Annotated in this window: 32 protein-coding genes and 1 pseudogene; 17 read left to right on the plus strand and 16 right to left on the minus strand. The window is 63.5% G+C overall.

What is annotated here, in order from left to right; all coding sequences use genetic code 11:
• Positions 1-80: 80 nt before the first annotated feature.
• Together rlmJ and putP are read right to left on the minus strand one after the other, a co-directional pair.
• Entirely contained in the window at positions 81-917 is an 837-nt protein-coding gene (gene rlmJ / locus HU720_RS13375; protein ID WP_186520403.1) for a 23S rRNA (adenine(2030)-N(6))-methyltransferase RlmJ, read from the minus strand.
• Between the two features lie 149 nt (positions 918-1,066).
• On the minus strand, positions 1,067-2,542 hold the full coding sequence (gene putP, locus HU720_RS13380) for a sodium/proline symporter PutP (RefSeq protein WP_186520404.1): 1,476 nt from the start codon (positions 2,540-2,542) through the stop codon (positions 1,067-1,069).
• 77 nt (positions 2,543-2,619) lie between these two features.
• On the opposite strand from putP, the gene HU720_RS13385 reads away from it, so the two are divergent.
• The 10 genes from HU720_RS13385 (at position 2,620) to yccS (ending at position 18,993) form a co-directional block, all read left to right on the plus strand.
• The gene (locus tag HU720_RS13385) at positions 2,620-2,871 is read left to right on the plus strand and encodes a hypothetical protein (RefSeq protein ID WP_186520405.1); all 252 of its coding nucleotides are present in this window, start codon (positions 2,620-2,622) and stop codon (positions 2,869-2,871) included.
• A 32-nt stretch (positions 2,872-2,903) separates the two neighbouring features.
• Positions 2,904-6,857: a trifunctional transcriptional regulator/proline dehydrogenase/L-glutamate gamma-semialdehyde dehydrogenase gene (putA, locus tag HU720_RS13390; protein ID WP_186520406.1), complete on the plus strand. Its 3,954-nt coding sequence runs from the start codon at positions 2,904-2,906 to the stop codon at positions 6,855-6,857.
• A 388-nt stretch (positions 6,858-7,245) separates the two neighbouring features.
• Positions 7,246-7,419, plus strand: coding sequence for a hypothetical protein (locus HU720_RS13395; RefSeq protein ID WP_186520407.1), 174 nt, complete (start codon positions 7,246-7,248; stop codon positions 7,417-7,419).
• Between the two features lie 220 nt (positions 7,420-7,639).
• Positions 7,640-9,436: an acyl-CoA dehydrogenase gene (locus tag HU720_RS13400; protein ID WP_186520408.1), complete on the plus strand. Its 1,797-nt coding sequence runs from the start codon at positions 7,640-7,642 to the stop codon at positions 9,434-9,436.
• Between the two features lie 30 nt (positions 9,437-9,466).
• Complete coding sequence (locus HU720_RS13405) at positions 9,467-10,909, plus strand: TldD/PmbA family protein (protein ID WP_186520409.1); 1,443 nt, start codon at positions 9,467-9,469, stop codon at positions 10,907-10,909.
• Positions 10,909-12,237, plus strand: coding sequence for a TldD/PmbA family protein (locus HU720_RS13410; protein ID WP_186520410.1), 1,329 nt, complete (start codon positions 10,909-10,911; stop codon positions 12,235-12,237). Before HU720_RS13405 ends, HU720_RS13410 begins: the two co-directional genes overlap by 1 nt.
• A 207-nt stretch (positions 12,238-12,444) precedes the next feature.
• Positions 12,445-13,872 carry a multidrug transporter subunit MdtD gene (gene mdtD / locus HU720_RS13415; protein WP_186520411.1) on the plus strand — a complete coding sequence of 476 codons (1,428 nt, stop codon included), beginning with the start codon at positions 12,445-12,447 and terminating at the stop codon, positions 13,870-13,872.
• 110 nt (positions 13,873-13,982) lie between these two features.
• On the plus strand, positions 13,983-15,320 hold the full coding sequence (dbpA, locus tag HU720_RS13420; protein ID WP_238337693.1) for an ATP-dependent RNA helicase DbpA: 1,338 nt from the start codon (positions 13,983-13,985) through the stop codon (positions 15,318-15,320).
• A gap of 134 nt (positions 15,321-15,454) precedes the next feature.
• Complete coding sequence (locus tag HU720_RS13425) at positions 15,455-16,636, plus strand: NAD(P)/FAD-dependent oxidoreductase (RefSeq protein WP_186520413.1); 1,182 nt, start codon at positions 15,455-15,457, stop codon at positions 16,634-16,636.
• A 173-nt stretch (positions 16,637-16,809) separates the two neighbouring features.
• Positions 16,810-18,993 (plus strand): YccS family putative transporter, encoded by a 2,184-nt coding sequence (gene yccS, locus HU720_RS13430; protein ID WP_186520414.1) that lies wholly within the window; start codon positions 16,810-16,812, stop codon positions 18,991-18,993.
• 168 nt (positions 18,994-19,161) lie between these two features.
• Here the strand turns inward: yccS and HU720_RS13435 are convergent, their stop codons facing one another.
• The 5 genes from HU720_RS13435 to HU720_RS13455 all read right to left on the minus strand — a co-directional run bounded on the left by HU720_RS13435 (position 19,162) and on the right by HU720_RS13455 (position 24,645).
• The gene (locus HU720_RS13435) at positions 19,162-19,899 is read right to left on the minus strand and encodes a transporter substrate-binding domain-containing protein (RefSeq protein WP_186520415.1); all 738 of its coding nucleotides are present in this window, start codon (positions 19,897-19,899) and stop codon (positions 19,162-19,164) included.
• 161 nt (positions 19,900-20,060) lie between these two features.
• The gene (locus HU720_RS13440; protein WP_186520416.1) at positions 20,061-20,363 is read right to left on the minus strand and encodes a winged helix-turn-helix domain-containing protein; all 303 of its coding nucleotides are present in this window, start codon (positions 20,361-20,363) and stop codon (positions 20,061-20,063) included.
• A gap of 13 nt (positions 20,364-20,376) precedes the next feature.
• Complete coding sequence (locus tag HU720_RS13445) at positions 20,377-20,877, minus strand: M48 family metallopeptidase (protein ID WP_186520417.1); 501 nt, start codon at positions 20,875-20,877, stop codon at positions 20,377-20,379.
• A gap of 39 nt (positions 20,878-20,916) precedes the next feature.
• Positions 20,917-23,034: an EAL domain-containing protein gene (locus tag HU720_RS13450; protein WP_186520418.1), complete on the minus strand. Its 2,118-nt coding sequence runs from the start codon at positions 23,032-23,034 to the stop codon at positions 20,917-20,919.
• A gap of 279 nt (positions 23,035-23,313) precedes the next feature.
• Complete coding sequence (locus tag HU720_RS13455) at positions 23,314-24,645, minus strand: hypothetical protein (protein ID WP_186520419.1); 1,332 nt, start codon at positions 24,643-24,645, stop codon at positions 23,314-23,316.
• A 233-nt stretch (positions 24,646-24,878) separates the two neighbouring features.
• Between HU720_RS13455 and HU720_RS13460 the strand changes: the two are divergent.
• Positions 24,879-25,598, plus strand: a pseudogene (locus HU720_RS13460) (ISL3 family transposase); the annotation flags it as partial.
• Between the two features lie 53 nt (positions 25,599-25,651).
• Here HU720_RS13460 and fba read toward each other — a convergent pair.
• The 6 genes from fba to tkt form a co-directional block, all read right to left on the minus strand.
• Positions 25,652-26,716 carry a class II fructose-bisphosphate aldolase gene (gene fba, locus HU720_RS13465; protein WP_186520420.1) on the minus strand — a complete coding sequence of 355 codons (1,065 nt, stop codon included), beginning with the start codon at positions 26,714-26,716 and terminating at the stop codon, positions 25,652-25,654.
• A 100-nt stretch (positions 26,717-26,816) separates the two neighbouring features.
• Positions 26,817-27,143 (minus strand): MliC family protein, encoded by a 327-nt coding sequence (locus HU720_RS13470; RefSeq protein WP_186520421.1) that lies wholly within the window; start codon positions 27,141-27,143, stop codon positions 26,817-26,819.
• Positions 27,144-27,222: 79 nt separating this feature from the next.
• Positions 27,223-27,441 carry a hypothetical protein gene (locus HU720_RS13475; RefSeq protein ID WP_186520422.1) on the minus strand — a complete coding sequence of 73 codons (219 nt, stop codon included), beginning with the start codon at positions 27,439-27,441 and terminating at the stop codon, positions 27,223-27,225.
• A 32-nt stretch (positions 27,442-27,473) separates the two neighbouring features.
• Entirely contained in the window at positions 27,474-28,637 is a 1,164-nt protein-coding gene (locus tag HU720_RS13480) for a phosphoglycerate kinase (RefSeq protein WP_186520423.1), read from the minus strand.
• A 12-nt stretch (positions 28,638-28,649) separates the two neighbouring features.
• A complete protein-coding gene (gene epd / locus HU720_RS13485; protein WP_186520424.1) occupies positions 28,650-29,711 on the minus strand; it encodes an erythrose-4-phosphate dehydrogenase in 1,062 nt (353 codons plus the stop codon).
• 129 nt (positions 29,712-29,840) lie between these two features.
• Positions 29,841-31,838, minus strand: a complete 1,998-nt coding sequence (gene tkt / locus HU720_RS13490) for a transketolase (protein WP_186520425.1) — start codon at positions 31,836-31,838, stop codon at positions 29,841-29,843.
• 228 nt (positions 31,839-32,066) lie between these two features.
• On the opposite strand from tkt, the gene HU720_RS13495 reads away from it, so the two are divergent.
• From HU720_RS13495 to HU720_RS13510, 4 genes are all read left to right on the plus strand, one after another.
• On the plus strand, positions 32,067-33,059 hold the full coding sequence (locus HU720_RS13495; protein WP_186520426.1) for a metalloregulator ArsR/SmtB family transcription factor: 993 nt from the start codon (positions 32,067-32,069) through the stop codon (positions 33,057-33,059).
• 18 nt (positions 33,060-33,077) lie between these two features.
• Complete coding sequence (gene metK, locus HU720_RS13500) at positions 33,078-34,268, plus strand: methionine adenosyltransferase (RefSeq protein WP_186520427.1); 1,191 nt, start codon at positions 33,078-33,080, stop codon at positions 34,266-34,268.
• Between the two features lie 137 nt (positions 34,269-34,405).
• On the plus strand, positions 34,406-36,079 hold the full coding sequence (ligB, locus tag HU720_RS13505; RefSeq protein ID WP_186520428.1) for an NAD-dependent DNA ligase LigB: 1,674 nt from the start codon (positions 34,406-34,408) through the stop codon (positions 36,077-36,079).
• 59 nt (positions 36,080-36,138) lie between these two features.
• Positions 36,139-36,534, plus strand: coding sequence for a DUF1090 domain-containing protein (locus HU720_RS13510; protein WP_186520429.1), 396 nt, complete (start codon positions 36,139-36,141; stop codon positions 36,532-36,534).
• A gap of 29 nt (positions 36,535-36,563) precedes the next feature.
• On the opposite strand, the gene HU720_RS13515 is transcribed toward HU720_RS13510, so the two are convergent.
• Positions 36,564-37,010: a cytochrome c gene (locus HU720_RS13515; RefSeq protein ID WP_186520430.1), complete on the minus strand. Its 447-nt coding sequence runs from the start codon at positions 37,008-37,010 to the stop codon at positions 36,564-36,566.
• Between the two features lie 120 nt (positions 37,011-37,130).
• Between HU720_RS13515 and HU720_RS13520 the strand changes: the two genes are divergently transcribed.
• Positions 37,131-38,282: an MltA domain-containing protein gene (locus HU720_RS13520; RefSeq protein ID WP_186520431.1), complete on the plus strand. Its 1,152-nt coding sequence runs from the start codon at positions 37,131-37,133 to the stop codon at positions 38,280-38,282.
• 148 nt (positions 38,283-38,430) lie between these two features.
• On the opposite strand, the gene HU720_RS13525 is transcribed toward HU720_RS13520, so the two are convergent.
• Together HU720_RS13525 and HU720_RS13530 are read right to left on the minus strand one after the other, a co-directional pair.
• On the minus strand, positions 38,431-38,817 hold the full coding sequence (locus HU720_RS13525) for an MAPEG family protein (protein WP_186520432.1): 387 nt from the start codon (positions 38,815-38,817) through the stop codon (positions 38,431-38,433).
• A 31-nt stretch (positions 38,818-38,848) separates the two neighbouring features.
• Positions 38,849-39,682 (minus strand): EamA family transporter, encoded by an 834-nt coding sequence (locus HU720_RS13530; protein WP_186520433.1) that lies wholly within the window; start codon positions 39,680-39,682, stop codon positions 38,849-38,851.
• A 214-nt stretch (positions 39,683-39,896) separates the two neighbouring features.
• Here HU720_RS13530 and HU720_RS13535 point away from each other — a divergent pair, with 214 nt between their 5' ends.
• On the plus strand, positions 39,897-41,132 hold the full coding sequence (locus HU720_RS13535) for a sodium:proton antiporter (protein ID WP_186520434.1): 1,236 nt from the start codon (positions 39,897-39,899) through the stop codon (positions 41,130-41,132).
• The last annotated feature ends 233 nt before the right edge of the window (positions 41,133-41,365 follow it).

The raw sequence follows: 41,365 nt of genomic DNA on the forward strand, positions 1-41,365 counted from the left end.
TTCGCAGCCCTTTCGCGACACAAGGCCGCTCCTACACAATCAAAAGCGACTTGCCCGAAACCATAGAATCTCCCACGGGATTATTCGGCGATCAGCCAATCCATGCGGAAACTGCCCGCCGTTTGCGCAAGCTCCTTGGCCAGCCACGGCAGCAGTTCCTTGAGCTCTTCCTCAAGGCCCCAAGGCGGGTTGGCAATGGCCAGGCCCGAACCGTTCAGCCCCTGCGGGCTGTCCTGATGGTGCACGTACAACTCCACGCGCAGCAGTTTGGGCGCCCCAGTGCTGGTCAGGTCCTGGTAGAACCGGGTCAGCGAGCGCTGGTCCTTGATCGGGTACCAAATGGCTGCGACGGTCTGGCGCATGCGGCCGATGGCCTCTTTCATGGCCACGGTGCAACGCTTGAGTTCATCGGCCTGCTCGAACGGCGGGTCGATCAGCATGATGGCGCGCTTTTCCTGCACCGGCAGCAGCGCCCGCGGGATATGCCAGCCCTCCCCCAGGTGCACGGTGACCCGAGGGTCTTTCTTCATGTTCTCTTTGAGCAGCGCCCCGTCTTCGGGGTGCTTCTCGTTGAGCTGCGCGCGGTCCTGCTGGCGCATCAGGCGCCGGGCAAGCTCGGGCGAACCTGGGTAGTAGCGCAGTTCGCCGTCCTGGTTAAGGCGCTTGATGACGCGCATATAGTCGGCAGTTGCCGCCGGCAGGTCATCGCGGCCCCACAGGCGGGCAACGCCTTCGAGGTATTCACCGGTGCGGGTCGCCTGGTCGCCCTGCAGGTCGTACAGGCCGAGGCCGGCATGGGTGTCGATATAGGCGAACGGCTGCTCCTTGCGCGACATCAAGGCGATGAGGCGGGTCAGCACGATGTGTTTGAGGACGTCGGCGTGGTTGCCGGCGTGGAAGGCGTGACGATAATTCATGGCGGCTCCTGCGAAGGCGGCAAGTTTACCTTGTTGGGCCGGTGACGCACAAAAGCATCGCGGGGCGAGCCCACCCCCACGAAACCGCTAGGGCTGTCGTGGGAGCGGGCTTGCCCCGCGATTTACAGGCGGCGCCGATTCAGCAGGCGTTACTTGTCAGCGTGATAGACCTTGTTGGCGGTCTCGAAACGCGAAACCATGCTGCCCGACGGGCTGCCCAGCTTGCTCACCAGCACGATGGCGATGGTCGCGAACAGGAAGCCTGGGATGATTTCGTACAAGCCAGTGTCCAGTTGCTTCCAGAAGATCACCGTCAGCGCGCCCACCACGATGCCAGCAAGCGCCCCGTTACGGGTCATGCCTTTCCACAGCACCGACAGCAGCACCACCGGACCAAAGGCAGCACCGAAGCCAGCCCAGGCGTAGGCCACCAGGCCCAGCACACGGTTGTTCGGGTTCGCCGCCAGGGCGATCGACACCAACGCTACCGCCAGCACCATCAGGCGGCCAACCCACACCAGCTCGACCTGCGACGCATTCTTGCGCAGAAACGCCTTGTAGAAGTCTTCGGTCAGGGCGCTGGAGCACACCAGCAACTGGCAGCTCAGGGTACTCATCACTGCAGCCAGAATGGCCGACAGCAGCACACCGGCGATCCACGGATTGAACAGGATCTTGGCCAGCTCGATGAACACGCGCTCATGGTTTTCAGTAACCGGGCCCGCCAGCTCCGGGTGCGCCGAGAAGTAGGCGATACCGAAGAAGCCGACCGCACAGGTGCCTGCCAGGCACAGGATCATCCAGGTCATCGAGATGCGGCGAGCCTTGGCAATCGACTTGACCGAATCGGCGGCCATGAAGCGCGCCAGGATGTGCGGCTGGCCGAAGTAGCCCAGGCCCCAGCCCATCAGCGAGATGATGCCAATGAAGGTCGCGCCCTTGAACATGTCGAAGTGCGCCGGGTTGACCGCTTCGATAGCCAGGAACGTTGTATCGAAGCCACCGGTGGAAATCAGCACGATGATCGGGGTCAGGATCAGCGCGAAGATCATCAGCGAGGCCTGCACGGTGTCGGTCCAGCTCACCGCCAGGAAACCACCAACGAAGGTGTAGGCGATGGTGGCCGCAGCACCGGCCCACAGGGCGGTCTCGTAGGGCATGTCGAAGGTGCTCTCGAACAAGCGAGCGCCGGCCACGATGCCAGAAGCACAGTAGATGGTGAAGAACACCAGAATGACGATGGCCGAGATGATCCGCAGCAGCCCGCTGTTGTCTTCGAAGCGGCTGGCGAAGTAGTCCGGCAGGGTCAGGGCATCACCGTTGTATTCGGTCTGCACACGCAGGCGGCCGGCGACGAACAGCCAGTTCAGGTAGGCGCCGACGGTCAGGCCGATGGCGATCCAGGCTTCAGACAGGCCGGCGAAGTAGATGGCGCCCGGCAGGCCCATCAGCAGCCAGCCGCTCATGTCGGAAGCACCGGCAGAAAGCGCGGTAACCACGCTGCCGAGGCTGCGTCCACCGAGGATGTAATCGGAAAGGTTCTTGGTGGAGCGATAGGCGGCGAAGCCGATCAGCACCATTGCCGCGATGTAGACCACGAAGGTGATCGTTAGAGGATTGCCCATTGGTTGTGCCCTGGCGTTTGTTTTTATCTCATGCAACCGTCGCGTCGCAAAGCGGTTGCACCCAGGCGGCGCATCCTATGCAACAACGCGAACCAGGTGCAACCATTTTTCATTTGCAAGTTGCACCGCTTCGTGACTTTTCAGAAAAAACGCTTTTTATGCGCCATTTCGGAGCAAACAGCCGTTTTTACATAACAAAACGCACCAAGGCCGCCCTTTCCAGCCGGTGCGCGGGCACCATCGGACGAGTTGCGCCCAGCCTTTCGAAAAATCGGGTTGCACCCGGTTGCACCCGAATTGTCCTACAGGCTAATCTTGCTTCCAGCTAAGGCCACACCCGTGGCAATAATGAGGATAAGAAATGGCGACGACCACCCTTGGGGTCAAACTTGACGACCCTACCCGTGAGCGACTCAAAGCAGCTGCGCAGTCCATCGACCGCACGCCGCACTGGTTGATCAAGCAAGCGATCTTCAACTATCTCGAGAAGCTCGAGGGTGGCGCCACCCTGCAAGACCTCAACGGCCAAGCGGCAAACCTGGGCGATGACGCCGGCGAAGTTACCGCCGACCATGCCCACCAGTGCTTCCTGGAGTTTGCCGAAAGCATCCTGCCGCAATCGGTACTGCGCTCGGCGATCACCGCCGCCTACCGCCGCCCGGAGCAAGAAGTCGTGCCGATGCTGCTGGAGCAGGCACGCCTGCCAGCCGCCCAGGCCGAGGCCACCAACAAGCTCGCCGCGACCCTGGCCGACAAACTGCGCAACCAGAAGAGCGCAGGCGGCCGCGCCGGTATCGTGCAGGGCCTGTTGCAGGAGTTTTCGCTGTCGTCGCAGGAAGGCGTGGCCTTGATGTGCCTGGCCGAAGCGCTGCTGCGCATCCCTGACAAAGGCACCCGCGATGCGTTGATCCGCGACAAGATCAGCACCGGCAACTGGCAGCCACACCTGGGCAACAGCCCGTCGCTGTTCGTCAACGCCGCGACCTGGGGCCTGTTGCTGACCGGCAAGCTGGTCAGCACGCACAATGAATCCGGCCTGACCTCCTCGCTCACCCGCATCATCGGCAAGAGCGGCGAGCCGATGATCCGCAAGGGCGTCGACATGGCCATGCGCCTGATGGGCGAGCAGTTCGTCACCGGCGAGACCATCGCCGAGGCCCTGGCCAACGCCAGCAAGTTCGAGTCCAAGGGCTTCCGCTACAGCTACGACATGCTGGGCGAAGCGGCGCTGACCGAGCACGACGCACAGAAGTACCTGGCGTCCTACGAGCAGGCCATCCACTCCATCGGCAAGGCCTCGCACGGGCGCGGCATCTATGAAGGCCCGGGCATCTCGATCAAGCTCTCGGCCCTGCACCCGCGCTACAGCCGCGCCCAGTACGAGCGGGTGATGAGCGAGCTTTACCCGCGCCTGCTGTCGCTGACCCTGCTGGCCAAGCAATATGACATCGGCCTGAACATCGACGCCGAAGAAGCCGACCGCCTGGAGCTGTCGCTGGACCTGCTCGAGCGCCTGTGCTTCGAGCCGTCGCTGGCCGGCTGGAACGGCATCGGCTTTGTCATCCAGGCTTACCAGAAGCGCTGCCCGTACGTGATCGACTACGTCATCGACCTGGCCAAGCGCAGCCGCCACCGCCTGATGATCCGCCTGGTTAAAGGCGCCTACTGGGACAGCGAAATCAAGCGCGCCCAGGTCGAAGGCCTGGAAGGCTACCCGGTCTACACCCGCAAGGTGTACACCGACATTTCCTACATTGCCTGTGCGCGCAAGCTGCTGGCCGTGCCGGAAGCCATCTACCCGCAGTTCGCCACCCACAACGCCCACACCCTGGCGGCCATCTACCAGCTCGCCGGGCAGAACTACTACCCCGGCCAGTACGAATTCCAGTGCCTGCACGGCATGGGCGAGCCGCTGTATGAACAGGTTGTAGGCAAAGTCGCTGAAGGCAAGCTGAACCGTCCATGCCGCGTGTACGCACCGGTCGGCACCCACGAGACGCTGCTGGCCTACCTGGTTCGCCGCCTGCTCGAAAACGGCGCCAACACCTCGTTCGTCAACCGCGTCGCCGACCACTCGCTGTCGATTCAGGAACTGGTGGCAGACCCGGTGCTGAGCATCGAGCGCATGGCCACCCAGGAAGGCGGTATCGGCCTGCCGCACCCGCGCATCCCGATGCCGCGTGAGCTGTATGGCAACGAGCGGGCCAACTCCGCTGGCATCGACCTGGCCAACGAACACCGCCTGGCGTCACTGTCCTGCGCCCTGCTGGCGACCGCCCACAATGACTGGAAAGCCTCACCACTGCTGGGCTGCGCTGCCAGCGAGGAGCCTGCGGCGCCGGTACTGAACCCATCCGACCAGCGTGATGTGGTTGGCCACGTACAGGAAGCCACGGTCGGCGACGTCAACAATGCCGTGCAGTGCGCCGTCAACGCAGCGCCCATCTGGCAAGCCACTCCGCCCGCCGAACGCGCCGCAATTCTGGAGCGTGCCGCCGACCTGATGGAGGCCGACATCCAGCCACTGATGGGCCTGCTGGTGCGCGAAGCCGGCAAGACCTACGCCAATGCCATTGCCGAAGTGCGCGAAGCCGTGGACTTCCTGCGCTACTACGCGGTGCAGGCGCGCAACGACCTGCGCAACGACAACTGCCGCCCACTGGGCCCGGTGGTGTGCATCAGCCCGTGGAACTTCCCGCTGGCGATTTTCTCCGGGCAAGTGGCCGCAGCCCTGGCTGCCGGCAACCCGGTGCTGGCCAAGCCCGCCGAACAAACCCCGCTGGTCGCGGCCCAAGCCGTGCGCCTGCTGCTCGACGCCGGCATCCCCGAAGGCGTGCTGCAACTGCTGCCGGGCCGCGGTGAAACCGTCGGCGCCGGGCTGGTGGGCGATGAGCGCGTCAAAGGTGTGATGTTCACCGGCTCCACCGAAGTTGCCCGCCTGCTGCAACGCAACATCGCCGGGCGCCTGGACAACCAGGGCCGCCCCATCCCGCTGATCGCCGAAACCGGTGGGCAGAACGCGATGATCGTCGATTCCTCGGCGCTCACCGAACAAGTGGTCATCGACGTGGTGTCCTCGGCCTTCGACAGCGCCGGCCAGCGCTGCTCGGCACTGCGCGTACTGTGCCTGCAGGAAGATTCCGCTGACCGTGTCATCGAAATGCTCAAGGGCGCCATGGCCGAAAGCCGGCTGGGTAACCCGGAGCGCCTGTCGGTGGACATTGGCCCGGTGATCGACGCCGAAGCCAAGGCTGGCATCGAGAAACACATCCAGGGCATGCGCGAGAAAGGCCGCGCCGTGTACCAGGTGGCCATCGCCGAGGGCGAGGAGATCAAGCGCGGCACCTTCGTCATGCCGACGCTGATCGAGCTGGAAAGCTTCGACGAGCTCAAGCGCGAGATCTTCGGCCCGGTGCTGCACGTGGTGCGCTACAACCGCAAGGACCTCGACCAGTTGATCGAACAGATCAACGCTTCGGGCTACGGCCTGACCTTGGGCGTGCATACCCGCATCGACGAGACCATCGCCAAGGTGGTGGGCAACGTCAACGCTGGCAACATGTACGTCAACCGCAACATCGTGGGTGCGGTGGTCGGCGTGCAGCCGTTCGGTGGTGAAGGCCTGTCCGGCACCGGCCCGAAAGCCGGCGGCCCGCTGTACCTGTACCGCCTGCTGTCGACCCGCCCGACTGACGCCATTGCCCGCCACTTCGCGCGCACTGACGGCGAAGCCAAAATCGACACCGCCCTGCGCGACCAGCAGCTCAAGCCGCTGGAGCAGCTCAAGAGCTGGGCACAGGGCAGCCAGCTAAGCGACCTGGCCGCGCTGTGCGAGCAGTTCGCCGAGCAGACCCAAAGCGGCATCACCCGTGTGCTGCCGGGGCCTACCGGCGAGCGCAACACCTACACCGTGCTGCCACGTGAGCACGTGCTGTGCCTGGCCGACAACGAAGCCGACCTGCTGGCGCAGTTGGCAGCGGTGCTGGCGGTCGGCAGCGCTGCGGTGTTCCAGGACGCCGAGCCGGCCAAGGGCCTGCGTGGTCGCCTGCCGAAGGACGTGCAAGCGAAGATCAAGCTGGTAGCGGACTGGAGCAAGGACGAAGTGGCGTTCGACGCGGTCATTCACCACGGCGACTCGGACCAGCTGCGCGGCATCTGCGAACAGGTGGCCAAGCGTGCCGGGGCGATCGTTGGCGTACACGGGCTGTCGAGTGGCGATCACCAGATAGCCCTGGAGCGCCTGGTGATCGAGCGGGCGGTGAGTGTGAATACCGCGGCGGCCGGCGGCAATGCCAGCTTGATGACGATCGGCTGACGCTGACAGGCAACATTGAAAGGGAGGCCAACTTGGCCTCCCTTTTTTGTGGCGCTGTGGTTGCGAGTGTTTGCCGAAGCTACGTCAGCGCCTGCCAGATCTGAGCCCGTGTAGGAGCGGCCTTGTGTCGCGACGGGCTGCAAAGCAGCCCCAGCCATTTTGCATGAAGCTAAGATCCTGGGGCTGCTACGCAACCCTTTCGCGACACAAGGCCGCTCCTACACTGACCGCGTAAAACGGCATCGATGTAGTGGCAAGCCACAACGTGGGAGCGGGCTTGACCCGCGAAGAGGCCATAACGGCCAGTACCACGCTCAACGCTCCATCCCCAACTCCGCATAGACTCCTCCCCACTGCTTGCAGCAAAACGCATTAGATGGAGGGCGACATGACTGCGAAAGAATCCAACAAATCCAAGGCCGGCAATCCTCACATTGAGGCAGCCCAACGCATCCGCCAGCTCGCCCAGATATTGTCTGAAGACCCTGCCGAAGCTAGAGCATTTCGCGAAAAGACGGGGGTTTTCACCGCGAGTGGAGAGCTCAAGGAGCCTTACCGCTAGATGTATCAGCAACTTCTTTCGACAGGAAGCGCACGTCCAACTGTGCGTACGTGATTTCAACTGCATAAAAGGCTTCTTTCGGCCGCTGGAATCTAACGGTGCGTTGTTTTTGGCCTGACAGCTATCGCGCTCTCCCCTCCACCATCACCTGAATCAATCATGGTATCCACCCCCAATCTGCGCTCCTAGACTCGCAGCATCCCGCCCCAGGACCGCGACCATGCCCGACACCCTGCTCTGCCCGCGCAACCTCGCCTTCGAACTCTACGAAGTGCTCGACGCCGAGGCCCTGACCCAACGCCCGCGCTTCGCCGAACACACCCGCGAAACCTTCGACGCAGCCCTGGGCACCGCGCGCAGCATCGCCGAGAAGTACTTCGCCCCGCACAACCGCAAGGCCGACGAGCACGAACCGCGCTATGTAGACGGCCGCGCCGAGTTGATCGAGGAAGTGAAACCGGCTGTAGATGCGTTTCTGCAAGCAGGCTTTCTAAACGCCAACCGCGATTTCGATGCCGGCGGCATGCAACTGCCCAGCCTGGTATCGCAAGCCTGCTTCGCGCACTTTCAGGCCGCCAACGCAGGCACCACGGCGTATCCGTTCCTGACCATGGGTGCCGCGAACCTGATCGAGACCTTCGGCAGCGATGAGCAAAAGCGCCTGTTCCTGCAACCCATGATCGAGGGCCGCTACTTCGGCACCATGGCCCTGACCGAACCCCACGCCGGCTCCTCGCTGGCCGATATCCGCACCCGCGCAGAACCCGCTGGCGACGGCACCTATCGGCTCAAGGGCAACAAGATTTTCATCTCCGGTGGCGACCACGAATTGTCCGAGAACATCGTGCACATGGTGCTGGCCAAGCTGCCCGACGCACCGCCTGGCGTCAAAGGCATCTCGCTGTTCATCGTGCCCAAGTACCGGGTCAACCAAGATGCCAGCCTGGGGCCGCGCAACGACGTGGTACTGGCTGGGCTGTTCCACAAGATGGGCTGGCGCGGCACCACGTCGGCGGCGCTGAACTTCGGCGACCAAGGCCAGTGCGTGGGGTACCTGGTTGGCCAGCCGCACCAGGGCCTGGCGTGCATGTTCCAGATGATGAACGAGGCGCGCATCGGCGTCGGCATGGGTGCGGTCATGCTCGGTTACGCCGGCTACCTGTACTCGCTGGAGTACGCGCGCCAGCGCCCGCAAGGCCGTACGCCGGACAACAAGGACCCGCACAGCCCAGCCGTGCCGATCATCGCCCACAGTGACGTGAAGCGCATGCTGCTGGCGCAGAAGGCGTATGTAGAGGGCGCGTTCGACTTGGGCCTTTACGCCGCACGGCTGTTCGATGACACCCACACCGCGCCCGACGCCACCGCGCGCACCCAGGCCCAGCAACTGCTCGACCTGCTGACCCCGGTGGTCAAGTCCTGGCCCTCGGCCTACTGCCTCAAGGCCAATGAACTGGCGATCCAGATCCTCGGCGGCCATGGCTACACCCGCGAATACCCGGTGGAGCAGTACTACCGCGACAACCGCCTGAACCCGATCCATGAAGGCACCGAGGGCATTCAGTCGCTCGACCTGCTGGGCCGCAAGCTGGCGCAAGGCGGCGGGGCCGGCCTCAAGCTCCTGGTGCGTTCAATGGCCGGCACCTGCGAGCGGGCCAGCCATCACCCCAACCTCGACGCCCTGCGCCAGCCACTGGAACAACTGGTCAACCGCCTGCAAGGCGTGACCCTGGCGCTGCTCGGCGACCTGGCACAAGGCAAGGTCGCCGGTGCCCTGGCCAACTCGGCGCTGTACCTCAAGGCCTTCGGCCACTGTGTGATCGGCTGGCGCTGGCTGGAGCAGGCGATACACGCAGAAGTCGGCCTGCTCAACGGCAACGAGCGCGACTTCTACCTCGGCAAACTGCAAGCGGCGCGTTATTTCCTCACCTGGGAACTACCGCCCTGCCATAATGACCTCGCATTGCTCCAGGCCCGCGACGACACGTGCCTGAGCATGCAAGAGGGGTGGTTCTAGGGGGAGCCACCGCGCACCGGAGGTTGTCCCATGTTCGATTCCAGCGCCCTGCTGCGCCAGCGTTTCGCTGCGCTGCGCAGCACGGCCGAAGTGTTCTCGCTTCGCCATGTGAAGCAATCGCACCAGTCGCTTTCGGTTCGCCGCAACGTTGCCGAACCGCCGTACTTCAGCCAGGACGAAGGCGCGATGCTCAGCGTGCGGGTCAACGGCGTCGAGGCCTACGCGGCCACCGCCGACCTGTCGCAAAGCGGCCTGCAACGTGCCCTGGAACAGGCCGAGGCGCTGGCCCGGCAAATCCGCCCGCACAGCCTGCTCGACCTTAGCGGCCAGCCCGCCCCGAGCCAGCGCCACGACCACCTCTCGCCCAACCTCGACCAGCCCTTGCCGCCGCTTGCCGAGTGCCTGCAACTGCTCGCCGCAGAGTCGGCCAGCGTGCCCAAGGACAGCCGCCTGGTGGACTGGCAGGCAAGCCTGGGCATCACCCATGTCGAGCAAACCTACCTCAACAGCGCCGGCGCCGAACTGCGCCACGCCCAGCGCTTCGTGTTCCCAGGCCTTGGGGTAACTGCAAGCGACGGCGCAGACAGCCAAAGCCGTACCTTGGGCCGGGAAAACTTCGGCCAGCAAGGCGGCTTCGATGTGGTCGAGCGCTGCGGCCTGATTGGCGCCGCTGGTCACGTTGCCGACCAGGCCCTGCAACTGCTGCTGGCGCCCAACACGTCAAGCGGGGTGCGTGACCTGCTGCTGATGCCCGACCAGATGATGCTGCAGATTCACGAGTCCATCGGCCATCCGCTGGAAATGGACCGCATTCTGGGGGATGAACGCAATTACGCCGGCACCAGCTTCGTCAAGGCCGAGGACTTCGGCCGCCTGCAATACGGCTCCACGCTGCTCAACGTGACCTTCGACCCCGGTATTGGCGAAGAACTCGCAAGCTACGCCTTCGACGACGATGGCACTCCGGCCAGCAAGCAGTTCCTGATTCGCGACGGCCTGCTGGTGCGCCCGCTCGGTGGGGAGCTGTCGCAACTGCGCTCCGGCCTCGATGGCGTTGCCAACAGCCGGGCATGCAGTTGGAACCGCGCGCCCATCGACCGCATGGCCAACCTCAATATCGAGCCTGGCGACCAGTCGCTTGAACAACTGATCGGCGGCATCGAGCATGGCATCCTGATGCGCACCAATCGCTCATGGTCCATCGATGACGCGCGTAACAAGTTCCAGTTCGGCTGCGAGTGGGGCCAACTGATCGAAAACGGCGAACTCAAGGGCGTGGTGAAAAACCCCAACTACCGCGGCATTTCTGCAGGCTTCTGGCGCAACCTGTCGGCGGTGGGCGACCGCAGCACCTTCCAGGTACTGGGCACGCCCAACTGCGGCAAGGGCGAACCCAACCAGGTGGTGCGCGTGGGCCACGCTTCGCCGGCCTGCGTGTTCCGCCAGATCGACGTATTCGGAGGGGACGCCTGATGAGCACTTATCAACAACGCTTCGAGGGCCTGCTCGGGGCCTTGCGCGCAGCGCTGCAACCGGGCGAGCAGTTCACCCTCGGCTACAGCGCCGAACAGTCGCAGTTTGTCCGCTTCAACCACGCCCAGGTACGCCAGGCCGGGGTGGTGAGCCAGGCCAGCGTGCAACTGCGCCTGGTCAGCGATGGCCGGCAAGCCGAGCAGCAGATCACCTTGGGCGACGACGCCGAACTTGACCGCCAGCGCCTGTACGAAGCCCTGGCGCAACTGCGCCAGACCTTGCCCCTGCTGGCGCTTGACCCGTACCTGAGCCTTGATCAGAACGCCTGGCGCAGTGACAGCCTGCAGCAACAGCCGCTGCCGGAGCTGGGCGAGGTGCTGGCCGGCGTCGCACACGAAGCCGGCCAGCTCGACCTGGTCGGTATCTATGCCGCAGGCCCCATCTGCCGGGGCTTTGCCAGCTCGTTCGGGGCCTTTGGCTGGCACCAGGCCAATAGTTTCAACTTCGACTTCAGCCTGTTCCACAGCAATGGCCAGGCGGTGAAGGCCAACTACGCCGGCCAGCAGTGGAGCAGCGACGCCTTCGCCGCACGCCTGCGCCAGGCCCGCGAGCAGTTGCAGCACCTGGGCCGCGCGCCGATCACCCTCAAGCCCGGCAGCTACCGCGCCTACCTGGCCCCGGCGGCCATGGACGAAATCGCCGGCATGCTGTGCTGGGGCGGGTTTTCCGCACAGGCGCTGGCTACCGGCAACAGCGCGCTGCAACGGCTGTACAGCGGTGATGCGCAGTTGAGTCCACTGGTGAGCTTCAGCGAGCAGGTAAGCGGCTCGCTCAGCCCGGCGTTCTCTGACGAAGGCTCGCCACGCCGCGACCTGCGCCTGATCGTCGAGGGCCAGGCGCAGGAGCGGCTGGTCAGTGCGCGCAGCGCGGCCGAGTTCGAGTTGGCGGCCAATGGCGCCGACAGCCATGAGTCGCCCTGCGCGCTCAGCCTGGCGCCGGGCGATTTGCCCAGCGCGCAGGTGCTTGAGCGCCTGGGTACCGGGCTGTATATCAGCAACCTGTGGTACCTGAACTACTCGGACCTGCCCGCCGCACGCATGACCGGGCTGACCCGCTTCGCCACCTTCTGGGCAGAAAACGGGCAGATCCAGGGGCCGGTGAGCACCATGCGCTTCGATGACAGCCTGTACAGTTTGCTGGGCAGCCAACTGGAGGCGCTGACCTGCGAGCGCGAGATGATCCTCTCGACCAGCACCTATAGCCAGCGCAGCACCGGATCGAGTCATCTGCCCGGCGCGCTGGTCAGAGGGTTGACCCTGACATTGTGATCGACAGGCCTGGCCCTATCGCAGGCTGTCGCCAGCTCCCACAGAGACCGAGTTGCCCTGGGTTTCTGCAGTTTGCCTGGATCCCTATGGGAGCTTCCACTGAGACCGAGTTGTCCTGGGTTTCTGCAGCTTGCCTGGATCCCTGTGGGAGCTGGCGACAGCCTGCGATGAGGCCAGAACAGCCAATACAGCACAGAGAGGTTAGCCATGCCCGACCGCGCCCCACTTGACCCCGTCACCGCCCGCTGGCTGCCTTGGGTGGTGGCCATCGCCTTCTTCATGCAGTCACTCGACGGCACCATCCTCAACACCGCGCTGCCGGCCATGGCCCGCTCGCTGGCCGAGGACCCGCTGCGCATGCAGGGGGTGATCATCGCCTACATGCTCACCGTGGCCCTGCTGATCCCAGCCTCGGGCTGGATCGCCGACCGCTTCGGCACCAAGCGCATCTTCTTCGGCGCCATCCTGCTGTTCAGCTTCGGCTCGCTGCTGTGCGCCATGGCCAACAGCCTCGGCTTCCTGATCTTTGCCCGCATCGTCCAGGGCCTGGGCGGCGCGCTGATGCTGCCGGTCGGGCGGCTGGTGGTGCTGCGGGCCTACCCGCGCACCGAGCTGGTGCGCATCATGAGCTTCATCACCATCCCCGGCCTGCTCGGCCCGCTGCTGGGCCCGACCGTCGGCGGCTGGCTGGTGGAGATCCTCAGCTGGCACTGGATCTTCCTGCTCAACCTGCCGGTGGGCATGCTCGGCTGCTATGCGGTGTGGAAATTCATCCCCGACCTGCGCGGGGCCGAGCGCACCCGCTTCGACGGCCAGGGTTTCCTGCTGTTTGGCGCAGCGATGGTGCTGATCACCATCGCCATGGAAGGCCTGGGCGAGCTGCACCTGCCGCACCTGCGGGTGATGCTGTTGCTGTTCGCAGGCCTGGCCTGCCTTGCCGCCTACTGGCTGCGCGCCGGGCGCGACCCCGAGCCGTTGTTCTCGCCATCGCTGTTTCGCGTGCGCACCTTTGCCATCGGCATCCTCGGCAACCTGTTCGCCCGCCTGGGCAGCGGCGCCCTGCCGTTTCTGGTGCCGCTGCTGTTGCAGGTTGCGCTGGGCTACTCGCCCGCCCAGGCCGGCATGAGCATGATCCCGCTGGCCGCCGCCGCCATGGTGGCCAAGTCGGTGGCGCGGCCGCTGATCGAACACCTGGGCTATCGCATCGTGCTCACTGGTAACACGCTGTTGCTGGGTATCCTGCTGGCAAGCCTGGGGCTGGTCGATGAACAGACCCCATACGCCCTGCTGCTGACCCAACTGGCACTGCTGGGGGCGGTAAACTCGATGCAGTTCACGGCGATGAACACCGTCACCCTGATCGACCTGGACGATGCCAGCGCCAGCAGTGGCAACAGCCTGCTGTCGGTGGTGGCGCAGCTTTCGCTGAGCCTGGGCGTGGCCTGCGCCGGCGCGCTGCTCGGCGGTTTCACGGCCGCAGGCAACGCCGACGGGGTAGAAACCACACTGGGCGCGTTCCAGCTGACCTTCGTCACCATCGGCGTCATGGCCATGTTGGCCGCGGCGATCTTCATGCAACTGTCGCCGACGGATGGAAGGCGTGCCCGTCGTCCGGAACAACACGTAGAGCCGTAGGGTGAATGGCCACGAGGCTGGTAGACTGTGCGACATTTTTCGCATCGCCGCAGGCCCGCCTCGTGACCGTTGAACAAACCGCCTTTGCCACCCTCCCGCTGTCCACCGCCATGCTGGCCAACCTGGAGGCGCTGGGTTACGCCTCGATGACGCCGATTCAGGCGCAGAGCCTGCCCGTCATCCTCAGGGGCCTGGACCTGATCGCCCAGGCCAAGACCGGCAGCGGCAAGACCGCCGCCTTCGGCATCGGCCTGCTCAACCCGATCAACCCGCGCTACTTCGGTTGCCAGGCGCTGGTGCTGTGCCCGACCCGCGAGTTGGCCGACCAGGTCGCCAAGGAACTGCGTCGTCTGGCCCGCGCCGAGGACAACATCAAGATCCTAACCCTGTGCGGCGGCGTCTCGCTGGGCCCGCAGATCGCTTCGCTGGAGCACGGCGCGCACATCGTCGTCGGCACTCCGGGGCGCATCCAGCAGCACCTGGACAAAGGCACCCTGGTGCTCGACGGCCTCAACACCCTGGTGCTCGATGAAGCCGACCGTATGCTCGACATGGGCTTTTTCGACGCCATCGCCAGCATCATCGGCAAGACCCCGGCGCGCCGCCAGACCTTGCTGTTCTCGGCCACCTACCCGGCCGGCATCGAGCAACTGGCCAAGAATTTCATGCGCCAGCCGCAGCAGGTGAAGGTCGAGGCGCTGCACAGCGACAACCAGATCGAACAGCGCTTCATCGAAATCGATGCCGACCAGCGCCTGGAAGCCGTCACCCGCGTGCTCGGCCACTACCGCCCGACCTCGTGCGTGGCGTTCTGCTTCACCAAGCAGCAGTGCGAAGACGTGGTCGCCCACCTGACCGCCAAAGGCATCGTCGCCCAGGCGCTGCACGGTGACCTGGAGCAGCGCGACCGCGACCAGGTACTGACGATGTTCGCCAACCGCAGCAGCTCGGTACTGGTTGCCACCGACGTGGCCGCCCGTGGCCTGGACATCGACGGCCTGGACATGGTGCTCAACGTCGAACTGGCGCGTGACGCCGAGATTCACGTGCACCGCGTCGGCCGTACGGGCCGTGCCGGTGAAAAGGGCCTGGCGATCAGCCTGGTGGCCCCGGCCGAAGGCCACCGCGCCCAGGCCATCGAGCAACTGCAGAAGCAGCCGCTGCGCTGGGAACAGCTCGACAGCCTGAAAAACAAAGGCGGCGAGCCGCTGCTGCCGGTGATGACCACCTTGTGCATCGGTGCCGGGCGCAAAGACAAACTGCGCCCTGGCGATATCCTCGGTGCGCTGACCGGTGATGCCGGGCTGCCGGGCAAGCAGGTCGGCAAGATCGCCATCTTTGATTTCGTCGCCTTTGTGGCCGTGGAACGTGCGTTGGCCAAGCAGGCCATGCAGCGGCTGAACAGCGGCAAGATCAAAGGGCGTTCGCTCAAGGTCCGCATTATCTGATGGTTTTTTGGGGCCGCTACGCGCCCCATCGCAGGCTATCGCCAGCTCCCACAGTGGGTTGCAGTTTCCCTGTGGGAGCTGGCGATAGCCTGCGATGGGGCGCGCAGCGGCCCTGCTTTTAAAGAGGCAATTTCGTGCATTCCACCGACGTGATCATTCTCGGCGCCGGCGCCGCCGGCCTGATGTGTGCCCAGCTCGCTGCCCGCCGTGGGCGCCGGGTGCTGCTGCTCGACCACGCCAACAAACCGGGCAAGAAAATCCTCATGTCAGGCGGTGGGCGCTGCAACTTCACCAACATGTACACAGAGCCCGCCAACTTTCTCTCGCACAACCCGCACTTCTGCAAGTCGGCGCTGGCCCGCTACACCCAATGGGACTTCATCGAGCTGGTGGGCAAGCACGGCGTGCCTTACCACGAGAAAAAGCTCGGCCAGCTGTTTTGCGACAACAAGGCCAGCGACATCCTCGATATGCTGCTGGCCGAGTGCGACGCCAACGGCGCCGAACTGCGCATGAACACCAGCATCGAGCAGATCAGCAAGACCGACAGCGGCTACACCTTGCAGACCAGCGCCGGCCCGTTCGCCTGCCAGTCGCTGGTGATCGCCACCGGCGGCCTGTCGATCCCGACCCTCGGCGCCACCGGTTTCGGCTACCAGGTGGCGCGCCAGTTCGGCCATGAACTGCTGCCAACTCGCGCCGGGCTGGTGCCATTCACCATCACCGAACCGCAGCTCAAGGCGCTGTGCACCGAGCTTTCCGGCACCTCGCTGGACTGCATCGCCAGTTGCAACGAGCACAGCTTCCGGGAAAACCTGCTGTTCACTCACCGCGGCCTCAGCGGCCCGGCCATCTTGCAGATTTCATCGTTCTGGGAAGCCGGCGACACGGTCGAGATCAACCTGCTGCCCGACCGCGATGCCCTGGAGTGGCTGCAAGGCCAGCAAGTGGAACGGCCCAACAGCGAACTGAAAACCGTGCTCGGCGAGGTGTTCACCCGCAAGCTGGCCAACCTGCTAGCCGAGCAGTGGTTCGTGTCCAAGCCGTTGAAGCAGTACACCCCGGCAGAGCTTGCCCAGGTTGCCGAGCGGCTGTCGGCCTGGCAGGTGGTACCGGCCGGTACCGAGGGCTACCGCACCGCCGAGGTGACCTTGGGCGGGGTGGATACGCGTGAAGTGTCGTCCAAGACCATGGAATCGCTCAAAAGCCCTGGGCTGTACTTCATTGGTGAGGTGCTGGATGTCAGCGGCCATTTGGGCGGGTTCAATTTCCAATGGGCCTGGGCTTCGGCTAACGCCGCGGCGCAGTTCGTGTAGAGTAGAAACCTTTCAGCAGCACGGAACGCTTCTGGCTGGTCCGTCGCGGTGAAGGCGCACAAACATCGCGGGGCAAGCCCGCTCCCACAAGAGCCTGCTTTTGCTTGTGGGAGCGGGCTTGCCCCGCGATGGCGCCGCAAAGGTTCCTATTGATATCAGCCCAGCAGGCCATCATGTCATCGAGCTCGTTCCGCCATTCATTGCGTCGCCTGTGGGGTCAAGACAAGTTCAGCTACGCCATCCGGGTCACCATCGCGCTGACCGGCAGCATGGCCTGGTGCTGGTACCAAAACGAGATGAGCCTGCTCATCCCGCTGTTCCTGGGCATCATCGCCAGCGCCCTGGCAGAGACCGACGACGGCTGGCAAGGCCGCCTCAGCGCGCTGGCGGTAACCTTGGTGTGCTTTGCCATCGCCGCCCTCTCGGTCGAGCTGCTATTCCCCTACCCCTGGATATTCGCCGCCTCCATGGCCCTGGCCGCGTTCGGCCTGACCATGCTCGGGGCGCTGGGCGAACGCTATGGCGCGATTGCCTCGGCCACGCTGATTCTGTCGGTGTACACCATGATCGGCGTGGACCAGCGCGGCGGCGAAGTCAGCGACTTCTGGCACGAGCCGCTGCTGCTGGTCGCAGGCGCCGCGTGGTACGGGCTGTTGTCGGTGCTGTGGCAGGCGTTGTTTTCCAACCAGCCGGTGCAGCAGAGCCTGGCCAAGCTGTTCTTCGAGCTGGGCAGTTACCTCAAGCTCAAGGCCAGCCTGTTCGAGCCGGTGCGCACCCTCGACGTCGAGGCCCGCCGCCTGGAACTGGCGCAGCAGAACGGCCGGGTCGTGGCAGCGCTGAATACGGCCAAGGAAATCATCCTGCACCGAGTCGGCAACAGCCAGCCCAACTCCAAGGTCAGCCGTTACCTGAAGCTGTACTTCCTGGCCCAGGATATTCACGAGCGGGTCAGCGCCTCGCACTACCCCTACAACGCGCTGACCGATGCGTTTTTCCATAGCGACGTGATGTTCCGCTGCCAGCGCCTGCTGCGTAAACAGGGCTCGTCGTGCCAGGAGCTGGCGCGCTCGATTCGCCTGCGCCAGCCGTTCGTCCTGGCCAGCGGCTACCCCGAGGCGCTGGAAGACCTGCACGCCTCCCTGGAGCACCTGCGCACCCAGAACAACCCGGCCTGGCGCGGCCTGCTGCGCTCGCTACGGGCGCTGGCAGCCAACCTTGCGACCCTTGACCGCCTGCTCAGCGCAGCCAGCAACCCCGACAGCCTGGCAGATGCCAGCGACAGCAGCCTGCTGGACCGCTCGCCACGCACCTTCAAGGATGTCTGGACACGCCTGCGCACCCAGCTCACCCCCACTTCGCTGCTGTTCCGCCACGCCCTGCGCCTGTCACTGGCGCTGTCGGTGGGCTACGGCATGGTGCACCTGATTCACCCGACCCAGGGTTACTGGATCATCCTCACCACGCTGTTCGTCTGCCAACCCAACTACGGCGCCACTCGGCGCAAGCTGGTGCAGCGCATCTTCGGCACGGCCGTGGGCCTGACCGTGGGCTGGGCGCTGTTCGACCTGTTCCCCAACCCGCTGGTGCAGTCGGCCTTCGCGGTGGTGGCCGGGGTGGTGTTCTTCGTCAACCGCACCACCCGCTACACCCTGGCAACGGCGGCGATCACGCTGATGGTGCTGTTCTGCTTCAACCAGATCGGCGACGGCTACGGGCTGTTCCTGCCGCGGCTGTTCGACACCTTGGTCGGCAGCCTGATCGCCATCCTTGCGGTGTTCCTGTTCCTGCCCGACTGGCAGGGCCGTCGCCTGAACAAGGTGCTGGGCAACACGCTGTCGTGCGCCAGCCAGTACCTGCGCCAGATCATGCAGCAGTACGCCCACGGCAAGCGCGACGACCTGGCCTACCGCCTGGCCCGGCGCAATGCGCACAACGCCGATGCGGCGCTGTCCACGACCCTTGCCAACATGCTCATGGAGCCTGGGCATTTCCGTAAGGAAGCCGACGTGGGGTTCCGCTTCCTGGTGCTGTCGCACACCCTGCTCAGCTACCTGTCAGGCCTTGGCGCGCACCGCGACACGGCGCTGCCGGCCGAAGTGCACGAGCAGTTGATCGACGGTGCCGGGCAAACCCTGGCGGCGAGCCTGGACGAAATCGCCAATGGGTTGGCTGCACGGCTGCCGGTGGCGATTCACAGCGATGCCGAAGAAGCGCTGGCCAATGCGCTGGAGCAGATGCCGGAAGAACTGGACGAACATCAGCGTTTGGTGCAAACGCAGTTGGCGCTGATCTGCCGGCAACTGGGGCCGCTGCGCACCTTGGCTGGGCACCTGATCAAGGAAGGGCAGGCGGGCTGAACGCTGCCCACACCGCGGCCAACGCAGTCTCCTGTAGGAGCGGCCTTGTGTCGCGAAAGGGTTGCGAAGCAACCCCAACGATTTGGCGGGATGCGTAGATCCTGGGGCTGCTTTGCAGCCCTTTCGCGACACAAGGCCGCTCCTACATTGACCGCGTAACGTCAGCTTTCAGAACCCATGCTGGCGCAACAGGCGGGCATAGCTGCCGTCTGCTTTCATCGCGGCTATCGCCTTTTCGAAGCGCGCCACGATCTGCTGATGCTCGGGGTGCTTGAGGCTGACCAGAATATGCAGGCTGTTCTCGGCAAGCGGCGGGTCCACCAGGCTGATCGCATCACGCACCTGCGGCGGCTCGCGCTGAAGGTTGTAACGGGCCACATACTCATCTTCGACTGCCAGGTCGACCCGCCCGGCCGCCAGCATGCGCACCGCCGATGAGAAATTGCGCACTACAACCTTGTTCAGACGCTCATCGTCGTCGAACGCCGACGAATAGGCATAATCGCGCACCACGGCAATACTGTAGGGGTACAGGTCGGCCTGATGCTGGTAGCTGAACGCCTGCCCCTGGCGCTTGAGCAGGCGAATGCGGTTGGTCAGGTAAGGCCCGGAAAACTCGCCCAGCAGCTCACGCTCGTCGCTGTACCACGCGTTGATCAACACGTCGTAGCGGCCTTCGCCAATGCCCATCAGCGCACGCGCCCAAGGCGCCTCTTCAAACACCGTGTCGAACCCTGCGCGGTTCAGCGCGGTGGTTACAAGACTGGTGGCAAGGCCCCCGCCCGGCATGCTGGTGTCGGTAAAGGGTGGCCAACTGTCGGCAACCAGGCGCAACTTGGCCTGACCCGCCGCCGGCAGCGCACAAAGCATGCCGAGTAAACCAAGAACGCAAAGCAGTGGCCGCATCTCAAATCCCTGTGCAATTGGGGGCCCCACGCTGAAACTGGCGATCTGTACCACGCATAGCTTTTGCAGATTACACAAGCCTGCGGCTGAGGGCAGCGGGCAATAATGTCATTTAGCCTCTATTTTGGCCGTGCGCTGGCAGCCAATGTGATTACCGGGCTTCACGGATAGCCCAGGACGTCGCGAAGCTGGCCCAGGTGCTGGCTGATCCACTGCTTGTCGATGGCGCCCCAGTTGCGAATGCGATAGTCCCCGGCGTGATTGCGCGCGCCGCTCTGCTGTTCGAACTCACAGACAATATCCAGGTCGGCCAACGCGGCAATGGTGTCCTGCGCAGTGCGCCGGGGCATGCCGGTCGCCTCCATCAACGCAGGCACCGTGGTGGCGTTGCCGCTGTCGATCAGCCAGGCCACGTACAGGCGCCGATAGAAGCTGCTGCGGGTCTTGCTGGTTTGCGTGGTCATGGGGCACTTGTCTCTAGGTGTGGCCTGGCAGCTCCCGATAGGTCAGGTAGACGCGCAGGTCGAATTCCAGTTGGTGGTAGTCCGGTTCCATGTGCTGGCACAACTGATAGAACGCCTTGCTGTGGTCGCGTTCCTTCAGGTGCGCCAGTTCATGCACCACGATCATGCGCAAGAACTGCGGCGCTGCCTCTTTGAACAGCGCGGCAATACGGATTTCTTTCTTGGCCTTGAGCTTGCCGCCCTGCACACGCGATACCGCGGTATTCAGGCCAAGCGCACGGTGGGTGAGGTCCAGGCGGTTATCGAACAGCACTTTGTCCAGCGGCGGGGCACTGCGCAGGAACGTCTGCTTCAAATCCTGGGCATAACTGTACAGCGCCTTGTCGTTCTGCACCGCATGCCGTTCGGGGTAGCGCTGCTGCAGGTAGTCGCCCAGACGGCCGCTGGCGATCATCTGGCGCACCTGGTCTTGCAGTTGCGGCGGGTAGGCTTGCAGGTAGCGTAATGCGGTCATGGCGGGCTGTTCGGCTGGGGTGAGCGCGAGTTTAGCCAATCAGGCCGGCCAAGGGAAAACCGCCGGAAAATCACCCGCATCGTCTGGCACCAGCGGCCGCGCCACCAGAAACCCTTGCACATAGGCACACCCAGCGCCCTTGAGCCAGTCAGCCTGGGCCTGGGTTTCGACGCCTTCGGCAATGACCGTGATGTCGTAGGCAGCGCACAGGTCGATGACGCTGCGCACCAGGGCGATATCGATCGCAGACTCCGGCAGCCGTGCCACCAGATGGCGGTCCAGCTTGAGGGTATCGATGGGCAGGTCGCGCAGCATGCGCAGCGAGCAGTCACCGGCGCCAAAATCGTCCAGCGCCACGCGGATGCCCAGCTCGCGCAGGCGGTGCAGTTGCTTGACCGCCGCATCGATGTTGTACATCAACGAGGTCTCGGCCACCTCGACTTCCAACTGGTGAGCCTGCAGGCCGTACTCATCGATCACCCGCGCCAGCTCGTCGGGCAGGCCCGGCATGGCGAACTGCGCGCGGCTGAGGCTGATGCCCAGCACCAATTCGTTGCCAAAGCGCCCGCTCCACTTGCGCCGCTGGTCGGCGCCCTTACGGTAGATCCAGCTGGCCAGCCGGTTGATCAACCGGGCCTCCTCCAGCAGCGGAATGAACAGCCCCGGCTGCACGTCGCCGACACTGGGGTGTTTCCAGCGCAGCAGCGCCTCGAAACCGCGCAGCCGTCCATCGGCAAACGCCACCTGGGGCTGGTAGACCAGGGTGAAGTCGTTCTGCTCGATGGCCTCGCGCACGCTGTCTTCGAGCATCAGCCGCGAGCGGGCGCGGCCGTTGAGTTCCTGGTCATAGAAGCGGTACTGCTGGCGGCCGGCCTGCTTGGCGGCGTACATGGCAGCGTCCGCGGCGCGCAGCAGGCCTTCGACATTGGCGCCGCACTCGGGGTAGGTGGCAATGCCGATACTCACCCCAAGGCTGACCTCCATGCCGTCGACTTCCTTGAAGCCTGACATCCGTTCCAGCAGTTTTTCGGCAAAGCGCCCGGCCTGCTCCGGGTAGGGCAACCCGTCGAACAACGCGGTGAATTCATCGCCACCCATGCGCGCCAGCAACGCCTCGTTGCCCAGGCAGTCCTTGAGCTGCTCGGCCACCCAGCGCAACACCTGATCGCCGGCATCATGCCCGAGCAGGTCGTTGATCCGCTTGAAGCCGTCCAGGTCCATGTACATCAGTGCCTTGGCCTTGTCAGAACGCTCGGTGCGCAGCAGCGCGCTTTCGGCGGCCTGATAGAAGCCGCGGCGGTTGAGCAAGCCGGTCAGCGGGTCGGTGACCGCCTGGTACTCAAGCTGCTGGTGCAGGTTGCGCACCACCGACATGTCCAGCACCGTCACCACCATGGCCCGCTGCTCGGCGGGCAGCGGCGCGCAGGACAGCGCCACAGGCACCAACTGGCCGCTCAAGGTGCGCAACTGGGCGTCGTGGACGCGGAAGATCTTGCGCCCCAGGTACGCCTGGTAGAAGGCCGACTCGCGCCACAGGCTCGCGCAGGGCAGTTGGATGAGGTCCAGCACATGGGCACCCTGCAGCTTATCCACCGGGCTCTCCAGCAACCTCGAGATGGCCGGGTTGGCAAAGCCGATGATGCCTGCCTCATCGACCACCAGAATGCCCTCGGCGGCGTTTTCCAGGATGGAGGCATTGAACGCCCGTGCCGATTCAAGCTCACGGGTCAGGCGTTGCAGCATGCGCCGGTTGTGCTGCTGCTCGAGCAGCGCCTGCACCTTGGGCTTGAGTATTTGCGGGTCGAAGGGTTTGAACAGGTAATCCACCGCGCCACTGGCGTACCCCTTGAGCACAGCGGCCTGGGATTGTTCGTTGGCGGTGAGGAAGATGATCGGGGTCAGCCGGGTGCGCTGGCTGCCGCGCATCAGGCGGGCAACCTCGAAGCCGTCCATCTCAGGCATCTGCACATCGAGCAGCACCAGGTCGACTTCATGTTCAAGCAAAGTACTCAGGGCTTCCACCCCTGAACTTGCGGTCAATACTTGCCAATCCTGCCGTGATAACAGGGCGCGCATGCTGGTCAGGTTTTCTGGGTAATCGTCTACAACCAGCAAAACCGACCGGTTATCCGTTAATTGCGTGTGAGCCACATCCATGCTGCTTCTCTTGTGAGTACGACAATCAACCTGTCATTGGATCCGATCTTTACTCTAGCTATGGCCCCGGAAGACGCAAAGGGGTGTTTATGGCTATACGCCATGAATTTCAGGGTAGCCGACTAATGGTCAACGCGCCCTGCGCAAACGCCGCGCACAAAAAAGCCGCCATTGCCGCTTATGCTGTGCACTCAAGGCTGCCATGTAGCCCAACGAACTTTAATGCACAGCATGATGCGGTGATGCCGGCTTTTTCAGGCGTTGCCGCGCCCCTGCAAGCTATTGCAGATCGTTGAAATGGTCGAGAAATTGCGGCAGTGAGCCATGCTTGACCTTGAATACGAGCCTGTCACCTCTTTTTATTTGCCGAACGTGCCCGCCATAACGTAGCTCACAGGGCCATTCGGCATCGCTGGTGATCACTTGCACGGACGTGTAGCCGGATGTGTTGGCACCAAAGGTGAGAGGCGATGCCCAGTTAGCGTTGGCAACATTGTAGATCCCATACGACATCGTCTGGATCTCCGGGCCTGCCTGGTTAGGTGATGACAAGATGACATGCGCATTGCGTCTTCGTGCCCTGATATCGTTCCCATAGATAACGTTATCCGCCATGCGGCAACGCAGCGACCAGTCGGTGTTGATGATGAAGTGATCTGATATTGGCCCCCCGGCATAGGTGGCGGCAAACCATCCCATCACATCCCCGGAAAGGTCCTTGGGAACAAAGAAAGGCATGGAATAGTATGCGGCCTGTACAGAGCGCAATTCACCAAAAGGTTTGGGCTCCCCCCCCACCCGCGCTATGAATGCAGCCATTTCATCTCGACTGGGTGTATTACTGCCAATCCAGCGCTGAGTGCCCCCCCCCCAGAACGCGGTGTCCCTGTGCGAATCGTTATAGGCCACCACAGTATTTTTTTTCAGCTGCCAGAGCTGCACGATGGCCGCGTCCTTACACGTCGGAGGGATGATGGAACTACCCAATACCCTTTTTAACAATGCACAGAACTCTAGATGTGCCGCAGCGTTGAAACCTTTGAACTCATGGAAGTCGAGAATCACGATTTCCTTGTCAGCAGCAGCGTCACGACGATACCTCAACAAGGCTTGCAACACGTCGACTTCAACGGTTCGACCATTTGTAGAGCCGTGAAAGATCATGAAGCGGTTCGGGCCTGAGCCAGCGCCGAAAAACTGAACACGCAGGTCAAATACCCGAATACCCCAGATCAACTGGTCATAGATAGGCACATCCTGGCACGTCGCACTCGACGACGCGCGCGGCGCATACTTGTCGCACCCGGCGTTATGCGTACCTAACAATATGCATTCGCCAATCGGCAATACCCGCGCACCGCCGTAAATGCCCATCCAGTTGCTTCGGTTGTTATTGGCAGGCTTGCAGATTCCCCCCGACCAACTTCCGTTCGGGCACCAACCGGCCATGAGCTCTGCAGCATCCATTACATGCTCACAAACATCGTTGCAACCATACTCACAGGACATGAGAGTGGGCAGATATGCATCCCGCATGTCTAAAAAATCCTGGGGCGGAGGTTGATCGTTTTCGAGCGCCATCGTTTCACCCGTGGTCCAATCAATTCTCATGGTCGTGACTCCCTGCGAGTTCAAAGAGTCCTCACATTAGAACGAAAAGTTGCGGGGAGTAACTGACAAAACTGTCAGTAGAACGCGGGCCCTGCACCCGTTGAAATACGCCACGTTCCCGCAAAAAAAAGGTTCTTCACGGAATCCTGGGAAAGACAGAAACAAGAACGCCGGTTTGATGGATGATGTTCGTGCGAGCAAACACATCTACAAACCGGCGTTCTTGTGCACGATATTGCTACGCCAGCGTGGTGCTGGATGCTGATACCCGTCGAGTGCTCTGGATTGGCGAAGGTCGCAGCCGAGCCGCGGTCAGACCGTTCTTTGAAGAATTGGGGCCGGAGGGCTGTGAGAGGATCGAAGCCGTGGCAATGGACATGAACACCGCATTCGACCTGGAAGTGCGCCAGCACTGCCCTCAGGCGAGAGTGGTGTACGACCTGTTTCATGTGGTCGCCAAGTATGGGCGAGAGGTGATTGATCGGGTGCGGGTCGACGAGGCCAACCGCCTGCGTGATGACAAACCTGCTCGCAAGGTGATCAAGCAGGCGCGGTGGCTGCTGCTGCGTAACCCGGAGAATCTCAAACGTGAAGATCAGCAGGTGCGCCTGAAGGATCTGCTGGCGGCTAATCAATCGTTGATGACGGTTTATCTGATGAAAGCAGAACTCAAAGCGTTGTGGTCACCCGCCACCGCCTGGGGCTGGCGATCAGCCTGGAAGCAATGGCTGCGACTGGCTGATGAATGCGCGATACCAGCCCTGAAGCAGTTCGCTAAACGCCTGAAGAACTACTGGCGCGGCATCCTAAGTAGGGTGCGCTGGCCCATGCACACGGGGCAGCTGGAGGGCATTAACAACCGGATCAAGGTGATCAAGCGGATGGCTTACGGCTACCGGGACAGCGAATTCTTTTTCATGAAGATCAAGAATGACTTTCCCGGCAATCCGTGAAGAACCAAAAAAAAACCCGCATCTCTGCGGGTTTCCTGGGCATCGGAAGCAGATCAGTTGATCTTGGCGGCCAGTTCACCTTTGGCGTAACGCTGGAACATGCCTTCCAGGGAGATCGGCTTGATCTTCGAGGCGTTGCCGGCAGTGCCGAAGGCTTCGTAGCGGGCGATGCACACGTCGCGCATGGCCTTGACGGTTTCACCGAAGAACTTGCGCGGGTCGAACTCGCTCGGGTTCTGCGCCATCAGGCGACGCATGGCGCCGGTGGAGGCCAGGCGCAGGTCGGTGTCGATGTTGACCTTGCGCACGCCGTGCTTGATGCCTTCGACGATTTCTTCAACCGGTACGCCGTAGGTTTCTTTGATGTCGCCACCGTACTGGTTGATGATTGCCAGCCACTCTTGCGGTACCGAGGACGAACCGTGCATCACCAGGTGGGTGTTGGGGATGCGCTTGTGGATTTCCTTGATGCGGTCGATAGCCAGCACGTCGCCGGTAGGCGGCTTGGTGAACTTGTAGGCGCCGTGGCTGGTGCCGATGGCGATGGCCAAGGCATCGACCTGGGTGCGCTTGACGAAGTCAGCGGCTTCTTCGGGGTCGGTCAGCATCTGGCTGTGGTCCAGAACGCCTTCGGCACCAATGCCGTCTTCTTCGCCGGCCATGCCGGTTTCCAGCGAACCCAGGCAGCCCAGCTCGCCTTCTACCGAAACGCCGCAGGCGTGGGCCATGGCCACGGTCTGCTGGGTCACACGGACGTTGTAGTCGTACTCGGTGGGGGTCTTGCCGTCTTCGCCCAGCGAGCCGTCCATCATCACCGAGCTGAAGCCCAGCTGGATGGAGCGTTGGCAGACGTCAGGGCTGGTGCCGTGGTCCTGGTGCATGCACACCGGGATGTGCGGGAATTCTTCGATGGCGGCGAGGATCAGATGGCGCAGGAACGGCGCACCTGCGTATTTGCGGGCACCCGCGGAGGCCTGGACGATGACCGGAGAGTCGGTCTTGTCGGCGGCCTCCATGATTGCGCGCATCTGTTCAAGGTTGTTGACGTTGAAAGCCGGAACGCCGTAACCGAACTCGGCGGCGTGGTCCAGCATCTGGCGCATGCTAATGAGTGCCATTGTGTATCTCTCTCCCGACAAGCGTCGTTTGTTTCGTGCAAGCCTGCCGCAGGGGCGGTTGCTGTTCAAGTAGTGTGGGCCACCGTGGCAGCCCGGCCAGTCACGGTGCCTTGCAGCCCCGCCCAATCAGATCATCGGTCGCCACCCAGTACACCAGGCCTTCATCGCCTTTGGTGTGGAAGGCCAGCACGCCGTCGCTGTAGAGCGCGCCGGAGGCGCCCGGCTCGGACTTGAGCCGGTAGACCTGGTCAGCGCCGCCAAGGCGTACATCGACCTGGTCCTGTTGCGGGTCGGCAAAACGCCACAGCACTTCGGCCTGGCTGTCGCAGACCCAGCGGGTCCAGTTTTCCGCCGGGGCGGGCGCAGGCTGCAGCAGTGAGCATCCTGCCAGTGTTGCCAGGGCCATCAAGGCCAGTAGCGCTTTCATCCCAAAACCTCGTTGGGGGCTGCCTTGCAGCCCCAATGTCCAAGACCACAAAACCTGCGTTAGGTTGCCCGGGAGCCGATCAAGGGCAACCCGGCGCCTTGCGCTGGTGTTCGTCGTCGTACTTTTCCAGGCCATCCGGGCCAATGCGTTTGTTGATCACCGGCACCGTTTCGGCCTGCCACTGCGACTGATAGCAGCCCCCCTTGGGCGGCTGCGACGGTTCGCTGTCAGCACCCTGTTTGCTGGAGCATGCGCCCAGCAACAGGGCCACGATCATCACCGGCAATTGCTTGACCATCAGGTCGCTCCCTTTGCCAAACGCCCAGCTGCTCAGGCTTTGGCCCGCTCTTCCAGAATTGCCACGGCTGGCAGCACTTTGCCTTCGACGAATTCGAGGAACGCACCACCACCGGTAGAAATGTAGGAGATATCCTTGCTCACGCCATACTTGTCGATGGCCGCCAGGGTGTCGCCACCACCGGCAATCGAAAATGCGGCGCTGTCGGCGATGGCCTTGGCCAGCACCTGGGTACCGTTGCCGAACTGATCGAACTCGAACACACCCACCGGGCCGTTCCACAGAATGGTCTTGGACGACTTCAGCAGCTCGGCGAAGTTGGCCGCAGTTTGCGGGCCAATGTCGAGGATCATGTCATCGGCAGCAACGTCGGCAATGGCCTTGACGGTGGCTTCGGCGCTCTCGGCGAACTCCTTGGCAACCACCACGTCCACCGGCAGCGGCACATTGACCTTGGCCGCGATGGCCTTGGCAGTGTCGACCAGGTCTGCCTCGTACAGCGATTTGCCAACCGGGTGGCCGGCAGCTGCCAGGAAGGTGTTGGCAATACCGCCACCGACGATCAGCAGGTCGCAAACATTGCTCAGGCTGTTCAGCACGTCGAGCTTGGTCGATACCTTGGAGCCTGCAACGATGGCCGCCATCGGCTTGGCCGGGGCCTTCAGGGCCTTGCCCAGGGCGTCCAGCTCTGCGGCCAGCAGCGGGCCTGCGGCGGCGACTTTGGCAAACTTGGCCACGCCATGGGTCGAACCCTCGGCGCGGTGCGCGGTGCCGAATGCGTCCATCACGAACACATCGCACAGCGCTGCATACTGCTGCGCCAGTTCGTCGGCGTTTTTCTTCTCGCCTTTGTTGAAGCGCACGTTTTCGAACAGCACCAGGTCGCCGGCCTTGACCTCGACGCCGCCCAGGTAGTCAGCCACCAGCGGCACATCACGGCCCAGTGCCTTGCTCAGGTAGTCGGCCACAGGCTTGAGGCTGTTCTCGGCCGAGAATTCGCCTTCGGTCGGGCGCCCCAGGTGCGAGCAGACCATTACCGCTGCACCCTTTTCGAGGGCCAGCTTGATGGTCGGCAGCGCTGCCAGGATACGCGCATCGCTGGCGACCACGCCGTCCTTTACAGGCACGTTGAGGTCTTCGCGGATCAGTACGCGCTTACCTTGCAGGTCGAGGTCGGTCATCTTCAACACGGTCATGAATGCAGTCCTTCAGGGCTGTTTGCTGCGGGTTGGGTTGACGACGTGCAGATAGTGCTGTGCAACGTCGAGCATACGGTTGGCGAACCCCCATTCGTTGTCGAACCAGGCCAGCAGGTTCACCAGGCGCGGGCCGCTGACGCGGGTCTGGCTGGCATCGACGATGGCTGAATGCGGGTCATGATTGAAATCACAGCTGGCATGGGGCAGCTCGGTGTAGGCCAGCAGGCCCTTGAGCGGGCCGTCCACGGCCGCCTGGCGCAACACCTGGTTGACCTCGGCGGCAGTAGTGTCGCGGGCGGTCTGCAAGGTGATGTCCAGGCACGACACGTTGACGGTCGGCACACGTACCGCTTTGGCCTGGATTCGCCCGGCAAGTTCCGGCAGCAGGCGCTCGATGCCCCGGGCAAGGCCGGTGGACACCGGAATCACCGACTGAAACGCCGAGCGCGTGCGACGCAGGTCTTCATGGTGATAGGCGTCGATCACCGGCTGGTCGTTCATGGCCGAGTGGATGGTGGTGATCTGCACGTATTCGATGCCAAACGCCTGGTCCAGCACCCGCAGCAGCGGCACGCCGCAGTTGGTGGTGCAGGAGGCGTTGGACACCAGGCGTTCGCTGCCGGTCAGGCACGCCTGGTTGATGCCGTACACCACCGTGGCATCGACATCGGCTTCGCTGGCCATGGGCTGGGAGAACAGCACCCGAGGCGCGCCGGCATCGACAAAGCGCATGCCATCGGCACGGGTGTTGTAGGCGCCGGAGCACTCCAGCACCAGGTCGATGTCCAGGGCCGCCCAGTCGACGCCCTCGGGGGTGGCGCTGCGCAACACTTTCACGCAGTCACCGTTGATATGCAGACAGTCGCCATCGACCCGCACTTCGCCGGGGAAGCGGCCGTGGGTGGAGTCGAAGCGCGTCAGGTATTCCACGCTGGCCTGATCGGCCAGATCGTTCAACGCGACGATCTCGAAACCGGCCTGCGCCCCGCGCTCGAACAGTGCGCGCAGGACACAACGGCCGATGCGGCCGTAACCGTTGAGTGCAACTTTGTAGGGGCGCGGCTGGGGCATTCGATGCTCACGAACAGGTGCGTTGAACGACCATCGCGGGGCAAGCCCGCTCCCACAAGGCACTGCGATACCTTGTGGGAGCGGGCTTGCCCCGCGATCAGGCGGGAGGCACAAGGCCTCCCGGGTACATCAGTCTTCCAGCAGCTCTTCGGCGGTACCGAGGATGTTTTCCAGGGTGAAGCCGAACTCCTCGAACAGCGCCGAGGCCGGAGCCGACTCGCCGTAGGTGGTCATGCCGATGACGCGGCCTTCGAGGCCCACGTACTTGTACCAGAAGTCGGCATGGGCAGCTTCGATGGCGATGCGCGCACCCACTTCCAGCGGCAGCACCGACTGCTTGTAGGCGGCGTCCTGGGCGTCGAACACGCTGGTGCTCGGCATCGATACCACACGCACCTTGCGGCCTTGTGCGGCCAGGGCGTCGTACGCCTGGACAGCCAGGCCCACTTCGGAACCGGTGGCGATCAGGATCAGCTCAGGCTCGCCGGCGCAGTCCTTGAGGATGTAGCCGCCGCGGCTGATATCAGCGATCTGCTGGGCGTCACGCTGCTGATGCTGCAGGTTCTGACGCGAGAAGATCAGCGCCGACGGGCCATCCTTGCGCTCCAGGGCGTACTTCCAGGACACCGCCGATTCCACGGCATCGGCCGGGCGCCAGGTGTCCAGGTTCGGCGTGCTGCGCAGGCTGGTCAGCTGCTCGATCGGCTGGTGAGTCGGGCCGTCTTCGCCCAGGCCGATGGAGTCGTGGGTGTAGACATGGATGACGCGCTGCTTCATCAGTGCCGACATGCGCACGGCATTGCGGGCGTACTCCATGAACATCAGGAAGGTCGCACCGTAAGGCACCAGGCCACCGTGCAGGGCGACGCCGTTCATGATGGCGGTCATGCCGAACTCGCGCACGCCGTAGAACACGTAGTTGCCGCTGGCGTCATTGGCGTCGACGCCTTTGCAACCCTTCCAGATGGTCAGGTTGGAGCCGGCCAGGTCAGCCGAGCCGCCGAGGAACTCGGGCAGCAGCGGGCCGAAGGCGTTCAGGGCGTTCTGGCTGGCCTTGCGGCTGGCGATGGTTTCGCCTTTGGCGGCCACTTCATTGATGTACTGCTGGGCTTTTTCGCTGAAATCAGCCGGCAGGTCGCCTGCTGCGCGGCGCTTGAACTCGGCAGCCAGCTCTGGGTGAGCCTTGGCGTAGGCCTCGAAACGCTGGTTCCATTCGGCTTCGACCTTGGCACCATTGGCCTTGGCATCCCATTCGGCATAGATGTCGGCCGGGATTTCGAACGGACCGTGGTTCCAGTTCAGGGCCTGGCGGGTCAGGGCGATTTCATCGTTGCCCAGCGGCGCGCCGTGGCAGTCTTCCTTGCCTTGCTTGTTCGGCGAGCCGAAACCGATGGTGGTCTTGCAGCAGATGAGGGTCGGACGGTCGCTCTTGCGCGCGGTGTCGATCGCCATCTTGATTTCTTCGGCATCGTGGCCGTCGACGTTACGGATGACCTGCCAGTTGTAGGCTTCGAAACGCGCCGGGGTGTTGTCGGTGAACCAGCCGTGCACTTCACCGTCGATGGAGATGCCGTTGTCGTCGTAGAAGGCGACCAGCTTGTTCAGGCCCAGGGTGCCGGCAAGCGAGGCGACTTCATGGGAAATGCCTTCCATCATGCAGCCATCGCCCAGGAACACGTAGGTGTTGTGGTCGACGATGCTGTGGCCGTCACGGTTGAACTGGGCAGCCAGGACTTTTTCTGCCAGGGCAAAGCCCACGGCGTTGGCCAGGCCCTGGCCGAGCGGGCCAGTGGTGGTCTCGACGCCTGGGGTGTAGCCGTACTCCGGGTGGCCCGGGGTGCGGCTGTGCAACTGGCGGAAGGCCTTGAGATCGTCGATCGACAGGTCGTAGCCGGTCAGGTGCAGCAGCGAATAGATCAGCATCGAGCCGTGGCCGTTGGACAGCACGAAGCGGTCACGGTCAGCGAAGCTCGGGTTGCTCGGGTTGTGTTTCAGATAGTCGCGCCAAAGCACTTCGGCGATATCCGCCATGCCCATAGGGGCACCTGGGTGGCCGCTGTTGGCCTTTTGCACGGCATCCATGCTGAGGGCACGAATGGCGTTGGCACGTTCACGACGGCTGGGCATCGCTGAGTCTCCTGGGGCTTTGAATAAGTAGTGAAGCGAAAAAAGGCGGCCATTTTCCCCCACTGCGGGGCCGGGGGCAAACATTAAAGCGCCAAGTGGTGAGCTTTAAGCGGCAAGAAGAAGCCAATCTGCGTTTGCAAGGCGCCAATGGTTACGCCCATCGCCAATATCAAAACTTTTTGATATTGGCCTTGCGAGGGCAACCTTGCCTGACTAGACTGCCGCTCCATGAACCTAGACGCGCACACCCTTACCCCGCAAAGCGACACCTTGGCTGCCCTGTGCAAAGCCAGTGGCGACGAGTTGCGCCTGAACGTGCTGCGCGCACTGGCCAACGACTCCTTCGGCGTGCTTGAGCTGGCGCAGATCTTCGACGTCGGCCAATCGGGCATGAGCCACCACCTCAAGGTGCTGGCCCAGGCGGAGCTGGTGGCCACCCGCCGCGAAGGCAACGCGATCTTCTACCGCCGCGCCCTGCCCGACAGCCAGCGCCTGGGCGGGCGTCTGCATTCGGCGCTGCTCGAAGAAGTCGACGGCCTGCAACTGGCCACGGACATCCAGGCGCGGATCGCCCAGGTGCAACAGCGCCGAGCCGCCACCAGCCAGGATTTCTTCCTGCGCGTCGAAGAAAAATTCCGCGCCCAGCAAGACCTCATCGCCGGCCTGCCGCAATACCGCGAAAGCCTGCTGGCGCTGCTCGACAAGCTGCACTTCGGCCCAGGCGCCACGGCCCTGGAAGTCGGCCCCGGCGATGGCGGCTTTTTGCCGGACCTGGCCCTGCGCTTTGCCCAGGTCACGGCCATGGACAACAGCCCGACCATGCTCGAGCTGGCCCGCCAGGTGTGCGAGCGCGAATGTCTGGGTAACGTAAACCTGCAGTTGGCCGATGCACTGGGTGCAACGGATGTGGAAGCCGACTGCGTTGTGCTGAATATGGTGCTGCACCACTTCAGCGACCCGGCCCTGGCCTTGCGCCAGCTGGCCACACGGGTGAAAGCGGGCGGCAGCCTGCTGGTCACCGAGCTGTGCAGCCATGACCAGGGGTGGGCCCGCGAAGCGTGCGGCGACCTCTGGCTTGGCTTCGAGCAGGACGACCTGGCCCGCTGGGCCACCGCGGCAGGGCTGATCCCGGAAGACAGCCTCTACGTGGGCTTGCGTAACGGTTTCCAGATCCAGGTTCGCCATTTCCGGCGGGCAACTGGCAACACACAACATCGGTAAATTCAGGAACCCCTCGAGATGAGCGAATACTCCCTTTTCACCTCCGAGTCCGTGTCCGAAGGGCATCCGGACAAAATCGCCGACCAGATTTCCGACGCGGTACTGGATGCGATCATCGCCCAGGACAAATACGCCCGCGTAGCCTGTGAAACCCTGGTCAAGACCGGTGTTGCCATTATCGCCGGCGAAGTCACCACCTCGGCCTGGGTCGACCTCGAAGACCTGGTGCGCAAGGTCATCATCGACATCGGCTACAACAGCTCCGACGTGGGCTTCGACGGCGCCACGTGTGCAGTGATGAACATCATCGGCAAGCAGTCGGTCGACATCGCCCAAGGCGTTGACCGCTCCAAGCCCGAAGACCAAGGCGCCGGCGACCAGGGCCTGATGTTCGGCTACGCCAGCAACGAAACCGACGTGCTGATGCCAGCGCCGATCTGCTTCTCGCACCGCCTGGTCGAGCGCCAGGCCGAAGCGCGCAAGTCCGGCCTGCTGCCGTGGCTGCGCCCGGACGCCAAGTCGCAGGTAACCTGCCGTTACGATAACGGCAAGGTGGTAGGTATCGACGCCGTCGTGCTGTCGACCCAGCACAACCCTGAAGTGTCGCAAAAAGACCTGCAGGAAGCGGTGATGGAGCTGATCGTCAAGCACACCCTGCCTGCCGAACTGCTGCACAAAGGCACCCAGTTCCACATCAACCCGACCGGCAACTTCATCATCGGTGGCCCGGTTGGCGACTGCGGCCTGACTGGCCGCAAGATCATCGTCGATTCCTACGGCGGCATGGCCCGCCACGGCGGTGGTGCGTTCTCAGGCAAAGACCCATCCAAGGTCGACCGTTCCGCCGCCTACGCCGGCCGCTACGTAGCCAAGAACATCGTTGCCGCAGGCCTGGCCGACCGCTGCGAGATCCAGGTGTCCTACGCCATTGGCGTGGCCCAGCCGACCTCCATCTCGATCAACACCTTCGGCACCGGCAAGATCTCCGACGAGAAGATCATCAACCTGGTGCGTGAGTGCTTCGACCTGCGCCCATACGCGATCACCACCATGCTCGACCTGCTGCACCCGATGTACCAGGAGACCGCAGCCTACGGCCACTTCGGCCGCGAGCCGCAGCAGAAGACCGTCGGCGACGACACCTTCACCACCTTCACTTGGGAACGTACCGACCGCATCGACGCCCTGCGCGCCGCTGCTGGCCTGTAAGCTTCCTACAGCAGTACCGGAAAGCCCTTGCCGAGTGATCGGCAGGGGCTTTTTTTGTGAAATATCGGCTGACAAGCTGCCGCGACATAACCGAAATTCCGCGCCTAGGCTGAGCATTCCTCATCTGCCAAGCAAGGATGCCGGCCATGCCGTTCTGGCTGCTTTTACTGCTGTTGATCACCGCTCAAGCCCAGGCCAGCGGTTGCCCCGACTGGCCCTCGCAACGGGCCACGGACGAGGTCGCACAACTGCGCCAGACCCTGGCCATGTGGGACGACCACTACCACCGCCAGGGCCAAGCCCTGGTGGCAGACGAACTCTACGACCAAAGCCGCCAGCGCCTGCAACAGCTGCAGCGCTGCTTTGGCTTGCAAGGCAGTGACAACCCGCTGGCCAGCGCCCGCGGGCAGGTACTTCACCCCGTGCCGCACACCGGCGTTGCCAAGCTTGCCGACGACACCCAGGTGCAACGCTGGCTTGACGGCAAGCAAGACGTATGGATTCAGCCCAAGGTGGATGGCGTGGCGGTGTCGCTGGTGTATCGCCAAGGCCAACTGAGGCGCTTGCTCAGACGTGGCGATGGTGTGCACGGGCATGACTGGAGCCGGCACATACCGCAGCTGGCCAACGTTGCGCGTACCCTGCCCCAGCCGCTCGACACGGTATTTCAGGGCGAACTCTACTGGCGCCTGGGCGACCACGTGCAAGCCCGAGGCGGCGGCCTCAGCGCCCGCGCGACCATTGCCGGGCTGATGGCGCGCAAACAGCTTGCGCCGCAGGAGGGGGCCGGCGTCGGCCTGTTCATCTGGGACTGGCCTGAGGGCCCCGCCAGCCAACAGGAGCGTCAGGCGCGGCTGGAAACCCTTGGTTTTGCCGACAGCCACCATTACAGCCAGCCCATTGCCACACTCGCAGAAGCCGCGCACTGGCGCCAGCACTGGTACAACTCGCCCCTACCCTTCGCCACCGACGGCGTAATCCTGCGCCAGGGCAGCCGCCCACCCGCCCGGCGCTGGCAGGCCAAGGCACCTTACTGGGTGGCAGCGTGGAAATACCCGTTTCGCCAAGCCTTGGCCCATGTCAGCGACGTGCGCTTTCGCATTGGCCGCACCGGGCGCATCACCCCACTGGTAGTGGTGCAGCCGGTGGAACTCGATCAAAGGCAGATCCGCCAGATCAGCCTGGGATCGGTGGCGCGCTGGCAGCAACTGGACGTGCGCCCGGGCGACCAGGTGGCCGTGACCCTGGCCGGGCAGACCATCCCCAGCCTGGGCAGCGTGGTGCATCGCAGCCCGCACCGCACCGAGGTCACGCCGCCCAATGCCGCCGATCATCACCCCCTCAGCTGCTGGCAGGCCGCCGGGCAGTGCCAGGAGCAGTTTCTCGCAAGGCTCGCCTGGCTCAGTGGCAACAAAGGGCTGGCCATGCAGGGCACCGGGCAAGGCACTTGGCGTAGCCTGATCGACAGCGGCCAAGTCAACACGCTGGATGACTGGCTGCGCCTGACGCCAGAAACCCTGGTGCAGGTGCCAGGCATCGCCCAGACCCGCGCCGACCAACTGCACCGCAGCTTCACCCAGGCACGCCAGCAACCATTCGAGCGCTGGCTGCGCGCGCTCGGTGTGCCGGCACCCGCCACCCTGGCACTCGGCCCGGATTGGCCTACGCTGGCCTCCAGAAACATTGAGCAATGGATTACCGAACCCGGCATAGGGCCTACCCGCGCTGGCCAATTACTGGCGTTTTTTAGCCACGAAGAGGTCCAGGCCCTGGCCCTGCGATTGCGCGCCCATGCAATCGAGGGTTTCTAATTTACGCAGATCAGGGCAGCATTTCCTTTTTGCTGACCTGCCCCGAACTGGAGCCCCCGATGAAACTGCTTTCGTCCCTTGCCCTGTCCACCCTGCTGGGCTTTGCGGCCAGCCCGCTAATGGCCGCCGAGCAACCTCCTGCACTGACCGGTTGCGCGGCCAAACGCCAGGCCATCAGCGAGCAGATCGAACAGGCCCGCGCCCACGGCAACGCCAACCAACAGGCTGGCCTGGAAAAGGCCCTGGCAGAAGTGACCGAGCACTGCACCGACAGCGCCCTGCGCAAAGAGCGTGAACAAAAGGTGCTCGATGCCCGCCATGAAGTGAACCAGCGCACCAAGGACCTGGACAAGGCCATGAAAAAAGGCGACCCCGAGCGCATCAACAAGCGCAAGGACAAGCTGGCCGAATCGAAGAAAGAGCTGCAGGAAGCGGTTGATCAGCTCGAGCGCTGATCACAGGCCGCTCCTGCAAACAGCGTTGATCAGTGGTTACGAAACTCGGTATGGCACGCCTTGCAGGCAGCTTCCACGTTATCCATCGGCGTTTTGAGCTGCGCAGGGTCCAGCGGTTTTACCTGCGCGGCCTGAACCAGCTCGCCAGTCACCCCCTCCAATTGGCGGGCAAGGTCCTGGAACCGCGCCTGGCGTTCCCAGACCGCCGCGCGGGCGCTGCTATCACCGCTGTCGGCAACCGCCGGAAAGTGTTGCCAGGGCTGGTGCGACAGGGCGTCGAGCTTCACTGCGCCCTCGGCGAACTTGTCGCCATTGAACGGCAAGCGGCCACGCAGCATGCCACCGAGGTCTTCGCTGGTCTGGAGCATGTCCTTGAAGATCGCCTTGCGTTGGCCCAGCGGCGAGTTGGGGTCAACGCCGTCACAGGCGTTCAGGGCAAGGGCGGCGAGCAGTACTACGGTCAATCGCTTGAACATCACGGTCTCTTCGGCCAGCAAAAAACGGGGCGCCAGTATCGCCGCCCGTTGGCCAAAGACCAATAGCCATACAAAAAACAGGGCTGATTCTTCATGGTCACCCGCCTCAGGACTGCACCTATGACATTCGCATTGCGCCATCTGGCCTGGGCTCTGCCGGCCCTGGCATTGCTGGCCGGCTGCAACGGCGGCGACAACGCCAAGCCCGCGCCCCACGCCATCGCCACCTACACCGATGCCACCTGGCAAGACCTGCCAGCGGTCAGCGACACCGACCTGCTGGCGGGCTTTCAGGCCTGGCGCAACGGTTGCGAAAAACTCAGCCGTGACGCGGTATGGGCCGACACCTGCACGGCCGCCGTCGGCGTGCCAGCAGACGCCGCACAGGTGCGCGGTTTCTTGCAGCAAAACCTGCAAGTGCACAGCTTGCGATCGGCCGAAAACAGCGCCAACGGCCTGATTACCGGTTATTACGAGCCGGTCTACCCGGGCAGCCTGAAACGTACCGAAAGCGCAACGGTCCCGGTGTACGGCGTCCCTGACGACATGATCGTGGTCGACCTTGCCAGCGTGTACCCAGAGCTCAAGGGCAAGCGCCTGCGCGGTCGCCTTGAAGGCCGAGTACTCAAGCCTTACGACACGGCCCAGGTGATCAACCAGAATGGCGTGAAGGCCCCGGTACTGGCCTGGTTGACCGACCCGATGGACCTGCAATTCCTGCAGATCCAGGGCTCGGGCCGGGTACAGCTCGACAGCGGCCGCCAACTGCGCCTGGGTTATGCCGACCAGAACGGCCACCCTTATCGGCCGATCGGCCGCTGGCTGGTCGAGCAAGGCCAGTTGCAGAAAGAAGACGTCACCATGGGCAGCATTCACGCCTGGGCCATGAACAACCCGCAGCGCGTGCCGGAACTGCTGGCCAGTAACCCTAGCTATGTGTTTTTCAGCGCCCGCCCCGACAGCAACGAAGGCCCGCGAGGCTCGCTCAATGTGCCGCTGACCGCAGGGTACAGCGTGGCCATCGACCGCAAGGTGATTCCGCTGGGCAGTCTGCTGTGGCTGTCGACTACCAAGCCTGACGGCAGCCCCGTGGTACGCCCGGTGGGCGCCCAGGACACTGGCGGCGCAATCACCGGTGAAGTGCGCGCCGACCTGTTCTGGGGCACCGGCGCCGAAGCGGGCGAGCTGGCCGGCAGCATGAAACAACAAGGGCAGATCTGGATGCTCTGGCCCAAAGGCAAGCCATTGCCCGAGGTGCCGAAGGTGCAATGATGTTCTGGCGAGGGATACGTTGAGGCCTGGGCAAACCTGCCCGGGCCTCATCGCAGGCTAGCGCCAGCTCCCACAGGGACCGCGTACAGCCACCATTTCGAGGTCTGGCCCAGGTTCCTGTGGGAGCTGGCGACAGCCTGCGATGGCCTCACGCAGATACCACGAACAGCGACACGATCAGCCCCACCCCAACCAGCCACACCACCGAGCGCAGCGCCGCCAGGTCAGCCAGGTAGCAAATGATGTAGAGCAAGCGGCTGGTGATGTACATCACGCTCAGCACGTCCTGGGTGACCTGCTCGGCATTGCCGACCACATCGGCCACCAACACCGCGGCGGCGAACGCCGGGAACGCTTCGAAGCAGTTCTGCTGGGCGGCATGCGCCCGGCGCGGCAAGCCCGACAGGGTATCGAGGAAAGCGCGCGGGTCGTGGTTGTCGCGCATGCCGAAACGCCCGCTGCTGGCCTTGGCGATCAAGGCACACAGCAGCGGCAGGCACAGGGCAATCAGGATGCACCACAGGGCAACGGTCATGGACAGGGTTCCTTGTTCACAATGGATCGGTTCAGAGCTTCATCACCAGCATACCCGCCAGCACCAGCCCGCAAGCTAGGAGTCTCGGCCCGGCAAAAGGTTCTTTGAGGTAGCGCATGCCCAACAGCACCACCAGCACCACGCTCAGTTCACGCAGGGCCGCAGCCTCGGCCACCGAGCCCAGGTGCATGGCCCACAGCACCAAGGCATAGCTGAACAGCACGCAAAACCCGACCGCCAGGCCCAACTTCCATTGCGTGCGCCAGAACACTACGAACGGCGCGCGCCGCGCCAGGGTTGCCAGCAACGGGAACGGCCAGGCGCTGAGCAGCGTCAGCCACACCAGATAATCCCAAGGCTGGCCCCAGCGCTGCACCGCCTGCCCGTCAAACCAGGTGTAGCAGCCGATGCACAGCCCGATCAGCGCCACTACCGGCAACATTGACCAGGGTAGCCGATCCCCGCCGCCACCCCGCCACAACAGGCACGCCAACCCGCACGGGATCAACAGGATGCCGATGATCTGCTGCGCGCTCAGCGCTTCGCCGGCAAATACCAGGGTCAGCGCCAGCACCACCAACGGCGATAGCCCGCGCATCAGCGGGTAGACCAGCCCCAGATCGCCTGCCCGGTACGCCTGAATCAGCAAAAAGCGATACACCTGCTCGGCAAAGGCCGACGCCAGCAGCCACGGCCAGATGTCAGCCGGCGGCGTATCAGTGAATGCCACCGCGGCCACGGCAAAGCACAGCGCGACCAGGTCCATGCTGGCGATGACCAACAAGCGCTCCCCGCTGAATTTGATCAGGGTGTTCCAAGTGGCGTGCAGCACGGCGGCGAGCAGAACGAGGGAAGTAGCCAGCACGGGGTGGGGGCCTTTTTTGTAGTTATGTGGGGGCACTATATCGCGCAGAAAGCGGTGCGGGCTTATCGCGAAGCAAGCCCGTTGCCATGGGCGATTCAGGAACCAAACTAACAAATCTGGTCACAAGGTGTGTCCCGAACCGCCCGCCAGGTCATCAAAGAACTGCCCGAGCCATTCGGGTAACGACTTGGAAGCCATTTTCACAGGAATCGGGATGCTCGAATTAGTTGCTGCGTTTATCTGCCTTACCACCCTTCTGACCTACGTCAATTACCGCTTCATCGGCCTGCCCCCTGCGATCGGGGTGATGGTCACAGCGCTGCTGTTCTCGCTGATTCTGCAGGGGCTGAGCCTGATCGGCTTCCCCGGGCTTGAGGAACGCGTCGAAGGGTTGATGAACCAGATCGACTTCAACGACCTGCTGATGCACTGGATGCTGTCGTTCCTGCTGTTCGCCGGCGCCCTGCACGTCAACCTCACCGACTTGCGCAGCTACCGCTGGCCGATTGGCCTGCTGGCAACCTTGGGCGTACTGATCGCTACCGTGGTGATCGGCTACCTGTCGCACTGGGTGTTCGCGATGTTCGGCTGGAACGTGCCGATGATCTACTGCCTGTTGTTCGGCGCGCTGATCTCGCCCACCGACCCGATTGCCGTGCTCGGTGCCCTGCGTACTGCCAATGCGCCCAAACCGCTGAAAACCACGATTGTCGGCGAGTCACTGTTCAACGATGGCACAGCAGTTGTGGTGTTCACCGTGCTGCTGGGCATCATCCAGCTGGGTGAAACCCCAAGCGTTGCCGACACGGCTATCTTGTTCGCCCGTGAAGCCATTGGCGGCGTGGTGTTCGGCGGCGTGATGGGCTACGCCATCTATCGCATGATCAAGAGCGTCGAGCAGTATCAGGTTGAGGTGATGCTGACCCTGGCGCTGGTGATCGGCGGATCGGCAATGTGCTACGAACTGCACGTCTCGGCACCGATCGCGATGGTGGTGGCTGGCCTGATCATCGGCAACCTGGGCCGAAACCTGGCGATGAACGACATGACTCGCCGCTACATGGATGGTTTCTGGGAACTGATCGACGACATGCTCAATGCGCTGCTGTTCGCGCTGATTGGCCTTGAGCTGTTGCTACTGCCGTTCAACTGGATGCACCTGGCGGCCGGTAGCGTGCTGGCGCTGGCGGTGCTGCTGTCGCGCCTGCTGACCGTGGCCCCGGCCATCGTGCTGCTGCGCCGCTGGCGCCCGGTGCCGCAAGGCACCATCCGGGTACTGACCTGGGGTGGCCTGCGTGGCGGCGTGTCGGTAGCCTTGGCACTGTCGCTGCCGATGGGCGAGGAGCGGGACCTGTTGCTGTCGATCACCTATATCGTGGTGCTGTCATCGATCCTGGTGCAGGGCCTGAGCATTGGCAAAGTGGTGCGCCGGGTGAGCGCACAGGCTTGAGAATGAAGGGGCCGCGCTGCGGCCCATCGCAGGCTATCGCCAGCTCCTACAGGAATCTGGGCCAGCCCTCGCTATTGTGACTGTGCGCGGTCTCTGTGGGAGATTCTATGGTTTTGTACAAACCTGTTTCCGCCAGACATATCTCCTTGTGGCGAACTCCTTTGTGGCGAGCGGGCTTGTCCCGCGTTGGGCTGCGCAGCAGCCCCTGGGGTTTTCAGGGCTGCTGCGCAGCC

It is taken from the genome of Pseudomonas sp. SWRI51 (assembly GCF_014268825.1).
Lineage (GTDB): Bacteria > Pseudomonadota > Gammaproteobacteria > Pseudomonadales > Pseudomonadaceae > Aquipseudomonas > Aquipseudomonas farsensis.

Excerpts from the sequence above, each read along its gene's own strand:
- metK (WP_186520427.1), top strand. The coding sequence starts at position 33,078 with ATGAGCGAATACTCCCTTTTCACCTCCGAGTCCGTGTCCGAAGGGCAT.
- HU720_RS13495 (WP_186520426.1), top strand. The coding sequence starts at position 32,067 with ATGAACCTAGACGCGCACACCCTTACCCCGCAAAGCGACACCTTGGCT.
- rlmJ (WP_186520403.1), bottom strand. The coding sequence starts at position 917 with ATGAATTATCGTCACGCCTTCCACGCCGGCAACCACGCCGACGTCCTC.
- HU720_RS13520 (WP_186520431.1), top strand. The coding sequence starts at position 37,131 with ATGACATTCGCATTGCGCCATCTGGCCTGGGCTCTGCCGGCCCTGGCA.
- mdtD (WP_186520411.1), top strand. The coding sequence starts at position 12,445 with ATGCCCGACCGCGCCCCACTTGACCCCGTCACCGCCCGCTGGCTGCCT.
- HU720_RS13515 (WP_186520430.1), bottom strand. The coding sequence starts at position 37,010 with ATGTTCAAGCGATTGACCGTAGTACTGCTCGCCGCCCTTGCCCTGAAC.
- HU720_RS13475 (WP_186520422.1), bottom strand. The coding sequence starts at position 27,441 with ATGGTCAAGCAATTGCCGGTGATGATCGTGGCCCTGTTGCTGGGCGCA.
- HU720_RS13395 (WP_186520407.1), top strand. The coding sequence starts at position 7,246 with ATGACTGCGAAAGAATCCAACAAATCCAAGGCCGGCAATCCTCACATT.
- HU720_RS13535 (WP_186520434.1), top strand. The coding sequence starts at position 39,897 with ATGCTCGAATTAGTTGCTGCGTTTATCTGCCTTACCACCCTTCTGACC.
- HU720_RS13445 (WP_186520417.1), bottom strand. The coding sequence starts at position 20,877 with ATGACCGCATTACGCTACCTGCAAGCCTACCCGCCGCAACTGCAAGAC.
- putA (WP_186520406.1), top strand. The coding sequence starts at position 2,904 with ATGGCGACGACCACCCTTGGGGTCAAACTTGACGACCCTACCCGTGAG.
- HU720_RS13440 (WP_186520416.1), bottom strand. The coding sequence starts at position 20,363 with ATGACCACGCAAACCAGCAAGACCCGCAGCAGCTTCTATCGGCGCCTG.
- dbpA (WP_238337693.1), top strand. The coding sequence starts at position 13,983 with ATGCTGGCCAACCTGGAGGCGCTGGGTTACGCCTCGATGACGCCGATT.
- putP (WP_186520404.1), bottom strand. The coding sequence starts at position 2,542 with ATGGGCAATCCTCTAACGATCACCTTCGTGGTCTACATCGCGGCAATG.
- HU720_RS13455 (WP_186520419.1), bottom strand. The coding sequence starts at position 24,645 with ATGAGAATTGATTGGACCACGGGTGAAACGATGGCGCTCGAAAACGAT.
- tkt (WP_186520425.1), bottom strand. The coding sequence starts at position 31,838 with ATGCCCAGCCGTCGTGAACGTGCCAACGCCATTCGTGCCCTCAGCATG.
- HU720_RS13525 (WP_186520432.1), bottom strand. The coding sequence starts at position 38,817 with ATGACCGTTGCCCTGTGGTGCATCCTGATTGCCCTGTGCCTGCCGCTG.
- ligB (WP_186520428.1), top strand. The coding sequence starts at position 34,406 with ATGCCGGCCATGCCGTTCTGGCTGCTTTTACTGCTGTTGATCACCGCT.
- HU720_RS13435 (WP_186520415.1), bottom strand. The coding sequence starts at position 19,899 with ATGCGGCCACTGCTTTGCGTTCTTGGTTTACTCGGCATGCTTTGTGCG.
- fba (WP_186520420.1), bottom strand. The coding sequence starts at position 26,716 with ATGGCACTCATTAGCATGCGCCAGATGCTGGACCACGCCGCCGAGTTC.
- HU720_RS13385 (WP_186520405.1), top strand. The coding sequence starts at position 2,620 with ATGCAACAACGCGAACCAGGTGCAACCATTTTTCATTTGCAAGTTGCA.
- yccS (WP_186520414.1), top strand. The coding sequence starts at position 16,810 with ATGTCATCGAGCTCGTTCCGCCATTCATTGCGTCGCCTGTGGGGTCAA.
- HU720_RS13410 (WP_186520410.1), top strand. The coding sequence starts at position 10,909 with ATGAGCACTTATCAACAACGCTTCGAGGGCCTGCTCGGGGCCTTGCGC.
- HU720_RS13405 (WP_186520409.1), top strand. The coding sequence starts at position 9,467 with ATGTTCGATTCCAGCGCCCTGCTGCGCCAGCGTTTCGCTGCGCTGCGC.
- HU720_RS13400 (WP_186520408.1), top strand. The coding sequence starts at position 7,640 with ATGCCCGACACCCTGCTCTGCCCGCGCAACCTCGCCTTCGAACTCTAC.
- HU720_RS13510 (WP_186520429.1), top strand. The coding sequence starts at position 36,139 with ATGAAACTGCTTTCGTCCCTTGCCCTGTCCACCCTGCTGGGCTTTGCG.
- HU720_RS13450 (WP_186520418.1), bottom strand. The coding sequence starts at position 23,034 with ATGGATGTGGCTCACACGCAATTAACGGATAACCGGTCGGTTTTGCTG.
- epd (WP_186520424.1), bottom strand. The coding sequence starts at position 29,711 with ATGCCCCAGCCGCGCCCCTACAAAGTTGCACTCAACGGTTACGGCCGC.
- HU720_RS13480 (WP_186520423.1), bottom strand. The coding sequence starts at position 28,637 with ATGACCGTGTTGAAGATGACCGACCTCGACCTGCAAGGTAAGCGCGTA.
- HU720_RS13470 (WP_186520421.1), bottom strand. The coding sequence starts at position 27,143 with ATGAAAGCGCTACTGGCCTTGATGGCCCTGGCAACACTGGCAGGATGC.